The sequence below is a fragment of the Leptolyngbya sp. Cla-17 genome (assembly GCF_016807185.1).
In the GTDB taxonomy this organism is placed as follows: domain Bacteria; phylum Cyanobacteriota; class Cyanobacteriia; order Leptolyngbyales; family Leptolyngbyaceae; genus ULC077BIN1.
Genome location: NZ_JAEVYN010000002.1, coordinates 836,557 through 892,649, shown reverse-complemented (window position 1 = coordinate 892,649; position 56,093 = coordinate 836,557). Strand labels below are relative to the sequence as shown.

Sequence of the window (56,093 nt, the reverse complement as noted above, 5' to 3'; positions counted from 1 at the left end):
CGATCGTCACAGCTGAGCAGGCGTTTCTGTTTACTAACGAACATCGGATTGAGCCAACCCTGCGACAGTTTTTAGCACTCCATGTCACCCTACTGCCCTATGACCAGTATGTGGCCACCCTGAGATCGCTGCTCACGCTCAACAGTCGCGTGCTGATTGATCCGAAGCACACCACCATGGGCACCTACCAAATATTGAAACCAGACTCGGAACCAGCGCGCTGCAAAATTGCGGAAACGGCAAACCCAATTGAGGAAATGAAAGCACGCAAAAATGCGATCGAAATTGCGCAGATGCAGCAGGCAAACCTAAAAGCTAGCCGCGCAAAAACTCGCACAATAAAATGGCTATTCGATCAGCTTGAAGCCGAGAATCGCATCACCGAAGCCGATGTTGCCGCTACAATTGAGGTTTTTTATCAGGCAGAGGCCAGCTTTCAAGGCTTGAGCTTTAACACAATCGCAGGTAGCGGCAGCAACAGTTCCATCGTTCACTACGGCACTCCAAATCCTCAAAAGATCTTGCAGCCAGGAGAATTACTACTCCTCGATTCCGGTGCTCAATACGCCGCTGGGACTACGGATGATACACGCACGGTTGCCGTCGGTGTACCCACCTCAAGGCAAATTGAATGTTATACCGAAGTGCTGAAAGCCCACATCAACTGTGCCATGCAGCAGTTTCCCAAAGGCACCACTGGAGCGCAACTCGATGGGATTACGCGATCAACTCTGTGGCACGCTGGATTGGATTATGGGCATGGCACCGGGCACGGCGTTGGCGCATTCCTTAATGTCCATGAGGGACCCAACGGCATCAGCAAGCGCGTCAGTCAATCGCTGGAACCTGGCATGATCACCAGTATTGAACCAGGATTCTATCAGCCAGGCTGGGGAGGCATCCGTATCGAAAATTTATACGTGATCGTAGAAATGCCTCAGGAAGAAAAAAAAGACTCCGATGAAGCCAAAACACCCTGGTATGGCTTCGAGTCTCTCACTTACATTCCCTTTGATAACCGCCTAATCGACCTGTCCAGTCTCGACTCCCGTCAACACGCATGGCTACAACGCTACTATCACACTATTGTCGCTAAACTCACGCCCACTCTCAGCCAAGCCGATGCCGACTGGCTCAAACGTATTTGCACCCTTTAAACTTGCCCAAGCCACTCAAAAATATCACTTCAGGCAACTGAAAATATCGTTTGAAGGTTACTGCCTCAGAGTCGCTGCATGAAAGCAGCTCAAAAACGGTTCTGGGGTCGCCAGAGAAGATATGTGACCAACCCGGTTAGCGCAGACAGCATTAAAACAGACAGCATCACTAAACACCCTAAGCATCACCTTCCTTAAGATTCCCTATCAGGAAAGTGATAACTTTCAGCTGAATAGACGCAATTACTCCGCCAAATTACTGATTTAAATCCAAGTTACTAAAATTGATAGTTCATTACATTAACTACCATGCCGTTTTTAGGTAGATCTGAGAGTCGAATTGCGATCGCGTTTCCTGAGCGGCGGACAGGAGTACCACTCATTAGAGTTAAGAAATTATCGACTGGTAGGATATCACAAGTATCTTTAGCAGCGGCTTGAGTCCGGTAATGAGTTGGAACTACCATTTTCGGATTGAGAATCGCGATCGCCTGCTTCGCTTCTTCAGGAGTATAGGCTTTAGAACCATTTCCCACGGGAATAAAAAGTATATCTGGGGTTCCCATCAAGATCTTTTGCTCTGGAGAGATTGGGGCTGCCGCACCTCCCAAATGAAGAATTTCAACTCCAGCTTGTTTCCATTTCCAGGCAACGTTTATCCCAAAGCGTTTACCTTCTTGGCGATCGTGAGCCGTGCGAACTCCCTGAATTTTAATGCCACTCACTTGATAAGCACCTGGCTCATAAAGCAGCCGAGGATTACCCGGCACAATCTCTACGGCTCCTTCATCTAGCAACTGGCTACTAATCAATACTAGATCGGTATTAACTCTAGGAAGGCGATATCCATTTGTACACCCTAGCTTACGAAAAGGATTCACCAAAATTCGACGACCACCACCAGCAAACAAAAAACAGGTGTGTCCGAACCACTGTATGGACAAGGGGCTTTGAGGTTGAGCTTGAGCGTGCTCAAGATTGGAAATCAAGCCCATCCCACATGCTGTCAATAGGCTTGTTCCTGCGTAACGAATTAACTTGCGCCGTTTCATAATCTCCTCATTAAGCCACAAATAAATTTAGAAAATTCAAACAATGGTAGCAACCTTTGCCTTGTCAAAAGTAAATTCGCTGTAGGTTCCACTTATTTCAACGGCAAATCATTGATAGACATTAAAAAGTTTCGCAGAATTTGCTTGCCAGAAACGGTTAATACACTTTCTGGATGAAACTGCACACCTTGAATATGAGGGTACTGTCGATGTCTAACCCCCATAATAGTGCCATCATCTACCCACGCCGTTATTTCTAGAACCTCTGGAAACTCTTGCCGCTCAATTACCAAGCTATGATAGCGGGTTGCTATTAAAGGATTCTCTAGCCCTTTGAATACTCCAAGCCCATTGTGATGAACTGGCGATGTCTTGCCATGCATCAAAACTGGAGCTGGCACAATTTTTCCACCATACACCTGACCAATGCTTTGATGACCTAAGCAAACTCCTAAAATGGGATATTCCATCCCTAATTCTTGAATCAGTTGGAGAGAAATGCCAGCGTCTTCAGGTCGTCCAGGCCCAGGAGAAATCACAATTCCATCCGGTCTAATTTCGCGAATCTGAGAGAGAGTGAGTTGATCGTTGCGACGAACTTGAATTTCTTGTGCAGCCTCAAACTCTGACCCTAGTTCGCCCAAATATTGCACTAGGTTATAGGTGAAACTGTCGTAATTATCAATAATGAGAATCAAATGAATTGACTCCTTGCTTAAGCTATCTAAATCTGAGTTAACTAAAAAACAATAAAAGATTAGTGAAAAAAAGAGGACACTTGAAAAACTTGCCAGAGTTTAATGCAAAGTCTTGGCAAAATTAGCGAACTAGCTACTCCGATCGCGGCGAGTGCAGAAATCAAAACCGCTGCTGCCGCACAATCTTTGGCAATTTTAGCAAGCTCATGGTAGTTCTGTTTAACGGTAAGGTCAACAACAGACTCGATCGCAGTATTGAGCAGCTCCATCGCCAAAACCGCACCGATTGTTAATCCTACTACGGATATCTCTACGGCAGAAAGGCGCAAATAAGCACTCGCGGCAAGCGCTAAGGCACCTAAAATGACGTGAATGCGGAAGTTTCGTTGAGTGCGAAAGGCATAGCTACTACCTGCCCAGGCATATTTAAAGCTGATTAGAAGGCTGGGAGCAATACGCCAGGCTAATTCTCGATTTATCTTAGTCGGTTGAGTTACCACCTTGCTGTTTGAACCATCAGGATCTGGAGTTTGAAGTTCAGAAGTCATAGACTGCAACAAAAGTGAAACAACTGCTTTTTAGACAAAAAAGAATCTGAGGTAGTGTATCTGAAATTGATTGCTGAGTATATTATCAACAACGAAATTTATCGTTTCTGGAAAAGCTATTCAACTTACAAGAATTCTCGCCATCGTCACAACTCTAGCGGTTTTTAGATGAAAGACCCACCGTGTTTAAGAGAAATTGCTGTTTAGCCAACATCTGGCTCAAACTTTCCTCATCAGGATGATCCCAACCGAGGAGATGCAGCAAGCCGTGAGTTGCTAGCCATGAGAGCTCGACGCTAAGGGAGTGATTTTGGGAATTAGCTTGTTGCTGAGCCGTTTCCACAGAAATGATGATGTCGCCTAAGTAAAGAGGTTGAGACTCAAACACTTCGTCGTTTTGTGGGGAACTGACCTCTAGAGCTGCAAATGCCAGAACATCGGTGGATTTGTCTTGGTGACGATATTGGGCATTGAGCGTTTGAATTTCGCGATCGCCAGTAAGCCTCAAACTCAGTTCATAGGCTTGAAGAGGAGATAGACTTGGCTGCATTATCTCTAGCCATTGCTGAAACCATTCGCTCCAAACCGCCTCAGTAATAGGGCAAGAAGAGGGCAAAGGGTCTAGAGCGCAATCTGAGCCCACAAGCATTTTGTGATTTTGAGCTTCAAAGATGCAGTCTTGAACACAAACTTCTACAGAAATTCCCATTTCAACGATACTCTAGCAATTTTTGTGAGCTTGAAGCAGAACGACAAGCATCGTTGAATTCATCGACTGTCAGAGTGCTCTAGCGAGTTAAATAAGCAAGACCTACCAACGTAGCTAGCAACCCAAACATCGTAAGAAAAAAGTGCTTCAGTGAGGTTCCCCGTTTACGAACCATATTCCGCATCGCTAGCTTAACGTAGCTCGGTTTTGGTTCAGTAACAGTTGACTCTATAGCTTCAGGGCTTTCAGAATTAATTTGAGGAGTTTCCATGAAACGGATCTTAATTTATCTCTACATCTCTTCGTTTAGGATAGATGGTTTTAATCAAGACTGTCTGGATAACCAGTGAACTCTTAAGAGTTAGCTAACTGAGTTTCTTGACGTAAATATGCCTGAATAAATGCATCTAAGTCACCATTCATTACATCTGCGATCGCGGTGGTTTCTGCTCCAGTTCGCAAATCTTTGACCATTTGATAGGGATGAAACACGTAGCTACGAATCTGGTTTCCCCACGATGCTTCCACAATATCTCCGCGAATATCTGCAATCTCCTTAGCTTTTTGCTCTTGAGCAATGATTAGCAGCTTCGCTTTTAAGATGACCAGCGCTTTCTCTTTGTTTTGTAGTTGCGATCGCTCCTCTGTACATCGGACTGCTAACCCTGTCGGCAAGTGAGTAATTCGTACCGCTGTCTCCACCTTGTTGACGTTTTGCCCACCTTTGCCACCCGCACGAGTGGTCGTAATCTCCAAATCTTTATCAGGAATGTCAAGCTGCACCGTGTTATCCAGCAAAGGCATGACTTCAACCCCAGCAAAACTGGTTTGTCGTTTGTCATTGGCGTTGAATGGAGAAATTCTCACTAAGCGATGAGTTCCCTTCTCTGCCTTCAAATAGCCGTAGGCATATCGCCCTTCAATTTCCAACGTTGCCGATTTAATCCCTGCTTCCTCTCCTTCGGACATTTCAGAAAGGTGAACGGTGTATCGTCGCGCTTCTGCCCAACGGGTATACATCCGCAGCAACATCTCCGCCCAATCTTGAGCATCCGTTCCGCCGGCTCCAGCATTAATGGTTAGCACCGCTCCCTTCTGATCATATAGACCAGACAAAAGCTGCTCCAATTCCCATTGATCCAAAGCCTGGCTCAATTGAGTCACATTGGATGTTGCTTCTGCCTGCAAGGCATCATCTTGTTCAACTGCTAGCAATTCCAGCACCGCTTGGGCATCTTCTAAGCTAGCCTGCCACTGATGAAGCTGTTCCAAATTGGATTTTAGGTCATTTAGTTCTTGCAAGATTTTTTGGGCGTTGGTCTGGTCATCCCAAAAGCTGGGTTGGGCGGCAACCTGCTCCAAATCCTGAATTTTGGCGGTTAAGGCAACAACGTCAAAGATAGTCCTGAGCTTTGCCCAGGCGATCGCTTAGCACATTAATCTCACGCTTAATTTCAAGCACTTCCATCATCATTAACTCTTAATTAATCTGTAATTACTAACAGTAATGCACCAGATTGGTTTGGGTGCAGACATCTTTACATTCAACAACTAATTGGCTTTCAAAATACGCCTTCAAAATAAGAAGCTACAGCTTTATAGCTGTAGCCCTTTAAGTCCTAGGAAAGCGCGATCGCGACAAATTAACGCCGAGAAAAAGACATAACAATTTGCAACACGTACCAAAACAAAAGTGCAACGGAGGCAAATAACTCTAGTGAAGCCGCTACATATTGATTCGTTGAGTAGTTATGCAGCACTTTAGAGGTGTCATACAAGATTGCCGCCGATGCAAACACCACCATAATGAATGAAAAGAAAAGACCCAAGGTAAAGCCAAAAATTGCGCTGCAAATGATCACGCCCATGGCAATAAAACCGCCGATCGTGAGAATACTGCCTAAAAACGAAAAATCTTTTCGGCTAATAAAAACCACGGCTGTCAAACCTGCAAACATTAGAAGCGTCAGAATTGCTGCTGTTGGAATCACGCTGGGATCTGAGAACAGAGCAGCGATATAAAGCAAGGGAGTAAAAAGAATTGCCTGGAGGACAACATAAAGTCCTAACCCTGCATATTGAGTTCCTACGGAATCTGCTTTGGCTGCTAATTCTCTGGATAACCAACCTAAAAGCATGAATACTCCCAAGACGGCGAGCCAGCTAAATCGACTACCCGTCATCAGCCTGGTTAAAACCTCTGCAATTCCGGTTTGAAACAGAAAAACTGACAGCAAGACAAACGCAAGAACTGCTCCTGCCAAATGAATATATGTTTTTTGGATAAACTTGGCGCGTTCAGTCGGGCGGGCTTGAGCAGCAATAACCATGGAATGACTCCTTAAATTGTGCTGTGAACTTTCACCTGCAATCCTAGCAAAAACATTTTTGAAACGCCCCTAGCGCTAGCGATCGAGCCTTTCAACATTAATTCTGATTACTTTCAAATTCTATTTTTACTGGATTTTAACCACGATGAAAGGCTAACTCTATTCAGAAACGGCCTTGTATCTCGCTTAACCGTTTGCGTGTTTATGCCGATTCCTTGGAAAGTCACTCAGCGACAGTACCGTAAATCGACGATGGTTTATACCCCTCGGTCTAACGAGAATGAGCTTAACTCTGATGTGAAAGGTGAATTGCAAATGATGGCTACTCAACCCTGCGTTCGTTCCCGTGGAATGGAATTGTTAGTTTCGTACCACCACAATCCCTCAGTTAGGCTCCGCAATCAGCTCGTTCAAATGAATGCGGGTTTGGTTAGAAAAATTGCTCATCGGGTGAGCCATCAGTGTGCTGAACCTTACGAAGATTTGGAGCAAATCGGTTATTTGGGTTTAATTCGAGCGATTGAGCGGTTTAACCCAAATCAGGGGTGTGCGTTTAGCTCATTTGCGGTTCCCTACATTCGCGGTGAAATGCTACATTTTCTCCGCGATCGTAGTTCTACTGTTAAGATTCCCCGTCGTTGGCAACAACTCAACAAAGCAGGACAAAAAGTTCGTGAAGAACTATCGGCAGCTTTTGGTCGTCAACCTACAGATGATGAGATTGCAACCGAACTTGGAGTTTCTGTCTATGAGTGGCGCGAAAGCAGAATGGCAACTAGAAATCGCTTGCCTTTGAGCTTAGATGCAACCATCAGCCAGCAAATTGATTCGCCGATGACCTTGGGCGATACCTTGCCTGATTCTCACTACCAAAACTTGCAAATTTTGGAGGAAGATCGGCAGCAAATTCAACGGGCGTTGAATCAATTGGAGGAAAAAACCCGCCAGGCAGTTGAGTTTGTCTTTATCAACGATTTATCTCGGAAAGAAGTTGCAGAAAAAATCGGTGTCAGTCCAATGACGGTGACGCGTCGCCTTCATCGTGGCATCCAACAAATGGTGGCGTGCTTACAGCCCCAAGTGTTGCAAACAGATCCTTAATTTGGATGACGTTCTGTTTTCTGTCGTAATGAACCTTTCACTTTACCTAGTATCTTTGGCTGACTCAGTTTCTTGAGTCAGCCTTCTTTTTAGGAATTATTTGAAGCTACTACTTGAAGCTACCGACTATCATTCCCGCAAGTAAAATAAACCCAATCCATACGTTTTGTCGGAAGAGTTGCCCGTAGGCAGCATGGAGAATTGTTTTTTTGCAGAGGCGATAGTATTGCCAGATCCATAATCCTGTTGCGACCGCCAACGTTAGCCAATAGAACCCAGTCAACGCCATGCTATTGCCAATCGCTGCCAGCAAAATAACGGTGCCTGCAAAGAAGGCTCCAACTGCATGAGAGACGTACTTGCCAAAAAACAGGGCGCTAGAGTTCACCCCTAGACGGCGATCATCTTCCCGATCAGACATGGCGTAGACTGTATCAAATCCCAACGTCCACAGTACGGTCGCGCCCCACAAGAACCAAGTGGGAGTGCCTAAGCAGGGAGTAGCAGCCGGAGTAGAACCACAGCTAACTGCGCTCCAGCTTATGAGAACGGCAAAGCCCCACGCGATCGCTAGCACCAATTGAGGAACTGGAAAAACTCGTTTTGCCAGGGGATACAGCACAATAATCGGAACGGCTGCAACACACAGCCAAAACGTTAGTAGGTTGAGGTAAAGAGACAAGATCCAAGCGCAGATAAACGACGCGATCGCCACTCCCAAACCTATCCAAATCGACAAAGCACGAGATGCTAATGGGCGATTGTGCGTCCGCTGAACTTTGGGGTCAATATTTCGATCCCAAAGGTCATTCACTACACATCCAGCAGCACTAGTTGCTAAGGTTCCCAATACAATTACACCCACCAGCAAGGGCGGCGGAGTTCCTCGTGCGGCTAAAAAAACGGCCCACAGTGCAGGAATCATTAGAATTAAGCGTCCAGCAGGTTTATCCCAGCGAAGAAGCCGCAGAATTCTAAGCCAAACGGGTTGAGCAGAGTCAGGCGAAGACATCAAAATTAGAACATAGAGTGAAACGATTGTACCGAGGCCTCGTCTACTTGAGTAGAAACTCGCTGTTGGGCAACATCAACATGACGACCCGCCTGCTCCCAAATTTCCCAAGCCGTCAGTTTTAGTGAAACTTTAGGGACGCCTGAAGCCTGATAGATTTTGACCTTGTACTTTTGCAACAGGGTGGCACTGTCAATCAGTGTTAGAGGAATGAGCAAATTGTAAAAGTCTTGATTGTTAAGCCAGGAGATATTCGCTTGCTTGTGCTTTAAATAAGAGTCCCAAACACTCTGTACAAAGTCGTAGTCTGCGATCGCCGCCGAAAGCGGTTGATAAACCGGATGCCGAATGGCTTCAGGCTCCTGCTCAAAACGAGTCAATGCACCTTTCAAGGCTTGAACAGTCTGACGATAATTAGAATAGTCAATTCCTAATGGGTACCTAGTCGTTCCCATCTCCGCCTGAGTTTGGAGAGAAACAAGAGTGCTAGTAAATTTAGCAAACTGCTGTACGGCTCGTTCGGCAGCTCGTTCGGTTTGAAGTCGTCGGGCGACTACCGAAAAGTTATTGCGATAGGTCACTAATTTTGATCGAGAAGTTTCAGTAACAGAGGTTTTAGGTGGCACTGTTGCCAAAAGCGCGATCGCTGCCGCCCATTTTTGGCTAGCACGCTGCCAAACCTTAAGAGAGTGGGGCGGATTTTGAACCGTCACTGCCGCCTGCCACGCCAGAGTTTGAGCTTTACCAAGCTGATCTTTTGCTGTTTGTTCTGCTACTAATCGTTGGCTAATCGCCGCGTAGTTTTTTCGGTAAATAGCTAATTTGGCGTTTGCCTGAGCCGCTAGAGGAGTTTTGCCAGAAATGCTTTCTAACAAGCGAATTGCCTGTCGCCACTTAACCCTAGCAGACTGCCAAGTATCAGCCAAATGAGGAGGGTGCTGCACTATCACTGCTGCGTCCCAAGCAAGCATCTCAGCCGACCGGAACTTTTCTGCCGGAGCAAGAGTCTCGGCGGAAACAGCATTATCAGAAGCCCCATTATCTGATGATGTCACCATAGAAGACTGGCTCAGGGAACAACCAGCCAGCCCCAAGTAGATTAACAGCACAATCTTCAGATGTAAGAGCTTCATGGTTAGAATCAACAATCTAAAGCCAGCGTAAAGGAGATTTGCATTTTTCAGGTAAAGATGAGATGAAGAGCAAAACAGCTCAATCCATAATTTTCAAGACTCACACTACCTTAGGCATTGCGCTCATGATAACGACTCATCACAAAAAGCTCTATGAAGGCAAAGCAAAAATCCTCTATTCAACGGAAGCTGCTGATGTATTGCTATCTGTTTTTAAGGATGATGCCACTGCTTTTAATGCCCAAAAGCGCGGCACTATTCAGGGTAAGGGGGCAATGAACTGCACCATTTCAAGTCATTTATTTCAGCAGTTAGAAACAGCCGGAATCCCGACTCATTTTATTGAGCAGTTGAGTGAAACTGAGATGCATGTTAAGGCAGTGTCTATCATTCCTATAGAAGTAGTGATACGCAATTTGGCAGCAGGAAGCCTATGTAAACAAACTGGGTTAGAACTAGGCACATTAATTTCTCCCCCTTTAGTGGAGCTTTATTATAAGAATGATGAGTTAGGTGACCCCTTGCTTACCCTCGATCGCCTGCTATTAATGAAACTCGCCACCTCTGAGCAAGTCGCTCAGTTGGCAGCAATGGCACTTAAAATTAACGATATTTTGACTAGTTTCTTTCAGGAATGCGGTATTACTTTAGTGGATTTCAAGCTGGAATTTGGATTGGATCACAATCAACAGTTGATTTTGGCAGACGAGATTAGCCCTGATACCTGCCGTTTGTGGAATCAGTCAGAAACCGATCCATCTCGACGAGTCATGGATAAAGATAGATTCCGAAATGATTTGGGCGAAATCGAGTCTGCTTATCAGCAAGTTATGCAGCGAGTATTGGCACATTCACTTTAGAAAATCCAACTTAGCAGGTATGTTAAGTATTGGTACGCACTGATGCGGTAAAATTTGACGGTTTACTTTTTACAGCCTATCCTCGCTGTTGGATCGATTGAACGTGTCCTCTATGGCCTGCTTTAACAGGATTTGGTGTGTGGTTGTGCAATATAGCTTGAACAAGATGCGGTTATCTCCCTTATTGGTAGCTTTCCTGGCGGCTTCTGCAACCGTTGGACTATCACACTCTGTCAAAGCGCAAGCGCCCCCTCTGTCTAGCACAGATACGACTAGCACCGAGGCGATCGCGACCGATTCATCTTTTCAATCAACACTAGAACAGGAAGAAGCGCCGACTAATAGCGAAATCGCCGTTTCTCCGGATTCAGAACCCCTTTCTCCAGTAGACTTGCTGACTACGCCTCCCCTCTTTGCCCAAGGCGCATCAGAACAAGAGTCTCCTGACCGCATCCGGGTCAATCCACTTGCGCCAACTGCGCCTCAACAAACTACTCCCACCTTTCAGCTACCGACCTCTCCCACCGCTCCTGCCACACCTACTCCAGAAACCGCCCCTAGCGATTCTGTGACTCCTGTTCCAACTACACCGACCGCTCCCTCACCAGCTGCCCCTTCTGGTTCCACCGAAGCCGAGCCTAGAGTGCTTGTTGGCGAGGTGCTAATTAAGGGAGCCGATCAAACCCTGCAAGACGAGGTATATGGAGTCATTAAAACTCAGCCTGGGCGCACCACAACCCGCTCCCAGCTTCAAGAAGACATTAACGCCATTTTTGCAACTGGCTTTTTTTCAAATGTAAAGGCTGTGCCTGAAGACACGCCTCTAGGTGTGCGAGTGACGTTTGAAGTGCAGGTTAATCCAGTCCTACAATCCGTTAAGGTTGAGGGCAATCGGGTTTTGCCAGAGAAGATTCTGGCGGACAGCTTTGGTGACCAATATGGTCAGGTGTTGAACCTAAATCGTCTTCAAGACGGTATCAAAAAGGTCAACGAATGGTATCAAAAGAATGGCTATGTTTTGGCGCAGGTTTTAGATGCTCCAGCAGTCTCTCCCGAAGGAATTGTTACCTTACAAGTAGCGGAAGGAGAGGTTGAAGGAATTAGAGTTCGCTTCATTAACAAAGATGGGGATGATAAAGATGCGAAAGGCAATCCCATTCGAGGACGCACTCGTGATTTCATCGTTACCCGCGAATTTCAAACAAAACCCGGAGACATTTTTAATCGGACCATTGTTGAGCAAGATTTGCAGCGAGCTTTTGGGCTAGGAATTTTTGAAGATGTGCGGCTGTCGCTACAGCCAAGCGAGACTGATCCACGCAAAGTGGTGGTCGTTGCCAATGTAGCGGAGAAGAATGCTGGTTCAATCTTCGCCAGCGCTGGGATTAGTTCTGCCAGTGGTTTGTTTGGGTCGGTGGGTTATCAGCAGCAAAACTTGGGGGGCAATAACCAAAAGCTCTCGGCTGAAGTGCAGATTGGTCAACGGGAGTTGTTGTTCGATTTGAGTTTTACTGATCCGTGGATTGGTGGTGATCCGTTCCGTACGTCTTACACGATCAATCTGTTCCGGCGACGCACAATCTCACTCATCTTTGATGGTGGCGAGTCGGAAGTGAATCTACCCAATGGCGACACTCCCCGAATTCTTCGTTCAGGCGGATTTGTCAGTTTTACGCGCCCTCTTAGCCGCAATGTGTTTCAGCGGGCGGAGTGGACTGCATCGTTGGGTTTGCAATATCAGCGGATATCTATTCGCGATCGCGATGGCGAGTTAAGCCCCTTAGATGAGCGCCGGAACAACCTCAGCTTTAGCGGCACCGGACGAGATGACCTGTTAGCACTGCAATTTGGGATTGTGCAAGATCGTCGCAATGATTTTGCCCGACCCACCAGCGGCTCATTTTTAAGGCTAGGGACTGAGCAATCAATTCCGCTTGGGTCAGGCAATATTTTGTTTAATCGCCTTCGCGGTAACTACAGCTTTTATATTCCAGTACAGCTAGTTAAGTTTACGAAAGGTTGTCGGGTTGTCAATCCAAGACCCAGCGATTGCCCGCAAACGCTTGCCTTTAATGTCCAAGGAGGCAACTACCTTGGAGATCTTCCTCCTTATGAAGCGTTTCCTTTGGGTGGCGCAAACTCAGTCCGAGGCTATGACGAGGGAGATCTGGGATCGGTTCGATCGTTTGTTCAAGGAACAATTGAATATCGCTTTCCAGTTATTTCTATCTTTTCGGGTGCCCTTTTTGTAGATGGAGCCTACGGGTTCGGATCTCAGGGGCTAGTTCCAGGAAATCCGGGGGGGATTCGGGGGAAACCTGGTAGTGGGTATGGATATGGCGCTGGGGTAAGGGTTCAATCTCCGCTGGGTCCAATTCGGGTAGACTTTGGTGTAAATGATCAGGGCGACACCCGGATAAACTTTGGTATTGGAGAGCGCTTCTAATGGAGTCAGAAGTCCAGAGTCAGAAAAATCAAACGTTGGAATCTTCGGCACCTGCTCAGCAAACGTTGGGGGGTGAGTTTACTCGGTCAGGGATTGGGCTGCATACGGGATTGTTCACGCAGGTTCGAGTGTTGCCAGCACCAACAGGCTCAGGGCGAAGGTTTATCCGAGTTGATCTGCCAGATTCTCCTGAAATTTCTGCCCGTATTGATGCCGTTGGGCAAACAATGCTGTCAACTGAGCTGGCTGCTGGCAAGGCAACAGTTCGCACGGTGGAACATTTGCTGGCGGCATTGGCAGGTATGGGTGTGGACAATGCCCGCATTGAGATTGACGGGGCAGAAGCTCCAGTGCTAGATGGCTCAGCGCAGGAGTGGACAGCCGCGATCGCCCAAGCGGGAGTGGTTGCTCAAACAGCACCTCGTTTAACCTGGTCGTTGCAGTCCCCGATTTGGATTCGTGAGGGAGATGCCTTTGTTGCGGCGCTCCCCGCTGCTGAACTGCGGTTTACCTATGGCATTGATTTTGACCTGGCGGCGATCGGTAATCAGTGGCATAGCTGGTCACCTAATGCGGCTCACTTCACTGTTGATTCATCGTTTGCTGCCGAAATTGCCCCAGCTCGTACCTTTGGTTTAGCTCACCAAATCGAATATCTGCGGGCAAATGGGTTGATTAAAGGGGGCAGTTTAGACAACGCTTTGGTATGTAGTGCTGAAGGGTGGGTTAATCCACCTTTGAGATTTTCAAACGAGCCTGCACGTCACAAACTGTTGGATTTGGTAGGAGATTTGAGTTTATTAGAAATTCCGACTGCTCATTTTATGGCGTACAAAGCCAGCCATTCGTTACATACGCAACTTGCGCGATCGCTGAATGCGCTACGAATCAAGCAGCCTGTAACGCCACAATCATGATAAGGTCGGGGACGGAGCTACCAATGATATTCCACACTTCTCGACATCGCACGCTTATTAACTCTGCCCATGTCAATCTTTACTGATGTCAATACTGCTGATGCAGTGCCCACCCACAAACAGAGTCCTGCCCAGCTTGAAACAGACACTTCAACGAATGCTGTAGCTTCTGGCACGACTGTTTTATCGCTCGAAGACATTCAAAAATTACTGCCCCATCGTTACCCCTTTGCTTTAGTCGATCGCATCATTGACTACGTACCTGGACAGTACGCTGTTGGCATTAAAAATGTCACCTTCAACGAACCCCATTTTCAAGGACATTTTCCGGGTCGTCCGATTATGCCGGGTGTGCTAATTGTGGAAGCAATGGCACAGGTTGGCGGTATTGTGCTAACTCAGATGGCGGATCTCAAAGGCGGCTTATTTATGTTTGCAGGCATTGATAAGGTTCGTTTTCGCCGTCCGGTTGTTCCCGGAGATCGACTGGTTATGACCGTAGAACTAATCAGCGTAAAACGTCGTCGGTTTGGCAAAATGCGAGGTCGTGCTGAAGTCGATGGGCAACTTGCAGCCGAAGGCGAATTCATGTTTTCGCTGGTAGACTAAGGCGACTTGAGCTTCGAGTTTTTCCAACTCAAATCCAAAAGCTCATCATTTTATCACTCATCACTTTTATGGCAACTCTGATTCATCCAACCGCCGTTATTCATCCTGGTGCCGAGCTACACCCGACTGTAAAGGTGCAACCCTACGCCGTGGTTGGTGCGAATGTGAAGGTGGGAGCAGACACAGTGATTGGCTCCCATGTTGTGCTGGATGGGTGGACAGAAATTGGAGAGCGAAATCAAATTTTTCCAGGTGCCGCGATCGGGTTGGCATCCCAGGATAAAAAATATGACGGAACAGAAAGCCTGGTCAAGATTGGTAATGATAATCACATTCGAGAGTACGTCACGATTAACTGTGCCACCTATGCGGATGAGATGACCCTCATTGGGAACGGCAATTTGCTCATGGCGTATACTCACGTTGCCCATAACTGTGTAATCGAAAATAATGTCATCATCACCAATGCGGTGTCTTTGGGTGGCGATGTTCATATTGAATCAGAAGCGCGAATTGGCGGCATGAGTGGGGTTCATCAAGGCGTGCGGATTGGGCGGCTAGCAATGGTCGGCGGAATGAGCCGCATTACTCGCGATGTGCCTCCCTATATGTTGGTTGAAGGACATACTTCACGGGTGCGATCGCTCAATGTAGTGGGTCTTAAACGAGCAGGACTGATGGATATCGAGGAAGGCAAAGTCTTCCAGTCATTAAAGCAAGCATTTCGGCTACTCTATCGCTCCGATTTAACCCTTAGCGAAGCGACAGAAAAACTAGAACAATTAGTGAACAATGACTATCTTCAACATCTCTATCAGTTTCTGAAGCTATCTAAACAAGCAGGGCGACGAGGCTCTACTCCGGGCGCAAAAACCGACGAAACTGAAGAATAAGAAGCTTAGCTTGACTGCTCAATGCAAATGACGTTTGCTGCCCCTACTGGTCACTCCCTATCTAATGAGCAAAACTGCACGCATTTTTATTAGCACGGGTGAGGTTTCTGGAGATATGCAAGGGGCACTCCTGGTGGAAGCTTTGCAGCGACACGCTCAAGCAAAAGGATTGCAGCTAGAAATTTTTGCATTGGGTGGCGATCGCATGGCAACCGCCGGAGCAAAACTCCTGGGACATACGACCGCGATTGGCTCCGTCGGTATTTTTGAATCATTGCGTTTTGTCATGCCGGTGCTAAAGGTGCAGCGCCAAGTTAAACAGTATTTTAAACAACATCCGCCCGATCTGGTAGTTTTAATTGACTACATGGGACCCAACCTCGTTTTCTGCGAGTATTTATCAACCCATTCCCCACAAGTGCCCGTAGTGTATTACATTGCACCTCAAGAGTGGGTTTGGGGAGACGGCTGGTTTTGGGGAGTCAAAATTTTTCGATCCGATTTGATTGTCCGGGCAACTCAGCGGGTTTTGGCAATTTTTCCAGAGGAAGCGCGCTATTTTCAAAAAAAGGGTGCGAAGGTCAGTTGGGTAGGGCATCCCCTAATCGATCGCCTTCAAACAGCACCCGATCGCGAAACAGCCCGTGCAGTCTTGGGTATTCCTCCCGACCAAATTGCAGTGGTGCTGTTACCCGCTTCTCGCCAGCAAGAAATTCACTACCTATTGCCAGTCATCTGCCAAGCTGCTCAAGCGCTGCAAAGCAAACTGCCCAAGGTTCATTTCTGGATTCCCTTAGCTCTTGAAAAATATCGCCCAGCGATTGAGCGAGCCATTCAAACTTATGGGCTCCGGGCAACAGTGTTGAATGATTCCTCTGCTCACACTCAATATGCTGACCCCCGTAGCGATGCTTCTACTACTCTGCGGGCGATCGCAGCAGCAGATTTGGCAATTACTAAATCGGGCACCGTCAATTTAGAAATCGCGCTACTCAACGTGCCACAGGTCGTTTTATATAAAGTAAACGCAGTCACTGCCTGGATCTTAAACCGAGTATTAAAGTTTGCAGTGCCGTTTGTGTCGCCGCCCAACTTAGTGATGATGAAGCCAATTGTGCCAGAGTTTTTGCAAGAGCAGGCAACGGCAGAAAACCTGACCAAAGAATCCTTGGACTTGCTATTAAATCCTCAGCGTCGGCAAACAATGCTGGAAAACTATCAGGAAATGGCTCAGGCATTGGGTGAGCCTGGAGTTTGCGATCGCGCCGCTCAAGAAATATTAGAGTTGCTGCCCTCATCGAAAGGGGAAGATCATAGCTCTTAGCCTCTGTCTTCAACTCCCTTTCCTATATCCCTCAAAATAAAGTCTTTGACAATCTAAGCATCTCTCTTACTCCCTGGGAATACTTATAAAAGTTCAGTGAGTTTCGTGGGTGGTGATTGGTGCATGTGGCGTTTGCTCAAAAGCTTTTTTTATAGTCTCAAAACTTACCCCGATCTCAGCCCTGATCTGCGAATGAGGCGGCGCGTGAATCGGATGCTGGGCGATCGCTCCCGGCTGACTCCAGAAGGTTGGCATCAGAAATTTTGGCAATCTCTCAACATTACGCCACAACTCTCTAGTTTCATTTATTGGCACCTACCCAGCTATTCAGGACTGGATTGCGGCAGAATTCATCCTAGCGATCGCCTCCAAGAAGATTTACATCTCTCGCTGGTTTGCTGGTTTGATTGGGAGCAATCACTCCAACAAGATTTTTTCACCCAATTTGAGATTGATTTGGGCGAAGAGATTAACCTAGAAACTCTTGCAACCATTAAAGACTTGATGGTCTTTCTTGATCGCCAGCTACTGTCAATTAACCGCACATAAAATATACCTAGCAGCCTGTCAACTTTGATTCGACAGATAGGGGATGATTGAGAGGTTATTTGGTGAGAGTTTTTGCCACTCAAAAAACCTTGACTGCACATGAACCACAATTTTTGACTAACAGTTTTTTCTCAGTTTCTTCCAACCGCTTTAAAATCGAAAAGATTATTATTTTTTGCTGGCTGCATGACCTATTGCCTTGGGATTATTACGGATGCGGGGCTGATTATGGCAGCGGATTCTCGCACCAACGCCGGAGTAGATTACGTTTCGACCCATCAAAAGCTATTTGATTTTTCTCTGCTAGGCGATCGCGCGATTGTGCTTTGCACAGCGGGAAACCTATCAATGACGCAAGCCGTCCTCAACTTGCTACGCCGAGATATTGAAACCCAAGCCGAAGCAAATCTTCATGCCCTGGGTAGCCTCTATGAAATTGCCCGGTATATTGGCGGCAAGGTTCGACAAATTCGCGAACAAGACCGTCAATGGCTTGAAAAAGATCGGATTGATTTCCAATGCAGCTTTTTGCTAGGTGGACAGATCAAAGGCGAAGCACCAGGACTGTTTCTCATCTATAGCCAGGGAAATTGCATTCAGGCTTCCAAAGACACCCCTTTTCTGCAAATTGGTGAAGCGAAGTATGGCAAACCTATTCTCGATCGCATCCTTAACTTTGACACCTCGTTAGAAGCCGCCGCCAAATGTGCACTCCTCTCTATCGACTCCACGATGAAATCCAACATTTCCGTGGGACCACCCATCAACCTAGTGATGTACGAAAAAGATTCCTTCAAAATTCGCTACGAACTGAGACTGGAATTAGAAGCACCCTACCTGTCGCAAATGCGCCGTTTATGGGAAGTTTCTTTGAGAGAAGCCTTCGATCGCATGCCCGATGTCGATTGGGAGCATTATCTTGAGTTTCCTCAAACGAACAATCTTACGGATTAACAGACCTACGCATTGGGCACCTAATTTGCCCTCTCGTAGAAAACAAACTATAGCGGTTCTCTGTTGGATGAAGTACAGGAAGAATAATAGAAAGCAAGGGTTTGAGCCTTTAGTTTGTACCTCACAGGAGCCGAAAACGCTATATATTCCAATCCTTTCACCTAAGAAAGAAGGCTTTTTGAACGCCAGTTCCTTCTTTCTTTAAGAAACACTAGGGTAAAGGTCTAATGGCTAATTTGTAGGTCATAGAAGATCGAACGCCACTAGGGGTAAATGAGCCAGCTACAGGAGCGGCATATCGAGACGAGTTGCTGGCAACTAGAGCAATATGGCGATCGGCAACTGCTAACCCCTGGGTTGGGTCATACCCGCGCCAACCGCCGCCCGGTAAATAGACCTCTGCCCAAGCGTGGAGATGCCGCTCTGGGTTATCCAGGTCGCCCTCCTGATAACCACTGACGAACCGCGCCGCCAGCCCGATCGCCCGACAAACTTCCACAAATAGCACGGCAAAATCTCGGCATGACCCCGATCGCTCCTTCCAAGTAACTCCGGCTGGTAACGGATCGCCTGTCTCCCGAAGCGTGTATTGACAATCCTGATAAATGTGCTGATTTAATAGCGACAGAAAGGTGAGCGGCTCTCCATTTGCCTGAAGCCATAGATCTTGAGCAAGTTGAGCCGCGATCGGATCAATCGAACTGGTATATCCTGGCTGTTGCCCCAGCAGGTAGGGTTGCAACTGCACCAACAGCGATGCTGGATAATCTGCTGGAAGGCTGACTGCCCAAGGCTCCAAAAAGTAATCGAATGGATTTAAACGGGATGTTTCCACATCAGAAACAGTGCGAATCACAAGCGATTCGGTTGGACTTGAATCAAACCAAAGCTGAACCAGCGAGTTGCCATCCAAATCGACGAGTTGCGCCTGCTGTTTGGGCTGTGGCACGACTGTGATGCTGAAAGAATGCAGAATTTGGCTACCATCGCTGCGAGGGCGCAACCGCACCACATGAGGCTGCAAGGTAACGGCCTGCTGATAAATGTAGTCAGTGGTGTGTTCAATTTGATAACGCACAAGTTTCGAGGGAATAGGGGACAGCGAATGAGGATTCATTCAGCATTCGTAAGCTATGCGGCTGGCTCTAGGGCAAAAAAGGTTTCAAAAATCTTGTCGCCAACGTCATTCATCCTGCTTTGAAGGCTCTCTAAAAATTGGTGTAGCCCAACGTTGACGATCTCATCAATAGTGATGTAGTCCAAATCGGCGCGCAGTCGCCCGAGCGATCGCTCTACCGAAATACGTCCACTGCCAATGGGTGTGCCTGTAATGTGGTGGAGCGATCGCTCGGCCTCCAACACGCACGATCGCACCGAACGCGGAAACTCTCGATCTAAGATTAAAAATTCTGCAACGCCTTTGGGCGAGATGCGATGCTGTCCTTGTTTACGATACATTTCGTAGGCACTAGCAGACTTTAGCAAGGCAATCCATTGCAGTTCATCTAGAGAACTGCCCACATCTTTCACAGAAGGCAGCAAAATGTAGTATTTCACATCCAAAATACGGGCGGTCTTATCGGCACGCTCAATTAACCGTCCAATTTGTCCAAAATGCCAGCCTTCATTGTGAGTCATGGTGGCATCCATCACTCCAGAAAACAGATGACTTTGCAGTTTGACTTCCTCAAAAAACCTGAGTACAGCTGAAATATCATTCATCAACGTGTTCGATTGAGCCGCTTCTACCACCATTAGATAAAACGAGTTCACCTGCTGCCACATTTCTGAAGAAATCACTTCGCGCACCGATCTCGCATTTTCTCGCGCCGATCGCAAACAAGACAAAATGGAATTGGCATAGTCTTCATCAAATGCCAAAAACTGAGTGACACTGCCTCCGGTCGCTTTTCCATAGCGCTTTTGAAACAAGGGCAAATCACCAGTAGTTAGCACAATTGGCTCCCATTGTGTGCCTCCAGATGGAGCATCCAGCAACAGGTTAAGGTTAACTTCAACAAAACGAGCCACATTCTCCGCCCGCTCTACAGAGCGAGTCAGCCAATAAATCGAATTTGCAACACGACTGAGCATACGTTTCCCTACTTCCCCTATTTATAGACGACCCAAGTATCCTTACTGCCACCGCCTTGAGATGAGTTCACGACTAATGATCCTCGCCGCAGGGCAACGCGGGTTAACCCGCCGGGATTCACATAGATATCTTTGCCATACAAAATATAGGGGCGGAGATCCACATGGCACCCCTCAAACTGACCTTCCAACAAGGTCGGAACTCTTGATAGGCATAGTGTCGGCTGGGCAATGTAATTGCGCGGAGACGCCTTAATTCGCTGGGCAAAATCTTCCCGCTGCTCTGGCGTAGAATGGGGACCGATCAACATGCCATATCCACCGGACTCATTCGCCGCTTTTACCACCAGCGTGTCCAAATTTTCTAAGACATGGCTTAGTTGTTTCGGTTCCCAGCACAGGTAGGTGGGCACATTTGCCAAAATTGGCTGTTCGCTCAAGTAATAGCGAATCATGTCAGGAACGTAGGAGTAGATCACTTTATCATCGGCAACGCCTGTGCCTAATGCATTGGCGATCGCCACCTTACCAGCGCGATACACATCCATCAAACCGGGCACTCCCAGCAATGAATCTGCCCGAAACGCCTTGGGATCAATAAAGTCGTCATCAATCCGCCGATAAATCACATCAACGCGCTGCAATCCTTTAGTGGTTCGCATTTGCAAGTAGCCATCAGCAATCACCAAATCGCGCCCTTCCACTAGTTCCACCCCCATCTGCTGCGCCAAAAAGGAATGCTCAAAATAAGCAGAGTTGTAAATTCCGGGAGTCAGCACTACAACGGTCGGATCGGGTAGGTTATCGGGGGCAAGGTTAAGTAGTGTTTCTAAGAGATAACTTGCATATTCTTCAACGGGCTGAATTTTCATCGTGTCGAACACCACGGGAAAAGTATTTTTCATTACCCGCCGATTTTCTAGGACGTAGGACACCCCAGAAGGACACCGCAAATTATCTTCTAGCACGTACCATTGACCCGCGCGATCGCGCACCAAATCCGTCCCCGTAATGTGGCACCAAATTCCTTTGGGTGGCTGCAAGCCGATACAGGGCTTCAAAAAACCACTCGCCGAGAAGACAATTTCAGAAGGAATAATTCCATCCTTCAAAATCTTCTGATCCCCATACACGTCTGCCAAAAACAAATTGAGCGCAGCAATGCGCTGCTTCAATCCTTTTTCTAGGATCATCCATTCATCGGCAGAAATAATTCGGGGAATGATGTCAAACGGCATAATCCGCTCGGCGCCGCGACCTTCGCTGTAGACGTTGAACGTCACGCCCATCTTAAATAAAGCCACTTGAGCCGCTTGTTGTCGGCGAATCACTTCCTCCATGCCAAGCGTATGAATCCGCTCAATCAACGGCACCGCATCGGGGCGAGGCTGCCCCTTCGCTTCAAATAGCTCGTCGTAAAAATCCCCTGGTTCATAGTCGTAAAAATTCACAGGTTCAGTCCAACGCGTTTTCAGTGCATTCTACAAAAACACTGGTTCATCAACCAGTAGTCTTCATTGCAGAACTGACAGTTTGCTTAAGAATACACCTTCAGGCAACTATCAACGCTTGGAGTCGTTAACCATTGGCACTAAAACCGCTTGCAGGCGACAGTACTCCAAAATTTGATTGGCAAATGTTGACACTCCGTCGCCACAAACTGTTATATTAACCAATGTGCACTGTTTGAGTGTGCATGTTGGGGCGTCGCCAAGTGGTAAGGCAGCGGGTTTTGGTCTCGCCATCCCTAGGTTCGAATCCTAGCGCCCCAGTTTTTTACATTGTTTTTGAGTGACTTTGTACAGTGACTAATTAAGTGTCATCGATGACAAATTAATGTCATTGCGCCAATTTGCCGTCGTTGAACTGGTGGTGACAAATTAATGTCATCACTGCTAGGTCTAAATGATTGGAACCTAGGGATAGCGACTTTACACTTTAGGAGCAGACTGATGGATGGGAATTTCAATGACAAATTTCGCCCCCTGCCCTGGTGTTGAGTGGCAAGACAAATGCCCTCCATGCTTCTCCGTAATAATTTGATAACTAATCGAGAGTCCCAGGCCCGTTCCCTTGCCCACTGCCTTCGTGGTGAAAAACGGATTGAATAAGCGAGTCCGCACCGTTTCGGCAATACCTGGACCATTATCAGCGATGGTGATTTGGACTGTACCCTGACCCGTCACCGCTGTATGGAGCCACAGCGTATTGGGGTTCGCCGCGATCGCCTCAAAGGACTTGCCCTGATTCGACTCCTCAAACGCATCGATCGCGTTACTCAGAATATTCATAAAGACTTGATTGAGTTGTCCGGCATAACATTCTACCAGCGGTAATTGACCGTAGTCTTTGACTACCTGAATTTCGGGTCGTTCGGCTCGCGCCTTGAAGCGGTGCCGCAGAATCACCAATGTATTATCAATGCCCTCATGGATGTCCACGGCTTTGAACTCCGCTTCATCCAGTCGCGAGAAGTTGCGTAACGACAGCACAATTTCGCGAATCCGTTCCGTCCCCACCTTCATTGATTGCAACATCTTGACCAAATCCGTCAGCAAAAATGCCAAATCAGCGTCCTCAACTGCCTCCTGCAACTCCTGCGGTGGATGAGGGTAATAGCTCTGATAGCGTTGCAGCAGACTAACCAGTTCCTGTGTGTAATCCTCTACATGGTTCAAATTGCCATGAATGAAATTGACTGGGTTATTAATTTCATGCGCTACCCCAGCCACCATTTGCCCCAGTGCCGACATTTTTTCGCTATGCACCATTTGAGTCTGCGTCTGGTGCAACTCTTCTAGTGTTGTTTTCAGTTGGCGATTGTTTTGGCTGAGTTCGTGAGTGCGTTGCTGCACGCGGTTCTCTAACTCGGCGTTACTTTCCTCTAGCGCAGTGAACGAGTCGCGCAGTTGTCCTGCCATTTCGTTGAACGAGAGGGAGAGACTGCTGAGTTCTTGAATCCCTTTGGCTTCTACCCGCTGTTCAAGGTTGCCAGCGGCGATCGCACGACTTGCAGCACTAAGGCGGAGGATCGGACGCGTAATCCAACGCGAAGTGTAGAAGCCGAGCAGGGTGGCACCCGCCAGGGCTGCCAAACACAGGAGCAGGGTGGTACGAGTGTTGGCGTTGATTTGTGCCATAAAAGCGCTTTCGGGCACGCTGATGATCACCAGCCAATCCAAACCGTACTGGTCGCGCCAGGGAGCCACACGCACATAATGGGGTTCGCCCTGAAAATCAAACTGCAATTTTGCATTCGTGAGGGTGTCAAACCCGTTGAAGCGCTGCTGGAGTTGTTTGGCGACGGCTTGTATGGTGGGGTCAGTGCTGTTGATCGCGTTTAACCGCTGAACCTCATTTTTAACCAACTTAAAGGGTTGGGCTTTGCCAGAGTTGGCAATTAACAAACCACTGCGCTCTAGAATGAAGACCTGTTTAGCTTTAGTGACATCTAAATTTTGTAAGAACTCGCTAAGCTTCAACAGATGGATATCAGCACCAACCATTCCCAGTAACTGCTGCTTGTCATCATAAAGAGGTCGTCCCGCAGAAGCTGTAATGTAGGGACCGTAGGGAGAATTCCAGGTGTAGATGCGTGACCAAATGGGTTTCCCCGCTTTTATCGGTGCTGTGTACCAGCTTTCTTTGAAAAGCTCATAATCAAAACGACTGTTAACACGAAGGCGATTGCCTCGATCATCCGCATCATAGTTGGAGACATTATTCGGAAGCTTGGCTACCCAATCGTCGATCGTGACCGTTTTACCGTCATAACGAGCAGCTCCCATCCCCTCCCCAGTCGCTAGCCCAATCCCAATATAGGTCAGGTCATACGCCTGCATCTGATGCCAGAAATACTTACCAACAGTCTGGCGATCGCGCACGTTCAGCAAACCCATTTGCACGGCATCCGCGTTCATCTGGTTTAATTTATGGGGAATCGACAGATAAGACGTTAAATGTTGATCCACCGAACTGCTCGTTCGTGCCATCAATTGGTCTGATAGCTCGTTGACCGCTTGCTGTCCATTTCTGAGCGAGAGGTACCCCACCAACCCAACCGCTCCAAAAATTTGCAGCACAAACGGTACGATGAGCACAAATTGCAGCGGGAGTCCTTGCAGCTTATGAGAGGGGAACGCCTTCATGAGATATTTTTTTGCATAAAGATTAACCAACTTTAAGGTTCCCGCTTCTCTGCTGGTTATCTCAGTAGTATGGCTGACCCTTAACAGTTATTTTGCTGAACGCCCCCTCTTAAACCTCAGCTAGAAACTGAACTGCGCCCGCAGGTTGCCTACATAAATATTGGGATTGCTGTCAAAGTTATTGGGGTTGAAAATGGCGTAGAAGGCAGGGACGATCGCCAGACGATCATTGAGTGGGTAGTAATACGAGGCTTCCAATTCGTAAATCGTGCCACCATTACCGCCACCAGAAGCGAAGTACTGACGGCCATTGACTATATCCATCGGTGCCACAAACGTAATCGTTCCCAGTGCCCCTTTTTTGCCCAAATCAGGGAAGGCGACACCGACTTGAAACGACTGTACATTCACAGCCTGGTTGATCGGCATCAGGTTGGTATTGCCATAGCTGTAGCGCCCAAAAATGCCAAAGCCAGGGGTAATTAACCAATCCAGATTAAAGGCAAAAGTATGGGCGATCGCGTAATCTAGCCCACCGGATGTGACGGTGCCTGTAACGGGGTCAAAGATCGAAAATCCTGGACCCGCATCAACATAACCATAGGGCAGAGGAACTGCATTGGAGCCGCCAACTTGTCCACCGTACGCCTGCAATCGTGTGTAGTTATAGCGAAAGCGCAGGTTCAGTTGATCGGTGGGTGAGTAGGTCAACTCGGCAGTTGCCGCATAGGTACCCCCAAACAGTCCGAAATCGGGATTGCTAGCCGTGTTGTATCCAAAGGATGCAGGCAGGTAAGGAACACTTTCTCCCAAATAGGCAGCGGCAAAGCGCCATTGAGGATTGATATTCCACTCTAAAACGGCACCCGATCCCCAGAAGGTTGCACTTGTCTGGGTGCTGCTGATCGAGGCATAGCTGCTAGCCCCAGTGAGAAAGAAGGTAAAACGGTTGAAATCAAAGTGGTTAAACCAGTTGATGCGGGGTCCAACCGTCAGTTTGACAGCATCAGTTAGAGGGAAACTGTAGTAAAGGTCTTGAATCACGACATCCGATCGCCCCGGCACCGTTCCAGAAGTCTGATCTGTATAAGGATTGCCATAGGTGGTGAGAAAGCCAGCGGAAACAAATTGGTTGATGGATGAAATGCCATTCCCCGCTGCCAGTTGTACTGTCAACATATCGTTGCCAGTGAACGAGGTGTTGAGGGTCAACCAGGTGAGGGCACTCAGCGTGGGTTCAGCGCGATCGGTAGTTTGAACCAGCGGTCTGCCCGCTGCATCTCGACCGCCGACAAAGCGGGCATCGACTGGTGTATTGGGTAATGCCTCAAACTTGACATCGCCACCCGCAAAGGCTCCCGTCAAGTTAAACCAGGCTAGACCATTTAGTTTTGTCGTTGGTGAAAACTGCTGCTTTTCTAACGTTGCTGTGCGCGTTTCTAGCGCTTCCACTCGTCCCCCTATGGTTGCCAGTTCTACAGCAAATTGTTCCTGCAACCGCTGCAACGTAAGCAAGTCTTCTTTTTTGACCAGATCAGCGGTACTGCTTGTCAGCAATTCATTGATTCGATCCATGCAGGCATTTAGACCCGCCGCAAACTCATAGCGAGTGAGCGCTCGACTACCGCGAAAGGTTTTGTCAGGATAGCCCACAATGCAACCATACCGCTCCACTAGAGACTGTAATGACTGAAAAGCCCAATCGGTGGGTCTGACATCTGTTAGTTGAGAGATGGCTGTGACCTGCTCGATCGCGTCGTCAGGTGTTTCTAGGGCATCAGCGGCGATCTCTTGAGGATGCGTAGGCGAAACTGGAACCGTGTTTTGATGCAGTGTCTCGATCTCTAACTGTGCAGGAAATGCGGCCATAGTTGGGATGGACTGTCCACCTAAAAACATGGCAGTGACGACGACAGCCATCGTTTGGGAAAGAAGGTTCATGCGCTAGCTCAATAAATGCAGCTAAGATTTTAACCCGTTCAGCTCTGTCTCCTTCCATCACATTAGATTGACTACTTTGGCAGACATCGGTTTGAGTTGATTTATGGGTTCTGCTCAAAGGATTTGAAGCAGCTTTTGAGCCAAAAAGACCCGGAACGGTAATTACAGCAACTTTCAGGCAATCAGCCCTTTTCGAGTATGGCAAACGTTTACATTAGAGTTGCCGACTAAACGAAAGGAGCCTGATCGTATGACTATTCACAGCGCCCAACACGCATCATGGATTGCTGGAATCGTGCTGTTATGTACACCACTGATAGCACAAGCAACATGGGTAGATCAGGCGATCGCCCAAGCGCCAGCCAACAGCACGATGAAAGGGTCAGATGCCGCATCTTTAATTGAACAGTTGAAGTTAACGGCTGCTCAAAAACAGAAGATCGCTACGATTCGGAGAAATCGCACAGTTGAGATTAACAAAGTGTTGACTCCCAACCAAAAAGCCAAATTTGAAACGGCTCGTAAGTCGGGTAAAAGCACTTCAGAAACAATGGCTGCTTTGGGATTAAAGGCTGATCAAAAAAAGAAGATTGCTGAAATTGCTAAAAATTCTGCCAGTGACATTATGAGTGTGCTGAACTCACAGCAAAAGAAGCAGGTAGTGACCTATCTGAAACAACAAAGGGGAAGCTTTGAATAGCGCCTAGCTGCTGTACCGAATTCCCTGTTCATGGAGTTGATGAACAAAAAACTCTTCAAGTGAAGGGCGGGCGAGATGCATGTCAATCAACTGAGCGCCCATGAGCGTGAGACTGGCGAGAAAATCTTGAGGATTACCGAGAACCTGCCCTTGCCAACAGCCATCCTTAAACTCCAAGTTGGCAAGGCGATTTTTTAACACATCAGGATTGCCACCTTTGATTTTGGCGTGATAAGCATCGGAAGTGCCCAAAAGCTCCTGTAAAGAACCCATACAGATCAGGTTTCCTTGAGCAAGAATGGCGACGCGATCGCAAATCAACTCCACATCTGACAAAATATGACTGTTAAAAAAGATGGTTTTTCCTTGCGACTTCAAGGATAGGATAATCTCGCGAATTTGAAAGCGCCCCATGGGATCAAGCCCAGACATGGGTTCATCCAAAAACACCAACTCTGGTTCGTTAATTAGCGCTTGCGCCATGCCGATCCGTTGCAGCATTCCTTTCGAGTATTGACGAAGCTGTTTGCGTTTTGCTGCCGCTTGCGCCAATCCAACCAAGTCCAGCAGTTCAGGAATGCGCTGTCGTTGAATAGAAGAAGGAATCCCAAACAATCCTGCGGTAAATTGCAGCATTTCCCAGCCAGTTAGGTAGTCATAGAAGTAAGCATTTTCGGGCAGGTAGCCAACTCGTTGTTTGGTGGCGCGATCGCCAATGGGACTTCCCAGCAGCAAGGCTTTTCCACTGGTCGGGCGCACAATCCCCAGCAGGGTTTTGAGCAAGGTGGTTTTGCCTGCGCCGTTGGGTCCTAGCAGCCCAAATGTTTCACCCTGAAAAACTTTAAGCGTGCAGCTTTTAAGTGATTCAACTTTTTGATTGAGCCAAAACCCAGTTCGATAGGCTTTGCGTAACTCATAGGTTTCTACGACTGCTGGACGCTCAATAATGGCTGATTGAGCTAGTGAGTCAACGACAGACACCATAACGCCTTATTTCCTCAAACTCCCAAATCCAGAGTTTACCTTGTTTTCTAGTGTTTACCGATTATGGGCAAACTTCGTCAAGGTTGTCGAATTTAACAGGGTGTAAACTTGAGAAATACAGGCATTGAGGAAGCTGAGAAATGGATCGATCAAAGTTTGTTGCGGTTACCACGGGGGCGATCGCGATCGCGTTAAGTGTTGCTTACCTACTGTTGGTACAGCTTTTGGACTTTCGCGGTATGACAGCACCGGCACCTATGGGTTGGCTAGGGTTTTAGCTACTCATAGTCTTCTTCGTATTCCTCCCAATTATCTGATTTAAGGGGACGAGGTTCCCAGTCATCATCCAGTTCGGCATACAGTTTTAAGGGCGTTAAATCCGCTTCTGGAATTTCGAGTTCAATCCGATCAAGTTCACGATTCCGACGGCGATCGCTCGGGAGATTACGTTGATTCCAGGGTGTCAGCCGCACTTGTTCCAACTCCTTCGGATACTCCGGTGCTTCCGTCTCGTTGTCTGTGTCTACGTTGTCTATATCTATAGATGGCAATAGCTCATCCAGATGCAACGGTTTCACGACACGAGTAATTGCTTCCTGCACAAAGGATTTGATGAATTCATCTTTGCGGTTGAGTTGAAATTGACGCTGCACCACTTCTGTAATGCCGCCATCGCCCCAATCTTGATCATGACGAAAATATTCAATAAAGCTTTTGCCAGCGATACGGGTCAGGTAGGCAGCAGTAACCGCTTGAATAGCACGCCCGACGATAATGCCGCCAACGCTGAGTTGCAGTGCCGTTGTCACTAGGGTGATGGCTCCTTTGACAATGCCCAAACCCGTTAAGGTTTTGGCTAAGGACAGCGCCAACTCGCGCCCCCGCTCCATATTGATGTCACAGCCGTAGATCCGCCCAATTTCGACAACCATTTGAGCATTGACGGCTGCGGCTGCCAGCATATCAACCACAGGTAAGGGTGTGGCGGCAACCACTCCTGCGCCAATCCACTGAAAGCGATCGACAATTTTGTCAGCTTGGCGGCGGCGTTGGGCATCAATTAACTGACGGGCTTTATCAGCAAGCCGTTGCGATTGCAGCAAAATATTATCTGCCAGCAAATCTTCGCCTTCGGCACGTAACACCGCAACCATGCGCCGGATCAGCGGCATGATGTCGGGGTCGGGAGTCAGCGTCGTGCCATCTTCCATCCGTACCGATTGAGGATTGGCAGAAATAGCGATGACATCTGAAGGGGAAATAATGCCCCGTACTCGTTCTCGGAGTCGCGCCAAGATGAGTTCGCGATCGCTATCTAAGTACAAGTCAGATTTATTCAAAATGACCAGCGATCGCTTGCCAATTTCCGCCAGCATTTTCAACGGGTCATATTCTGACTGGCGCAGGTCATTATCTAATACAAACAGCAGCAAATCAGCTTCCGTTGCCAACTGGCGCGCCAGTTTTTCCCGCTCTGTGCCCGCTACGCCCGCCTCTAAAATTCCGGGAGTGTCAGTAATCACAATTTCCCGATTCATTCCTTTCAGTTCCAGCACATAGGTTTCGCCCACCTCTGTTGTGCCCATGGGTGCCCCAACTTGCCCCACCATCCGCCCAATGAGCGCATTGACGAGAGAGGTTTTGCCAGCCGACCCGGTGCCAAACACCACAACCTGCAAATTGCCCTGAGAAAGGCTGTGTTCAATTTCTCGCGATCGCGTCAAAAGTTCTTGCCGCGCCACCTCGTCTTGAATTTGCGATACCTGTTTTCGCACTGCTTTCAGGTTTTCTTCCGCCGCTTCTGCTTTCGCCGCTGGCACCTTAGGCGCAACGCGCCGTCGTTTTTTCTGCTGCGTGTTGGGCAAGTAAAACAAGTAGTAGACCAACGAGGCAACGAGCGTGCCAATCAGAGCAATCAACACGAAGATCAACAACTGCCCCAGCAAGGGATAGTAGCCTACTTGCCAAAATAAGCGTTGCAGCGATTCAATCAGCCAGATCATCAGTCCTAAGATGACAATCAGACCAATAATTAAAGTGACCAGACGGGGCAAACGCATGAGTGGAATTGGAGTCTTCAATGCTAGCGATTCAATGCCAGCTATCTGCTTCATTCTAAAGCCCTAAGTTGGAGACCCTCAAACAATCAGCGATCTCCTATTCTTTGACTCAACTACGAGCGACCTGCAAATCGAGAGACGCACAGCACTGTATCTCACTAAACACGAGAATCCAAGCACAAAAATTCAGCAATGTCGTAGGATGTCCAGCCGTAATCGGTGAGGATATCCCACCGCGATCGCTGAATCCATACCGATAGATAGAGAGTGATCGTTTGGAAATTGACTAAGTTTAGGGGTGACCATGGAAGCCAACCAGAATTCAGTAGTTTGATGGTGTTGAGATGACTGACGATACGACAGGCTCACTACTGACGGTTTTGCACATTGATGATGATGAACTCAGCCGTTACGTGGTTGCACGGGTTCTCAAGAAAGCTGGGTTCAAAACAATAGCTGCAAAAACTGGAGAAGAAGGGCTGCAAATTTTAGCTGAGTGTCCACCCGCTCTGATCATATTAGATGTGCAGCTACCGGGCATGAGTGGCTTTGAGGTCTGTCGTCAGATCAAGGCTAATCCCGTCACTGCGACCATTCCAGTTCTGCATCTGTCAGCTCATTTTACTCAAGGGCAGGATAAAGCACAGGGGCTAGACAGCGGTGCAGATGCTTATTTAGCGCAACCAGTTGAACCGATTGAACTGATCGCTACGGTGAAAGCGCTGTTGCGAATTCGTAAGGCAGAAGAATCTCTGCGATTCTTAGCAGAAGCCAGCAAAATGCTAGCCCATTCGCTTAATATTGAGACTATTTTAAAGACTCTGGCAGAGTTGGCAGTTCCCTACCTAGCCGATTGGTGTGTGATTCATCAGGTTCACACTGGCTTAATTCATCCTTTAGCGGTTCTACATACTGACCCTGCCATGGTTGACTTGGGATGGATGTTGGCACAAAAGCGTTTGATCAGCGATCGCAATTGTGGCATTCACCAAGCGATGAAAACGAGACAACCCATTTTGATAGCTGATGTGCCCAATTCACTGGCAAACTGCTCATCCGACTCAGAGCATTTTCAACATTTACAGAAGTTAGGATTGCAGTCTTGCATTGTTGCGCCCTTGATTGTAAATCAGCAGATATTTGGAATCATTAGATTCGTCACGGCAGAATCAGGTCGTCGCTATGATCAAGCAGATTTGAACCTTGTTCAAGACTTAACAATGCGAGCAGCTTTGGCAATTGAAAATGCCCAACTTTATCAAAAAGCCCAAGAAGCTAATCGCATGAAAGATGAGTTTTTAGCAACGCTTTCCCATGAGTTGCGATCGCCGCTGAATGCAATCTTGGGTTGGGCTCGACTCCTCAATACCCGCAAGTTTAATGAGGCTACAACGACACGAGCAATGGAAACAATCGAGCGGAGTGCTATCACCCAATCACAACTGGTGGAAGATCTTTTAGATGTCTCCCAAATGATTCGGGGTAAGCTGCGGTTAAATGTGCAATCAATGGATTTAACGAGTGTTATTCAAGCGGCGATCGCTACCGTACACCCAGCAGCCGAAGCCAAAAACATTCGGGTTCAGTTTTTATCTGAGCCAAGCAGCGAATGGATTTTAGGAGATCCAGAGCGCTTGCAGCAGGTGGTATGGAATTTATTGTCTAATGCGGTCAAGTTCACTCCGGAAAATGGACAGATTTATATTTCGTTAGAGCGGAGTCAGTCTTACATCGAGCTAGTGATGAATGATACGGGAAAAGGCATTGATCCAGAATTTGCGCCCTTTGCATTTGATCGCTTTCGTCAAGCTGATGGCTCCGCCACGCGCAACTACAATGGTTTGGGTTTAGGCTTAGCGATCGTCCGCCACCTAGTAGAGCTTCACGGCGGCACGGTGCAGGTAAACAGTGAAGGAGAAGGGAAAGGCTCAACGTTTATCGTTAAACTGCCGTTGATGCAGCACCCCAATAGTCACAAACCGGCTCAAGAGGTAACCCAATTAGAAAAGTCTATGGATCGCTGTCTCTAAAGTGCTGTTTATTGCTGACTTTCAGCCGTTGAGCTTCTGCTTGCAATATTTTCTGCTGTCCTAAAGCGACCTAACTGACCACCAAGATTAAATAATACTGATGGTTTGCTTAGGTGTATAGTTCGGCAAAACCAGACCCCACTTTGAATCGCTCAAATCTTGAGTTGATATTGTGCCAAGAGTGCCGCTTTCCATGTAGTCTTGTGTCTGGCAAACCTACCCCAACCACCCACTGCAACTAAGGTTGATGCAGAAAAACAACCAGCCTGTTGCAGGAGTTTGCGTCTACTCATGGAGGGTTAAGGAAGAAGTAGAATGTGTCGCAGCTTGATAGATTTCCTCTTGATTAAAGTAGAGGGCAAAAGAGGATGCACCTGTAGTCAACCAAATACACTGACACAGGCTTTCTGATTGGCTCAATAATTCATCAACAACCCACGGCTCAAAACAATCAATGGTGAGCCGATTGTTGGCATCTATATGCAAAAAACATCGAGCCAAACTACCAGGGAAAAAGGAACATAAGCGACCCAGGCGTAGCTTTTCGAGAATCAACAAATCGTCAGGGTTTAGTTTTTGAGACATGGTTTTTCCTGCTTAATGAACGGCGCATAGATTAACGACGCATGAACTCTGGACTGCCGAGAATAATGACGGTAAGAAGTTGAGGTGGACTGGTAGAGATCGCCTGTTGGGTTTGGCTAGAACAGCGATCGCCCACAGTCATGGCTAGTTGAGTTACATCCACTGAAAGTGATTTCTGCATTTCGCGTCCTGCGATCGGTCGTTTGCTGAAAGCCGTCAGGAGTTTTTCTCCCTAGAAACCTGTTCCCATCCCGCGTCCGCGTCCGGGTTTTCCCTGTTGCTGCATCAACTCAGTCAATTTTTGCCGTTGCTCTGCGGTCAACACATTTCGGATCGCTAGCATACTTTCCATTCGAGTACCCGCCAGCGTTTGCTGCAAGGTTTGCACTCGACTAAATTTCTGCCGAATTTCCTCAGCAGGCGCATCTCCTGAAGCCATAAGCTCTTTTAATTCCTGCTGCGCTTGCTTCACAGACTGGCGCTGCTGGGTAAGACGATCTTGATATTGGCGACGAATTGCCTGAATTTTTTGAATTTGCTCTTTGCTCAGATTGAGATCTTGCAGCCAGGTCTCTTTTTTTGCTAGACGTGGCGATTGGGTATCAGCCTGAGCCAGCGTGATAGAAGCTGCTGTTGAAATAGGGAGAGCGATCGCGCTCCCTAAAGTTAGCAGCAGCGCAATAATTACAGAAGCAGAACGATACGACATAGGACAATAAAACGCAAAAATTAATTTAGAGTTGAATCCTCGGTGACAGGAAACAGATCGCTTTCTGCGACAGATTGTTCCGTGCTTGATTCCTGCCAAGTACTTTCAATGAAGGTTTGCAGTTCCGCTACTTCAGTGGAACTGGGCTGAGAGGCGGGAGCGAAGGTGCGCTGACTGACGACCATTGCCACTAACCCGGCTGCGATCGCAGAGGGGACTGCCCAAAGAATCCGTCGTTGAACCTGGGTCCTCGAACGAGTTGTTGAAAGAACCGTCAGTCGCGGTTGGGGTGTAGACGCAATCGCGGTCATCAATCGATCTTCCAAACCAGGATTGGCGGAAGGCACCACAGGTTGATGCCGCTTTAAAAACGTTGTTAGCTGTAAATCATCTTCTGAAAATCTGCTCATATCTGAACTCCCTCATGATCGAAAAATTGACGCATCGCCGCGCGAGCGTGGAATAGCCGAGACTTTACCGTGCCAACTGGAATCTCTAAAATCTCAGCAATATCTTTTTGGGGCACCTCTTCCAAGTCGTGTAAAACCAAAACAGTTCGGTGAGCCGCACTCAGTTCGTTTAGCCCACGCTGAACCAAATCTTGATAGTGAAGATGCATCACATCGGGCGATTCTTGCCGCATGGGAGCCTGTTTTGTTAGCTCTTGCAGTTGAGTTCGCCCCCTTGCTGCTGATTGCCGATAGTCTGATGCCACGTTCCACGCAATCCGATAAAGCCAAGTCGAAAATTTGGCAGTTTGACGAAATTTGGGTAATCCTCTCCAGGCACGCAAAAAAACATCTTGTACTAAATCATCCAGCACACTCGCATCGCATAGCTGATACAGAATGGTTCTGACCCGTTTTTCATGACGACGATATAAAAGCCGAAAGCTTTGTGCATCCCCATGAAGGCTTTGCTGTACGAGGTGACTATCATCACTTTCGGGCAGGCTTTCGTGAAACGCAGTTGACACAATGAACCCCTGCAAAACACTCCTCCATCAAATTTGGAGTTACGTTTAATTAGACCAGCTCACAGGCAGAAAGGTTCAGGTGATTGATAGAAATTGTGAAATGAGCAGTCCAGTGAGACAGCATATTTTTTGGGTTAGAGGGTGATAGATTGGCAGTCAACTCCCGAAGGTAAGCGTCCCCATGCAACCCGCCCAGATCCTCCGCCTTGCTGTTACGCTACTGCTGACTTCTGGGTTTCCTCTACTTCCCCCTCCTGATTCGCTACTCCCCGCTGTTGCCCAAACAACATCCAACAAACAAGCTGAGGAAGACCGAATCTTGCAGATCTGTAGGCAGCATTTAGACGTTAGTCAGTATGAAGCAGCGGTGCCATCTTGCAATCAGGCGTTAGCCAAGCTCAATTATCTCTCATCCGCGAGGGTGGAAATTTTGCCCGTCCTTTCTACTGGGCACCGTTTATCTTGATTGGCAATGGGCAGTGAGTAGTATTCCTTGAAGGTAAGGCTGTGATGGACGCGATCTCAAAACTTACAGCACCGAAGTGACGGGCAAAATCGCCTTGGGCAACAGCCCATGGACTCCTTTTTGAGGACTGTTCACAACCTGGGTAATGTGGAAATTCACCGCCAAACTGCATAACACGTAGGCTTCTTCCGCAGGCAAACCGATGAAGCGCTGCAAAAACTCAATCATTTGCTGGAGCGCGTGTTCAAAAGCGTGATCGAGAGTGTCGCCAAAGCCCATGGTGATAAAGTCAGTGGCAGTTTCGGCGATCGGAGCCGTCAATGTTAAATCTTTACGGACGATCAATTGAATAGTGCCATTCATCGAGGTTTCGATCGCGGTCACATTCACTTCACCATCACCTTGAACAGCATGACCATCGCCGATTGAAAACAGTGCTCCTGGCACAAAGATCGGCAAAAATAAGCGAGATCCTGCCTGGAGTTGGCGATTATCAATGTTGCCGCCATAGAGTCCAGGCGGAATAGAAGAGCGGCGGTCCTCCGTTGCCACACCCAAAATGCCAAAAAATGGCTGAAGCGGTAGCCGAATGCCGGTATTAGGCGGAAACTCAGCAATCCCTTTCTCTAAATCTAGCGGGATAAAGCGCAGGGCAGCTTGAGTGAACTGCTGGGGCAAAGCTCCCCAACCCGGACGAATGGCATTAAACCCAATCGGCAGGCGGGGCGCGATCGCTTCTAGCCGAATTTCTAACACATCGCCCGGTTCTGCTCCCCGAACAAAAATGGGTCCAGTCAGCAGGTGAGGACCCGATCCAACTCGGCGCTCCGCAGGCAGATGGTGGCAAATGGTTTCAAAGGCAGAAGTCAAAAATTCTGGTGGAGCTTTGGCGGCTACATGGAAACCAGAGTAGGTTTCGACGTGAACGCGATCGCCCGACTCCACAATTAAGGCAGGCTTTAGCTGCGCCGAAAACCCACCCAAATGTACCGTTTCACAGGTTGCTTGTAGCTGATGTTCCGTCATGAAAACCCCGACTTCATACCGTCATAAGTAGCCGTATTTTAACGTCTGAAATGTTAGCTGTTTGCCTACAAATTCGTCGATGCGCTGAACGTAATCGACGTAGGCGATCGCCATAATCCTCACGCCATCGCGCTTAATGAGTATCACCCGTCACCAAGTACTGATCGCTTGTATAGCCAATCCGACGGTAATCTTCATCACCCTAATGGAGGATAGAACTTGAGATGTGAATTGTTTAAGTAGTTTATATGACACCAAATAAGGAGTTACAATTAATACACTTAAAACACTGATTCACACAAAAGGTGTGTTCATGTTTGTAATAAATTTCCAACAAGTATTCAAATTTACTTTTTAGGCTTAGAAAACCTAATGTAGCTTCCTCCAATAAACCACTGTAATTTCTCATTCTGACTTGGCTTAAATAAGATTGCTGAATCAAGCCAAGCAGCCTGAGACATTGCCTTATCATCCAAAAGATAGACTACTTTTTAGACAATAAACTTCTGAAGATTGCATGTACAAATGTAACAATCTCAATATTTAACTAAGAAATGTTGCAGCCTTTTGATCCCCTTGTTAGTGTGTGCAAGCAAGGTCATTCTGGTAAACAGTTACCTCACAGTTGCTTTTTGGAGGTGTCGCACCATGCTCGTTTCAATCCACTCCTCTTTACCGATTCATTAAGTTTAAGAACGGTTGAAAGAGTTGTGCAATCCCTCATAACAAACTCTGCAAACCCTGTTTGTAGCTTTGATTTGTGTAGGTTGTCAAACAATATTTTCATGTTTGTGTCACCTGTTGTAACCGCCCCTGTTGTAACCGTATTGTTTAGGCTGACTCGCCATAACAGGTTCCCTGAAATCAATCTGTAGAGCGCCCTAAAACTTCATTTCGCAATCATTTTGCATCCCTATTTTGTTTTGCTGTGGGTTGATGTTGGTGCTTTTTAACAACAGCTTCAGCACTTTCAATCAACTCATTGTGAAACCTCAACCCTGGAGGTTTGAATCATGCATTTACAAGGTAAGACTGCTCTAATTACTGGAGCTTCTCGCGGCATTGGACGGGCGATCGCCCTGGAATTTGCCAAGCATGGAATGCACCGCATCCTGCTGGTGGCGCGAGATCATCAACGTTTAGAAGACGTTGCGGCTGAAGTTTCCGCCTATGGCGTGGAAGCGGTGCCGATCGCCGTAGATTTGACAGATCCCATTGATGTCAATATTGCGATCGCTCAAGTATGGCGCAATTATGGACCCATTGATTTATTGATTAACTGCGCTGGAGTGGCTCACCAAAGCTCTTTCTTGCAGTCTCGCTTGACTGATGTACAGGCAGAAATATCGACTAATTTGGTTGGGCTATATACCATTACTCGGTTTGTGGCAAGGCGGATGGTGAAGCAGCGGACAGGCGCGATCGTCAATGTGTCTAGCTTGATGGGCAAAGTTGCTGCTCCCACAATGGCAACCTATTCTGCCACCAAATTCGCAATTTTGGGCTTCACTCAAGCCTTGCGGGGTGAATTGGCAGCGCACAATGTCCAAGTCACTGCACTGTTGCCGTCCTTAACGGATACCGATATGGTACGGGATTTGCAGTGGTTTCGCTGGGTCATTCCCATGACTCCGCAGCAAGTCGCTAAAGCCCTAGTGGATGGCTTAGCCAGGGATTCCCCAGAAATTTTAGTAGGCTGGCAAAGTCATCTCGCCGTATGGGGAAATCGCCTTGCTCCTTGGCTGCTAGAAAAAGTGCTGCGATTTGCTGCCCCTCTGGCTGCCCATCCCCCCAAACCCTATTCTGAACTGCGAGAAGCCACGGCGACTTCTCGTTAAACCACGACGAGATTTTGTATCAACGGCGATCGCTAGCCTTCTGAGCGATCGCCTAGTCGTGGGTTATGCACTAATCACTGCTCGCCTCTCACTAATCACTGCTCGCCTCTATTGATGAATAGGACGAAGGCACTGTCAACTATCAGCGATTCCGTGGATTTGCATGTAGCTGAGCAGCCAATTGGCGATCGTGGCGCGGCGAGTTTTGCGAGGTATGAGTTCGCTGACGGTATACCCTGAGAAACCCAGCTTTTCTTTGAGTAACTGTTTATTTGCTGCCGGAATCGATCTCGTTAACTTCACCGTAGGAGGACGGTTTTCAATAAAATCCGGTGGTTCTGGATAAGGCTCCCTCCAGTCTAAAGCAACCGAACTAGAATCCCATTCTCCAGTCGTTTTATCCTGTTGATATCCCAAACAGAGCCACACTAAGCGATTTGCCGTAGCATCATCAATTTCATCGTTGAGAATTGCCCAGACGGTAGCGGTCGTCAATGCGGGTAGGTCAGACATAACAGCGCAAGTTTTGAGTGATAAGTTTTGGATAGCCTCTAGAATTTTAGAGACGCACAGCGCCTTCATCCAAAATATTGCATATTCTATTCTTCTCAGCCCAGATCCCTTCGTTAAGCCTCTAACCTGCTTATGAAATCAGTTCGTGCCCATCTATGGATTGCTGGACGAGTGCAGGGAGTGGGCTATCGCTTCTCAACTCAGGATGTCGCAACGCTAAATAGGCTTGCTGGATGGGTCAAAAATTTGCCCGACGGTCGAGTAGAAGCTGTGTTGGAGGGCGATCACGATGCCGTGGAAGATGTCATCCAATGGTGCCATCAAGGTCCGCCTCATGCCAGCGTTACTGAAGTATTGGTAGAATACGAGCCGTTAGAAGTGCTAAAAGGATTTGAGATTCGCCATTCAAAGGGATGAGGCAAGGGAATGACAACACCAAAGCAAGTAATCTCTGCCTGGGTAGAGGCGTTGAATACCCATGATGCCGTTGCAGCAGCGGCTCTGTATCACGAGGATGCTGTCAATATTCAAGTTGCGCTTGGCACTCCCCTTGAGGGTCGGGATGCCATTTACGCAGATTTTGCCAACTTCTTTCGTTCGACGCCAGATATCCCTCTTGAATCACTTTCGGAAAAGCAAATTTAATCAAAAATGCTGAAGCTTCTATACGGCTTGAGTCTTAGCATACGCAGCTTATTTCCGATATTTCAAAACATTTGACAATGAAGCGTATATACCAGACAGCAGTCGGTGAAAGACTTTCAGCGTTTTGCCTGGATTTTACTTTAACTAGAGTGACATATGAGGGATATAGCAACGGACGGAAGACTTAGGACAAGGGTCAATTCACAAAGCTCACGGGTGTTGATGTTCATCACCAATCTGTCCTAACACACCCGGCGACAGCTATACTTATACGCACATTGAGAATTTGTTTGAAGATGAAGAATGGGCAATTCTTGAATGGTCTGGTGGGGGCACCTTTGTAGGCGATAGGGCAGCACTCGACCCAGTAGGCAAACCTTACACCTTAAGAGGTTGCGGCTTCTTTCACATCACAGATGGAAAGATTCGCTTTCAGCGTGGCTACTGGGATAAGCTCACTTGGTTTAAGCAAGTTGGGGTACCTATTGACTAAGAATGCGTTTTATCTTTACTGGGGTTCTCAAGTTTAAAGAGTTCTGTTTCAACGCCGTAATACTTTTGCGTTTTCCCCAGGGGAATCATACCAAGACGTTGTGTGACGCGAATAGAAGCGTGATTTGCAGGATTAGTCACCGCGTAAATAACTGCAAGATTTAGGTTTTGGAAGCCGTAGGCGATCGCAGTCTGGGCGGCTTCGGTGGCATATCCCTTGCCCCAAGATGCTTGTCTTAAATTCCAACCAATTTCGTAATCTTGAGTAAGCTGACCTTCACCATCGGGCAGTTGTTTTAAGATCACGGTTCCAACAATTTGCCCACTAGACTTTTCGGCAATCGCCCAGGCACCAGTGCCATTGTTTACCTCTGCATAGCGGCTAACAATTCGCTGCAACAATAGGCGCTGAGTTTCGACGCTTTCCTCTATTTTGCCGCTGCCGATAAACTGCATCACAATCGGATCGCCATAGATCTCAAATGCCTGCTCGGCATCATCTTCGGGAAGCCAATCGCGAATGAGCAGGCGATCAGTTTCAAAGTGAATCGGCATGATGGCACTCAGCTTTGGACTAAATTCTAGATTCTAATTCTAACCCTTAGCTCTCAATCTAATGCTGATGCCCGTGATCGTGGCTGTGTCCGTGGTCGTGCCCGTGATGATGTCCATGATCGTGGTGGGCATGGGCGCGAGCAAGGCTAGGATTGACTGCGATCGCTTCTGATTCAAACAGCGCCTCAATTTGAGGATTTGCCCAATCGGCGATCATGTTTAGGAATTTGGGATCATCATTGACGCATTCCATTTGCACGTAAGTACCATCTGGGTATTTGCGGCGAATCGATTCAATGATGTGGGCGACATCCAACAAAGTTTCGTGGTTTTCAGTGGCAAACCCAATCGGCATAAAGACAATGGCTTTAGCCCCTACTGCCATCAAGTTTCGTGCTGCCAAATCAGCATTGGGCTGGGTCCACTCAATCAATGGCGTTTGGTGGTTGAGCCAACCAACAGAAATCAGCGGATAGCGATAGATCAGGCGATCGCGCACCAGTTCATACATTGCTTGACTTTCATCAATCCCAGATGTGAACCCTTTCGCCTTATGAGGACAGCCGTGATTCATCAGCACAATCCCAATTTGCGATGGCAAATATGCCTGCGCCAATTCTGCCTGAATCTTGTCTTCGACCAACTGCGCCATCAAGTCAATATAAGCAGGCTGATTATAAAACGAGGGAATGTAGCGAGTGCCCTTGACCCAGTGTTCGCCGTCATCTGCCAAACTCGCCAATGCCTGATTGACTTGCTCTACGGCAATGCCACTGGTGAAAATTGAATCGACTACCAGCAACGGATAGATCAGCAGTTTGTCAAAGCCTTCTGCTTTAATCTGAGTTAATACTTGCTCTGGCAAGAAGGGCGCACAAAAGTTGAACGCTTTAAACACTTTGACGCGATCGCCCCAACGCTCTTGCAAAGTCTGTTCAATTCCCAGACGCTGCCGCTCGAAAATGGCGTTGTGAGGAGACACAAAGTTGCCATGCTGATGCCCCCACTCGTGCAAATCAAACATCGCCAATAGTTTTGCCAACGGCGGATAAATCCAGGTAGGCACAGGCGCAAACTTTGCGGTTAACAGGTTCAACGCCTGCTCATTGTAGTTGGCAAAGTCTTCGTAGCTTTCCACTTCGCCATATCCCATTAGCAAGACGGCAACGCGGCTTTCGGCAGTAGATGTTGGCAAAGTTTGGAGTTTATCAGAAGTAGCGACCACGTAAAATTCCTCAATAGGTCAAGCAAAAAGTTAGCTCAAGAATCTCTACTGACCAACTAGCTTAGAAAGATAACCAGTGAGATTTCATGATTATCATAGGCTAACATCCCTACCGGGGGGATGAACATTAAACATGATAAATAGCAGATTGGCTGAAACAATTGGAAGCGAAAAGGAGAAAATGCGGGTTGTGGTGTGCCCCGGAATACATGAACCTGAGCTAACAAACTCTTTTATCCAGAGTTTGGCAGGTGCCATAGATATAAGCACCTTACAACTGCTCGTTTTTCCTAGCGATCGCTATCCAGCTTACTCTGGGTTAGATATTCTGCGATGGCTACATGAACAGTTGAATCAACCAGGCTTAGAACAGAGTTTGAGACCCCCAATCGCACTAATTGCCTTCAGCGCAGGAGTCGTTGGCGCAATCGCGACAGCACAAGGTTGGCAGACGCTCGGTGGCACCATTCAAGTATTGATTGCTTTGGATGGCTGGGGTATGCCTCTGTGGGGAAATTTTCCGATCCATCGCCTTAGTCACGACCACTTTACCCACTGGAGTTCCGCACTGTTGGGTGCCGGAGAGTCTAGCTTTTATGCAGAGCCAGCAGTGGAGCATTTGGAACTGTGGAGATCGCCGCACCGGGTTCGAGGTTGGCAGCATCCTTTTAAGGGGCAACCCACACGCACTACCGCCGCATCTTTCATCGCCACTCTGCTTCACCGCTACAATCTAGAATCGAACTCTTCATCACATTCATGAAAATTAAAGTAGAACACGAACCGAGCCAAAAACGTTTGGAACTGCTTGGCGTTTTCAGTTGGGATATTTGGACGAAGGAAGTCTCTAAAATTCCTTGGTATTACGGCAATTCGGAAACCTGCTATTTTTTGGAAGGAGAAGTCATTGTTACGCCAAGAGGTAGGCAGCCTGTGACGATGGGTAAGGGCGACTTGGTCATTTTTCCGGCTGGCATGACTTGCACCTGGGACATTCTTAGTGATGTGAAAAAGCACTACCTATTTAGTTGATGCTTTGCTGATTGACCAAGTTTTTTTGCGAATGTCATAACCATTGCGACCCAGTGCCCGCTGAATGCACATGTCTACAAATTGATAATTGCTATCGCATTCATATTTAGCCGACAAAAAAAGTCATACCAAACTAATTTGATAGACCATCTAGTTCTTGTAACCAAAACAGCATGATTATTGGAATTGTCGGGCTGGGATTGATTGGTGGCTCATTGGGGCTAGATTTTCGATCACAAGGACATCGTGTTTTAGGAGTGAGCCGCAAGCCGGAAACCTGTGAGCGGGCGATAGCACGGGGCGTTGCTGATGATGCCAGCGTGAGTCCCAACTTTTTGCGACCCGCAGATGTGGTGTTTGTGTGTACGCCGCTGGGTGTAATGGAAGCTGTTGTAGATGAAATTCTGTCTCATTTATCACCAGATGCCGTGTTGACGGATGTGGGGTCTGTAAAAGGGTGGGTGATGCAGGCGATCGCGCCAAAGTGGGCAAATTTTGTGGGTGGGCACCCGATGGCGGGCACTGCGGAGAGCGGTATTGAAGCCGCACAACGGGAGTTATTTATAAATTGTGCCTATGTGCTAACCCCGATGGCAACGACACCGCCGGAAGCGGTGCAGCGGGTGGAAGATCTGGCGAGATCGCTGCAAGCACAGGTTTACTGCTGTTCTCCAGAGGAACACGATCGCGCGGTTGCCTGGATTTCCCATCTACCTGTCATGGTCAGCACTAGTTTAATTTCTGCTTGTCACAGCGAGGCGGACAAAGCGGTGTTGGAATTGGCAAGAAAGCTGGCTAGCTCAGGTTTTCGGGATACTAGCCGAGTGGGCGGCGGCAATCCTGAACTGGGCGTGATGATGGCCAAATACAATCAAGAGGCACTATTGCGATCGCTCTATGCCTACCGAAATCAGCTTGACCAGGCGATCGACCACATTGAGCAATCTAACTGGGCGACACTAGAGCAAGCCCTTCAGACAAACCAACACCAGCGACCTAACTTTATGCATTGAGTGGTTTAGGAAAACCAATGCTGTTGCATTTGAGCGAGAAATGGTTGGGTGATGGGATAGCCAGATTCAGAGCCAATCACCGAATCAATGCCGCAGTGGGGACACAGTGCCGTATTTCCAATTCCCTCGAAGTCATCTGTCCAATCCTGAATCTGCTGAGGCGAAAAAATGGCACCGCAATAAAAGCAGCCGCATTGTTGGCTGGCTAAAATCTCTTGCCGATGATGACTAGAGTGACGATGGGCGCGAATGGTGTCAGGCGTGGACATGAATAGTGTTCGTGACTTCTAAGTAGATATGTTCCAAACGAACGGGCTGTCGAGCGATCGAACTGAGAGGAATATTCTCAAATAATGCCACAATCTCTTTCAGTTCAAGGCTTTGGGGCAACCAAAAAGCAAGATCGCCACCATAGCGACGATGAACAAAGCCAAGCTCAGTAGCACGAGCGATCGCAGTGGGTTCGTCCGTTGTCTGAACCGTGACGACTTCTTGAGCAGGAATCCACTGCCGCAGTTCTGCCAGAGTTCCTTCTGCCAATAGTTTGCCCTGCTTGAGGATGCCAATGCGATCGCACAAACGTTCGGCTTCATCCAGCATATGAGTCGTCAGCAAAATCGTGATGCCCTGATTTTTAAGCTGGCGGATTAGGTTCCATAACTCATACCGGGCTTCTACATCTAGCCCTGTCGTCGGCTCATCAAGAATCAGCAGTTTGGGTTGATGCATCAGGGCGATCGCCAAACTGAGTCGGCGCTGCATTCCACCACTCAGCGTTTCTGCCAAACTGGTTGCCCGTTCTGCCAATCCCACCGCCTCTAAGCAAGTTTGCACCCGTCGAGCTTTTTCCTTGCCCCGCACACCATACAAATTGGCAAAAAAACCAAGATTTTCGGCACAGGTGAGCGATCGATACACTAAGGTTTCTTGGGGAGCTACGCCAATCCAATACTTTGTTTTCTCAGAAACAGCGTGTCCATTGACTCGCACCGTGCCGCTATCCGCCTTCAGCAAGTTACAAAGGATATTGATCGTGGTGGTTTTGCCTGCCCCGTTTGGTCCCAATAGCCCATAAATTTGCCCTGCTGCGATCGACAAACTCAAGTCTTGCAGAATCTCTTTTTGACCGTAGCTTTTGTAAAGATGCTGGATATTGAGCATAGGACGATTGGCGAATAGCGAAAAATAATGTGGCTGACAGATACCCAACCTTTGAGATCTTCTATAACCTTCTCTCTACCTGAATCATGCGGCGATAGGAAAGCCAGCCTGAGACAACCATACACACAGCAAAAACGATAAGAAACCAGAAATTCAGGGCAATGTCTGACAAGTTTCTTCCTTCTGCTAAGACTTTAGTCAAGGCTTCCGTCATGTGATAGATGGGATTGTATTGAGCAAGATTAAGTAAGCTTTTGGGAAAGATGAAGGCTGGAACAAAGGCACCGCCCAAAATCAGTAGGGGCACACCAAAAGCGGCGACCAGGGTATTTACGTCTTCAGTGCGACGGGCAAGTTGGGTGCCCAAAATGAAGCCCACGCCAACATAGGACAGAATGCTCAGCAGAATAATCGCGGCGGCAAGGAAAGGTGACCCTTTAAACTCTGCGCCAAGGGCGATCGCAACGCCTCCAACCAAAAGAGTTTGGGTGATCGCGATCGCGCTTAGTGCCAACCCAATTCCTAAAAAATAGGAGATGCCGCTCAACGGGCTGAGAAATAATCGCTTCAAGGTGCGCTGTTCTCGTTCTGAAACGACCGTGGCAACACTGCCGCCCAAACAACTAAAGAATAGCGCTGCGCCAACTAAGGTGGCGGGTGCAGATCGCTCCAGTGCTTGACCCAACGTCAGCGGTTCTGGTAACGCCGTTTTAGAGCGCTCAGCAAAAATCAGCCCATTCAGCAGCAGTACCGCGATGGGAAACACACCCCAAAAAACTAAGCTGCGTTGCCGTCGTCCCAGTTCAGTCAGAATCCGTTGGGCGATCGAGATCGTTTCATACACATATTTCATAGATTCAACCAACCGCATCCATCTGCTAAATCTTGATTGCTTCGACTTCTAGCCGCACCATTTTGACATGGGAATTTCCCTGGCAATCAAGGGGATGCTGGTTTAAATACTTTTGAAGAAATTCTTCGATCAGCTCCTCTCGTCGGGATTCTGGCACTCGATGAATATAGGGCATCCAGGTTGTCCGAATCCAGCCAGCTAAACCTTCTTTGCCAGTGTGAATCATATCCTTCGGCACCAGATCCACTCGCACAGGCTGAAAGCCAGACTCAGCTAGCCAATCAGCGTATTCGTGTGGACTGTAGAAAAAGTAAGGAAACTGAAAGTTGGTGAAATAAGGTTGCCAAGAGGATTGCTGGATTAACGCCTGAAACACGCTCACAATATCAGCAGCGTTGCCTTTGCCGCCGCAAGAAGTGAGCAGCCTTCCGCCCGATCGCAATACCCGACTAGCTCCTCGCAAAAACGCTGGATGATCGTTTACCCAGTGCAGCACCGCATTAGAAAAGACAATATCAAAGGGGCGATCGCGCAGCCTCTCTGGAAAAGAGTCGCTGACAATTTCACGGGCATCCATGCAGGCAAACTGCAAATTTGCGATCGCTGGCTGTAGATGCTCGGAGATCGCAAACTCCACCATTTCGGATGAGCTGTCAATTCCTAAAACAAATCCATTGGGCAAACGTTTCGCTATTTCAGCCGTCATTTTGCCATCACCACAACCCACATCGAAAACAGCTTCATTGCCCCTGATATTAAGTTTTGCAATTAGCTCTTGCGCCCAGATTGCCTGCACTGACGAGCTTTTAGCGTAATCCTGAGCATTCCACTGTGACATGATTCACTCTCAATAATTTGCATACTCCAGTTTGGCTCGAAAACTGATCAAAAAAAGTAGGGCGAATCTAGCTCACCCTACCCAATTTTAGATTTGCAATTTTTGGAAAAAACTTAGCACTTAACGACGAACTAAGTTAAGAAGTTCTTTAGGCGATGCCAACAAGTCAACCGCCACAAAGAAAATTTTGCCTTCAGGATTAAGCAAAAAGCGCCATGCGATGTTCATGCCAACGCTAGCACCAAACCAGGGAGTTTGAACCTTGCCCGTGACTTTAACTGGCGTGTAGCCTTGATCAGGCGCTTCAGCAACGCCCCGTTCTGGCATCATTTTCAGCCCTTGGCATTCTTCTCGCATGTATGCCAAGATTGCCTGCCGACCCACAATGGGTTTTTGGAATGGAGGCTGCAATGCACCCTCAGCGTCAAATAGATCAACTGCCGCTTCAAAGTCATTGGCATTCATATTATTGATGTAGTCAAAGACCGTGGGGTTATCAATCCCTTCAATAGTGACTTTGCTCCGAGATGCCATATCGGTTGGCACCACCACGGGATCTTCTATTTTTTTGTAGCTGCCAGGTGCGTTTGGATCAAATCCCATTTCAAGAACCATGTTTCTCAAGATGGTGATCTGTTGACCCGAATCAGCATCCCGAACCGCTTGCAGCACACCTGCCGCTTTGGTTGAAAGCTTGTATCCCTCTGGAATTGGAGCAACCAAACCCTGCGCCATCCATTCGCCTAGCTGATACCAAAAACCCAGCTTAATATTCATGCTAAAAGAGGCATAGGAGCGGCAAATGGGCGTATCGGCACGGTTTGCTAAGTCGCACATGACTTGGGTTTGCGCCATTGGAGGCATTTGCTTAATTTGCTCAAGAATGCCTTGTGCCAAAATCATGTTGGCAGCTCCAGGCGCAGCAACAGTGATGGTTTTGCCCATTTCAGTGTAGACAAACCAAATCAGCGCTAGCTGATCTTCTGCACCGAGTTGATTAAAGGACTCAATCGTTGTAGGAACGACATTAGCAGCGAGCGTTCCTGAAAAAATAGAACGAGCGGACTCAATATTAAATGCCATCTACGAATCTCCAAAGCGCTCTCAGCGCATAAGTGTTAAGAACTATTACGAATAGTATCAAGAATTGTTACGAAGTTGAAGTGAGGGTGATTTTTCTGTAAGGCAGTTTTACTGCTGTGAAGGTTGCAAGTGCAATCTGGAAAACGCTCTATAAAGTGGCACAGATTTACAGCGTGCAAAAAAATGCTCATACAAGATGAAGGATAACACTCAGATGTAACAGTTAAAGCAATGGGTTCTAGAGATACGGGTGGGTTCCTTGTTTATACGATCGCCCTAGCAATATTAGTTTTAGGGATATTCGGTGTTTTGCAACTACTACATGTTCCATCAGGCAATTTTCTAGATTGGCTAGTCGGCGCTGCGAGCTTTTGGTGGCTGCTGGTGATTGTGACGGTGCCCTGGAATATTCACTTTGGAGCAAAGGCAGTATTGGCGGATGTGGCAGAGTCGCACAAACAAGGGATTGCTGTGGATGAGTCACAGATGCGGTATGTGCAGCAGTTAGCCCAGCGATCGCTGTGGGCGGCGATCGCCCTACATCTTCTGTCTGCGGTGGGGCTATATGCGCTGGCAGCGACAGGCATCAGCAGCATTGGCTACATCAGTTCGGCGGCGGCGTTGCTGTTCACCATCTTGCGTCCGGCGATCGCGCTCTATCAATACCTGGCAGATCGGCTGCAAAGCATTGGGCAAACGGTGCGCTATCCCCGTGAAGATGTGATGGAAGTGCGCGATCGCTTAACTCAGGTAGAAAGCAAATTACAGCAATTAGAGTATCAATTTAACGTTGAAAATTTGGATAGCCAAGCTGCCACTTTCCAACGACTGACAACCGCTCTGCGACAAGACTTGACCCAACTTGCCACTGCTCACGAAAACCTAAAAGCTACGAACCAAGCCGATCATGAGCGGTTGTCGCGGGAAGGCAGAAACGCGATCGCTCAATTGAGTACCGATGGGCAAGTGCTTGATCATGTCCGTGAACTGATCCGCTTTTTCAAAGAAGCTTAATATTGTTCAGGCAATTTTGTTCTTATTTGCACGTCCTAAGTGACCTCAAACCATGCTTTCTCAAGCAATTTTGCCAAGGAGAAAGCTATGTCTGATGAATACCCAACAGCTTTTTCAACTTCAACCAAAGCAGCCTGATTTTCCAAAACTTGCTGCTTTCCATTCCAGCAATCGTACTTTTCAGCAAGGCAACCTCAGCGTTTAGCTGATCTGTATTCAAGTGAGAGCTAGATGCCGGCTTGTTTAAGTGCCTGTCCAACTCTGGTGAGGTGAATTTTGGAAAATGAATCAGCGCACTTTCATTTGTTTCATTGAGCGAAAACCAAAACCAATGAGCATTACGAGAAAATAGTTCATCTCCTAATAAGTCTCTCAGAACATTATTTTGCTCTTGGCTCAATTCAGAATAAAAACTCTCATCGGCTGAGTGCAGAGGCAGATGATTGCGGGAGGTAAAGTCAACTAGGGCGATCGCTTGCTCGACTGCTGAAGAAAGATGCCCCAACACAACCCTGACAGTATGGTCACTATAAACATCATCGTTTCCTGCTCTCCACAGAGGCTTATCACCATAGCTCTCTTGTCCCGCGTGGTATCGCAAATCAGTAATGTCATGCACCAGAACAATATGCTGACGGTCTTTTAGTAAAGGCATCAATGAACCCAACATGTACTCAGCAACATCAAAGCCGTGAGCGTCCCACAGCACCAAAACTCGCTGACTATTTCCTAAAAGCGCTTTAGCCTCAACCTGTAAAATGTCTGCGACTCGCGCATCCAATGGCTGAAACCATTCAGCCGGAACAATTTGGCTGACTCGCGCTTGGGTAGACTCTTGCCAGTTCGTTGACCGGCACAAGCTGACTACCCGACACTCTCCAATTTGATTTGCTGCCTCTGTAAAGGCGCAGGTAGAGTTACCCACATTTCGCCCCAACTCCAACACTAAATCCGGCTTAAACTCCAACACCGCTGCATATAAATGAACCCACTGAGACAGTGTTAAAGAGTCTGGATCGTTAACCGCGTGAAACAATGCTTGCAGGCGATCGCGCTTTTGCTGAAGGACTTGACGTTGATTCCAAACCGCAAAGGCAGGACTAAAAAGAGATGATTGCATACTCTGAAAACTCACGCGTTGCACGTTCAAAAGTATGACAGCGATCGCTCAACTTAGCACCGATGGTCAGGTGCTTGATCATGTCCGTGAACTGATCCGCTTTTTCAAAGAAGCTTTAGGACAGTGTCTCTCAATAACTCCTGCAAGAGGGTATTACACGGAAAGAGTCTTCGATAATCCCCTATTCATGAAGATATATGGAAAAAGTCCTGATAATCTTTCATATGATGGTTACTATGCGGAAATAGTCCGCATAAACAGTAGTTAGGCTTATTCAGTTCACTTGAGAAATGCAACGGTGGTGAATCGTGAAAACCGAGCCCGTTCTGCACTTTTTCTGCGGAAAAATGGCATCAGGAAAGACAACGTTGTCGAGAGAGTTGGCATCAGACCATAATGCCATTCTGATCAGTGAAGACATCTGGTTATCGAAGTTGTATCCCGAAGAGATTAGTACCTTTGAGGATTATTTGAAGTATTCGTCACGCTTAAAACCTTTTGTCTTACGGCACGTGCAAGACATTCTTGCGCAGGGAATATCTGTTGTTCTAGATTTTCCAGGCAATGTTCCTTCTCAGCGACAATGGTTTCGTTCAATAATTGAAGCCGCTAACGTAAATCATGTACTTCATTACATTGTTGCGTCTGACTCATTGTGCAAAGAGCAATTGCGGAAACGAAACGCTGAACAGCCTGAAGGTTCGATGATCATGTCTGAGACAGATTTTGACTACATCACCTCATATTTTCAAACCCCGACCGCAGACGAAGGCTTTAACATCATTGGATATGAGCCCAATCAAATGGGTTTGTTAACCTAGTAAAAACCTACCAACCCAGTGGAGCGAACGTACAGAGACTTCATTCGTTTCGGTCATATCTGTCGCCGCTCACCTTTGCCGTTAACTTGCTAGATGCAGTCGAAAAGTTTCGCTTGGGTGCGAGGGATGGAAATTCTGACCATACACAAAAATAGGGTGGAACATCGCTGCCCACCCTAGATCATTTAATTATTCAGCACTTTAGTAGCGGTAGCCGCTGCCGCCGCTGGTGTTGCCTGTGCTGCCGGGTTTGTGAACGATGAAGCTCATGACTTGGCACTGTTTGATGTTGTCAAATGCAACCACGCGAATATAGCAGTTGCCGTATTCCGAGCGGCACTGTTGCACTTCGTTTAGCACTTCTTGAGGAGAAGAGCAGTTGAACATTGGCAATTTCCACAGAGTCCAGTAGTAGGTTTCTGCATTGGAGTCTTCATTAAACTCAACCGCAGGATGGAAACCTTGGTCAATGGTGTATTGAATTTGACGAGCAATTTGAGCATCCGTCAGGGGAGGCAAATAGGAGAAAGTTTCGTAACGCCGCTCTTTAGGGAGAGTCTTCATGAAAATCCTCGGTAGTGTTTAAAGGTTGAAAGTTGCAATTCAAGAGCTTCTAGCGTATTTGCTAATAGCTGTCGGGTTGATAGCCAGATTCCTGTTCAGGTTGTTCGGCTTGTTCAGGATGGCTTGCAGATGCAGCCGGATCGGTTTGTGTCATCCGTTCTAACTGCTGAGTCCGCTGCTGTAAATTGGCTTGTTGGATTCCCGTGCGGAGCATTTCCGGTAGGTAATCTGCCATTTCCTCAACAACATGTTCTCGCACCGTTAGAAGGCGAAAGGCGATCCGCTGTTCTTCTTGAAAAAGCGCCGTTAGATAGACTTCGCTATCTTGAACGCTGACTCGAAGGGAAAACTGGCGTAACCAGTAAGCCCGCTTCGGTTCAGTTTCATCTAACTGGGCAATCACCACTCGCAACGCCTGATAAGTGACGTAGCTAATCAGGGTTTTTGTTGTGTCTTTCGCAATCTGCTTGAGATCCATAGAAAAGCTTTGAGTTTCAAGTTTTGAATTTTGAGTGTAATGACCCTATCGGCTATTAGGATTCAGCGACGAGTTCGGATGATTATCAGCGAACAGTGAATCGCTAACAGCTAACAGTGAACTAACTCAAAACTCAAAACTCATCACTAGCGGCTGATCGTTAGATCGTGTCTTGCGCTTCAAACTCAAACTTGATTTCTTTCCACAGTTCGCAAGCAGTTGCCAACTCAGGAGACCAACGGCAAGCTTCGCGGATAATGTCTCCGCCTTCACGCATGAGGTCACGACCTTCGTTCCGGGCTTGAACGCAGGCTTCTAGGGCAACGCGGTTTGCGGTTGCACCAGGAGCATTACCCCAAGGGTGACCCAGGGTGCCGCCGCCGAATTGTAGGACGGAATCGTCGCCGAAAATTTCCACCAAGGCAGGCATGTGCCATACGTGGATACCACCAGACGCTACTGCCATGACACCGGGCATAGATGCCCAGTCTTGGGTGAAGTACACACCACGAGAGCGGTCTTGCTCAACGTAGTTTTCACGCAATAGGTCGATGAAACCAAGGGTGATGGCTTTGTCGCCTTCTAGTTTGCCCACAACAGTTCCAGTGTGAATGTGGTCACCACCAGACATCCGCAAGCACTTCGCCAAGACACGGAAGTGAATACCGTGGTTCTTTTGGCGATCTATGACAGCGTGCATGGCGCGGTGGATGTGCAGCAGCACTCCATTGGCGCGGCACCATTTTGCCAAGGTAGTGTTGGCGGTAAAGCCAGCAGTCAAGAAGTCATGCATGATGATGGGCATTTTGAGTTCTTTGGCGTACTCAGCCCGTTCCAGCATTTCTTCGCAGGTGGGAGCGGTGACGTTGAGGTAGTGACCTTTGATTTCACCGGTTTCAGCCTGAGCTTTATGGATAGCATCGGCTACGAACAGGAAGCGATCGCGCCACCGTTGGAAAGGCTGGGAGTTGATGTTTTCATCATCTTTGGTGAAGTCCAAGCCACCGCGCAGACATTCGTAAACAGCGCGACCGTAGTTCTTCGCCGATAGACCCAACTTAGGTTTAATTGTGCAACCCAACAAAGGACGACCATACTTGTTGATCTTGTCGCGTTCTACCTGAATACCGTGAGGAGGACCTTGGAACGTCTTTAGATAAGCAACAGGAATCCGTAAATCTTCTAAACGGAGAGCCTTCAGTGCTTTGAAGCCAAACACGTTACCAACAAGAGAAGTCAACAGGTTGGTTACAGAGCCTTCTTCAAATAAATCCAAAGGATAGGCAATGTAAGCAATGAACTGATTATCTTCACCCGGAACAGGTTCGATGTCGTAGCAACGACCTTTGTAGCGATCGAGGTCGGTCAGCAAGTCAGTCCAAACGGTTGTCCAGGTTCCGGTAGAAGATTCAGCTGCTACTGCTGCTGCTGCTTCTTCGTAAGGAACTCCAGGCTGAGGCGTGACCCGAAATGCTGCCAGGATATCTGTATCCTTTGGCGTGTAATCTGGGGTGTAGTACGTCAAGCGGTAATCCTGTACCCCAGCCTTGTACCCAGCTTTTGCCTGGGTTCTAGTTTGCGCGTAAGACATAAATCTCCCTTTGTAAACTGAATCTAAAAAACCTTGCGACTCTCCTGTGGAGAAACCGCCGTACAAATCGAAAAACGCCAAGAAAATTGGACAACACTAAGTGAAGTCTTGGGAAGCTTGGCACTTGCCCGAATGTAGCTAGAGAAATAACCTGCTAAAACTCTAGAAAACCCAGAGCAAATGGTTTAGACTCAATGCGTTTGATGCGTAAAGAGGCATCTTGACTGAATCATATCAGGATTCAGAGCACTTTAGATAAGACTAACTTTAGTTATTCTGTTTAGTTAAATAAACAATAGTTATAAAAAAACTACTAAGTTAACATCTCGTAAAAAATGAACTTTAAAGGCTCTAAGTGCATAGAGTGGCAAAAAATAAAGCAGAATTTGGCAAAAAAAGCTGCGAGTGAATAGGAACCCATTCTTAGTTTAGGCAAAATGCATCGGCGGCTCAGGCTCAGATGAGCCGCCGATACATCATGACCTCTGAGCTAACAACAGCTTGCGGTTGGAGAACAACATGCGCTGCCATCATCCAAGATCGTGTCGCGATAATTTACGCCCTTAGTTTCGCCAGGATGGCGTAGTGAATCTCGTGAACAATCGAACACCGGGGCCGATTCAAGTGGAATCGCGGTATGAGGTAATACAGGAATCAAGTCTTGGTGATAGGGGCTATGGGGGTCGGTATAAAGTTCAAAGGTTTTGTCGCAGACCGCCATCCGCTGCCCCCGATACAAGGTATGTCCATCATCATCTTGGACGGCGCTCCAGGGACCTTTATAAATCACAGCTTGGTTCCGTTCTAGGCGTGAACTTTGCTTGCCTTTATAAGCTCGGACGGTCATCGACCGAAACTCGATGCCATCAATGATTTGCCAGGGTGCCTCTTGACGCGCCAAGATTTCGATGCCGTGAAAACCCGCCTGTTCAAACATCTCCAAAAAGGCGTGTTCACGAAATGCTCCGGCAATGCAGCCACTCCAGAGTTTGGGGTCGCTGAGAATTTCTGGGCTGGGGTCTTCATCGCACACGATATCCGAAATCACTGCCCGTCCGCCTCGTTTCAGCACACGAAAAATCTCGGCAAACAACTGCTGTTTATCCTGAGGCTGGACAAGATTCAGCACGCAGTTGGAAATGACGACATCGACGAGATCGCTGGCGATGAGCGGAACTTGACTGCGGAGGCGATCGCGCTCTGCCTCAAAAGCGGTAACCCCATTCAGGGTTGTAATGGGATTTTGTTGCAACCAAGACTCCATCTTATCGAGGCTCAAAGCTAAATCTTGAATTTTGCCTTTAACAAATTCCAGATTGCGATAACCCAGTTTGTCACCTATTTCCTTTAAATATTTGCGCGATAGGGCTAACATTTCTTCGTTGAAATCTACGCCAATGACTTGTCCCGCTGCACCCACCCGTTGCGCCAAGATGTAGCAGTTTTTTCCGGCTCCTGACCCTAAATCAACCACCGTTTCACCCGGATTCACATAGCGAGTCGGATCACCACAGCCGTAATCTTTCTCGATGATTTCTTGGGGCAATATTTCTAAATAGCGGGAGTCGTAGCCATCGGTTGGGCAGCACAATAATGCTTCTGGTTGTTGCGCTCCAGCTTCGTAGCGTTCCCGGACGGCTTGCTCAATGTTATAGGCGATCGCAGTCGCTTGAGTCGGCTCTACGAAGATGTTTTCTTTAAGTTCAGTCATGAATGAAGAGCCCTTGCTAGCACTACGAACGTTATACAATTGTGCCTTGACATTTCAAGTTAGGGTCATGCAAGCCCTAGCTAAAGCAAATCTGTGAGGGCAATCATCTATCAGTGTATCCATGTCTGATTTTACAAGACAGGAATCTATGGATTATGGACAAGCGGGTACGTCTACGGGGGCTGGAACGCCAGCAAATGTTACTCCTCCTGTATTGTTCGCGTTGACCAAAGCCAGGTTCACAACTGTCAACGTGTTCGGTCCAAATACATTTGCTGTATTCGTGATAGCAGATGCATTGGTGCTGATATTTCCGACTAGGTTGACACAAATACTTTGAGGGGCAGATGGTGGCACGCCAGATGTTGTCGTCAGTATCCCAGTTCCTCCGCCTGCATTAGCTGTAAGGGTATTCAGTCGAATATCGGCTGAGATCTGGGGGGTTCCTAGCAGGATAATGTTGCTGGTGGTGACAAAAAGTCCTCGTTGCCCGTTATTGCTGGAGTTGTTGCTAGCGATCACAATCTTGGCGATCGTGCCACCACGAGCTTCTACTTGAACACCATTTTGTCCATTATTTGTGATGGTGTTGTTACGAATCGTGCCAGTTAGACGAGCAGAGGTAGGATTTACGATTGGTACTGCTTGGAGACCCAGGCGAATGTCGATGCCTTCGTCGCCATTGCCGCGAATAATATTATTTTCAATCAGCAAGTTGTTGACTACTGCATCCTGTTCTATGCCGATCGCAATGCCATCTCCACGCACCGGAGCCGCACCACCGTTATTTTCTAAGGTGTTGTCAGCAATGGTTATATTGGCGGTGGCGGCAGAAGTGGTGCCACTCGGTCTGCCTAACAAGCCAACTAAAATTGCATCGTTGAAGTTGTTACGAATCTGGTTATTGGTGATGTTGAGATTCACCTGCCCGGAGAAGTTAGCAACAGCGATTCCTTGTCCCGCATCTGGAGCAGGGGCAGTGGAGAATGCGCCTTGCACTCGCTCAATGGTATTCCCTGTAATATTTACCGTGCCAATGGAGTTAATCAGCGTCAGTCCTTGCCCAGTGGCAACATTAATGACGGCGGGTCCAATTCCAATGGGGTTGGCGATGGCGAGGTTACGAGTTGCTATGTCACTGATTTGATTGTTAAAAATATTGGTAGTACCAGACGTTCCAGCAATTACCATCCCCTGATCAACCGCATTCCGAACCGTATTATTCGCCAGGGTCGTAGTGCCATTGAGTGCGCCTGCTACGGCAATACCTTGTCCACGCACAGTGTTGACCGTGTTGCGACTGACCTCCAAGTTGCCATTCACACCCGCCACAACAATGCCCTGACCGGTGGTAAGAGTGATATTACCGAGGGGCGGAATATTAGTCGTGAAATCGGCTCCAATAGTATTTGTAATGCTGTTATCCGCGATCGCGGTATTCCCTCTAGCATTTAGCAATACGATGCCTTGAGTAGCAGTGCCTGTAACTGTATTGCGGGCAATGTTGGTGTCGCCGCTGGTTGTGGCGATGACGA

60 protein-coding genes and 1 tRNA gene (2 of these 61 only partly in view) are annotated in these 56,093 nt (G+C 47.7%); 24 read left to right on the top strand and 37 right to left on the bottom strand.

Features of this window, described 5'->3' with window-relative positions; genetic code table 11:
- Positions 1-1,157: the 3' portion of an aminopeptidase P family protein gene (locus JOY44_RS15305; RefSeq protein WP_171574518.1), read on the top strand. 730 nt of this gene lie to the left of the window's left edge; the window shows 1,157 of its 1,887 coding nt (coding positions 731-1,887); the start codon falls outside the window, past its left edge; it ends in the stop codon at positions 1,155-1,157.
- 278 nt (positions 1,158-1,435) lie between these two features.
- Here the strand turns inward: JOY44_RS15305 and JOY44_RS15300 are convergent, their stop codons facing one another.
- The 7 genes from JOY44_RS15300 to JOY44_RS15270 all read right to left on the bottom strand — a co-directional run bounded on the left by JOY44_RS15300 (position 1,436) and on the right by JOY44_RS15270 (position 6,494).
- Positions 1,436-2,209, bottom strand: a complete 774-nt coding sequence (locus tag JOY44_RS15300; RefSeq protein WP_171574517.1) for an MBL fold metallo-hydrolase — start codon at positions 2,207-2,209, stop codon at positions 1,436-1,438.
- Positions 2,210-2,301: 92 nt separating this feature from the next.
- Positions 2,302-2,907, bottom strand: a complete 606-nt coding sequence (locus JOY44_RS15295) for an anthranilate synthase component II (RefSeq protein ID WP_171574516.1) — start codon at positions 2,905-2,907, stop codon at positions 2,302-2,304.
- A gap of 59 nt (positions 2,908-2,966) precedes the next feature.
- Positions 2,967-3,455: a diacylglycerol kinase gene (locus JOY44_RS15290; RefSeq protein ID WP_171574515.1), complete on the bottom strand. Its 489-nt coding sequence runs from the start codon at positions 3,453-3,455 to the stop codon at positions 2,967-2,969.
- A gap of 154 nt (positions 3,456-3,609) precedes the next feature.
- Positions 3,610-4,164 (bottom strand): rRNA maturation RNase YbeY, encoded by a 555-nt coding sequence (gene ybeY / locus JOY44_RS15285; RefSeq protein ID WP_171574514.1) that lies wholly within the window; start codon positions 4,162-4,164, stop codon positions 3,610-3,612.
- Between the two features lie 79 nt (positions 4,165-4,243).
- Positions 4,244-4,435 (bottom strand): DUF3285 domain-containing protein, encoded by a 192-nt coding sequence (locus JOY44_RS15280; RefSeq protein ID WP_171574513.1) that lies wholly within the window; start codon positions 4,433-4,435, stop codon positions 4,244-4,246.
- An 83-nt stretch (positions 4,436-4,518) separates the two neighbouring features.
- Positions 4,519-5,632, bottom strand: a protein-coding gene (gene prfB / locus JOY44_RS15275; RefSeq protein WP_171576022.1) for a peptide chain release factor 2 whose coding sequence is annotated in 2 segments (ribosomal slippage) — positions 4,519-5,559 and positions 5,561-5,632 — 1,113 coding nt in all. Because the reading frame shifts where the segments join, the coding sequence is not laid out codon by codon here.
- A 175-nt stretch (positions 5,633-5,807) separates the two neighbouring features.
- The gene (locus JOY44_RS15270) at positions 5,808-6,494 is read right to left on the bottom strand and encodes a Bax inhibitor-1 family protein (RefSeq protein WP_171574512.1); all 687 of its coding nucleotides are present in this window, start codon (positions 6,492-6,494) and stop codon (positions 5,808-5,810) included.
- 204 nt (positions 6,495-6,698) lie between these two features.
- Here JOY44_RS15270 and JOY44_RS15265 point away from each other — a divergent pair, with 204 nt between their 5' ends.
- The gene (locus tag JOY44_RS15265; RefSeq protein ID WP_197985439.1) at positions 6,699-7,595 is read left to right on the top strand and encodes an RNA polymerase sigma factor SigF; all 897 of its coding nucleotides are present in this window, start codon (positions 6,699-6,701) and stop codon (positions 7,593-7,595) included.
- Between the two features lie 109 nt (positions 7,596-7,704).
- Here JOY44_RS15265 and JOY44_RS15260 read toward each other — a convergent pair whose 3' ends face one another.
- Positions 7,705-8,607: a 4-hydroxybenzoate solanesyltransferase gene (locus tag JOY44_RS15260; RefSeq protein WP_281063307.1), complete on the bottom strand. Its 903-nt coding sequence runs from the start codon at positions 8,605-8,607 to the stop codon at positions 7,705-7,707.
- A 5-nt stretch (positions 8,608-8,612) separates the two neighbouring features.
- Positions 8,613-9,740: a hypothetical protein gene (locus JOY44_RS15255; protein WP_171574510.1), complete on the bottom strand. Its 1,128-nt coding sequence runs from the start codon at positions 9,738-9,740 to the stop codon at positions 8,613-8,615.
- A 125-nt stretch (positions 9,741-9,865) separates the two neighbouring features.
- Here JOY44_RS15255 and purC point away from each other — a divergent pair, with 125 nt between their 5' ends.
- The 8 genes from purC (at position 9,866) to JOY44_RS15215 (ending at position 18,292) form a co-directional block, all read left to right on the top strand.
- Entirely contained in the window at positions 9,866-10,600 is a 735-nt protein-coding gene (gene purC, locus JOY44_RS15250; RefSeq protein WP_171576020.1) for a phosphoribosylaminoimidazolesuccinocarboxamide synthase, read from the top strand.
- 166 nt (positions 10,601-10,766) lie between these two features.
- The gene (locus JOY44_RS15245) at positions 10,767-13,046 is read left to right on the top strand and encodes a BamA/TamA family outer membrane protein (protein ID WP_171574509.1); all 2,280 of its coding nucleotides are present in this window, start codon (positions 10,767-10,769) and stop codon (positions 13,044-13,046) included.
- Positions 13,046-13,963 (top strand): UDP-3-O-acyl-N-acetylglucosamine deacetylase, encoded by a 918-nt coding sequence (lpxC, locus tag JOY44_RS15240; protein ID WP_171574507.1) that lies wholly within the window; start codon positions 13,046-13,048, stop codon positions 13,961-13,963. Before JOY44_RS15245 ends, lpxC begins: the two co-directional genes overlap by 1 nt.
- A 69-nt stretch (positions 13,964-14,032) precedes the next feature.
- A complete protein-coding gene (gene fabZ, locus JOY44_RS15235; RefSeq protein WP_171574505.1) occupies positions 14,033-14,572 on the top strand; it encodes a 3-hydroxyacyl-ACP dehydratase FabZ in 540 nt (179 codons plus the stop codon).
- Positions 14,573-14,640: 68 nt separating this feature from the next.
- Positions 14,641-15,465 carry an acyl-ACP--UDP-N-acetylglucosamine O-acyltransferase gene (lpxA, locus tag JOY44_RS15230; RefSeq protein ID WP_171574504.1) on the top strand — a complete coding sequence of 275 codons (825 nt, stop codon included), beginning with the start codon at positions 14,641-14,643 and terminating at the stop codon, positions 15,463-15,465.
- A gap of 64 nt (positions 15,466-15,529) precedes the next feature.
- The gene (lpxB, locus tag JOY44_RS15225) at positions 15,530-16,789 is read left to right on the top strand and encodes a lipid-A-disaccharide synthase (protein ID WP_171574502.1); all 1,260 of its coding nucleotides are present in this window, start codon (positions 15,530-15,532) and stop codon (positions 16,787-16,789) included.
- A gap of 123 nt (positions 16,790-16,912) precedes the next feature.
- Positions 16,913-17,338: a hypothetical protein gene (locus JOY44_RS15220; RefSeq protein ID WP_171576019.1), complete on the top strand. Its 426-nt coding sequence runs from the start codon at positions 16,913-16,915 to the stop codon at positions 17,336-17,338.
- Between the two features lie 186 nt (positions 17,339-17,524).
- On the top strand, positions 17,525-18,292 hold the full coding sequence (locus JOY44_RS15215) for a proteasome-type protease (RefSeq protein ID WP_171574500.1): 768 nt from the start codon (positions 17,525-17,527) through the stop codon (positions 18,290-18,292).
- A 211-nt stretch (positions 18,293-18,503) separates the two neighbouring features.
- Here the strand turns inward: JOY44_RS15215 and JOY44_RS15210 are convergent, their stop codons facing one another.
- From JOY44_RS15210 to JOY44_RS15200, 3 genes are read right to left on the bottom strand one after another with little or no spacing between them, the layout of a single operon-like run.
- Positions 18,504-19,370, bottom strand: coding sequence for a transglutaminase family protein (locus JOY44_RS15210; protein ID WP_171576018.1), 867 nt, complete (start codon positions 19,368-19,370; stop codon positions 18,504-18,506).
- Between the two features lie 53 nt (positions 19,371-19,423).
- The gene (locus tag JOY44_RS15205) at positions 19,424-20,386 is read right to left on the bottom strand and encodes an alpha-E domain-containing protein (protein WP_171574499.1); all 963 of its coding nucleotides are present in this window, start codon (positions 20,384-20,386) and stop codon (positions 19,424-19,426) included.
- Positions 20,387-20,403: 17 nt separating this feature from the next.
- Entirely contained in the window at positions 20,404-21,837 is a 1,434-nt protein-coding gene (locus JOY44_RS15200; RefSeq protein ID WP_171574498.1) for a circularly permuted type 2 ATP-grasp protein, read from the bottom strand.
- 249 nt (positions 21,838-22,086) lie between these two features.
- Here JOY44_RS15200 and JOY44_RS15195 point away from each other — a divergent pair.
- Positions 22,087-22,158, top strand: a tRNA-Gln gene (locus JOY44_RS15195).
- A gap of 159 nt (positions 22,159-22,317) precedes the next feature.
- On the opposite strand, the gene JOY44_RS15190 is transcribed toward JOY44_RS15195, so the two are convergent.
- A complete protein-coding gene (locus JOY44_RS15190; RefSeq protein ID WP_171574496.1) occupies positions 22,318-24,534 on the bottom strand; it encodes an ATP-binding protein in 2,217 nt (738 codons plus the stop codon).
- Between the two features lie 120 nt (positions 24,535-24,654).
- A complete protein-coding gene (locus JOY44_RS15185; protein ID WP_171574495.1) occupies positions 24,655-26,475 on the bottom strand; it encodes an iron uptake porin in 1,821 nt (606 codons plus the stop codon).
- Between the two features lie 250 nt (positions 26,476-26,725).
- Between JOY44_RS15185 and JOY44_RS15180 the strand changes: the two genes are divergently transcribed.
- Positions 26,726-27,175 carry a hypothetical protein gene (locus JOY44_RS15180; RefSeq protein WP_171574494.1) on the top strand — a complete coding sequence of 150 codons (450 nt, stop codon included), beginning with the start codon at positions 26,726-26,728 and terminating at the stop codon, positions 27,173-27,175.
- A 3-nt stretch (positions 27,176-27,178) separates the two neighbouring features.
- Here the strand turns inward: JOY44_RS15180 and JOY44_RS15175 are convergent, their stop codons facing one another.
- Positions 27,179-28,159, bottom strand: coding sequence for an ABC transporter ATP-binding protein (locus JOY44_RS15175; protein WP_171574493.1), 981 nt, complete (start codon positions 28,157-28,159; stop codon positions 27,179-27,181).
- Between the two features lie 140 nt (positions 28,160-28,299).
- On the opposite strand from JOY44_RS15175, the gene JOY44_RS15170 reads away from it, so the two are divergent.
- Complete coding sequence (locus JOY44_RS15170; protein ID WP_171574492.1) at positions 28,300-28,437, top strand: hypothetical protein; 138 nt, start codon at positions 28,300-28,302, stop codon at positions 28,435-28,437.
- On the opposite strand, the gene JOY44_RS15165 is transcribed toward JOY44_RS15170, so the two are convergent.
- Entirely contained in the window at positions 28,438-30,273 is a 1,836-nt protein-coding gene (locus JOY44_RS15165) for a YcjF family protein (RefSeq protein WP_197985432.1), read from the bottom strand.
- Positions 30,274-30,563: 290 nt separating this feature from the next.
- On the opposite strand from JOY44_RS15165, the gene JOY44_RS31445 reads away from it, so the two are divergent.
- Positions 30,564-32,249, top strand: coding sequence for an ATP-binding protein (locus tag JOY44_RS31445; protein WP_171574491.1), 1,686 nt, complete (start codon positions 30,564-30,566; stop codon positions 32,247-32,249).
- A gap of 285 nt (positions 32,250-32,534) precedes the next feature.
- Here JOY44_RS31445 and JOY44_RS15145 read toward each other — a convergent pair whose 3' ends face one another.
- Genes JOY44_RS15145 through JOY44_RS15125 form a run of 5 tightly spaced genes read right to left on the bottom strand, consistent with a single transcriptional unit; the run spans position 32,535 to position 34,534 of the window.
- Positions 32,535-32,834, bottom strand: coding sequence for a hypothetical protein (locus tag JOY44_RS15145; protein ID WP_171574490.1), 300 nt, complete (start codon positions 32,832-32,834; stop codon positions 32,535-32,537).
- A gap of 31 nt (positions 32,835-32,865) precedes the next feature.
- A complete protein-coding gene (locus JOY44_RS15140) occupies positions 32,866-33,015 on the bottom strand; it encodes a hypothetical protein (protein ID WP_171574489.1) in 150 nt (49 codons plus the stop codon).
- A gap of 51 nt (positions 33,016-33,066) precedes the next feature.
- Complete coding sequence (locus tag JOY44_RS15135) at positions 33,067-33,543, bottom strand: Spy/CpxP family protein refolding chaperone (RefSeq protein WP_171574487.1); 477 nt, start codon at positions 33,541-33,543, stop codon at positions 33,067-33,069.
- A 20-nt stretch (positions 33,544-33,563) separates the two neighbouring features.
- Positions 33,564-33,953 carry a hypothetical protein gene (locus JOY44_RS15130; RefSeq protein ID WP_171574486.1) on the bottom strand — a complete coding sequence of 130 codons (390 nt, stop codon included), beginning with the start codon at positions 33,951-33,953 and terminating at the stop codon, positions 33,564-33,566.
- Positions 33,950-34,534, bottom strand: coding sequence for a sigma-70 family RNA polymerase sigma factor (locus JOY44_RS15125; protein ID WP_242541790.1), 585 nt, complete (start codon positions 34,532-34,534; stop codon positions 33,950-33,952). Before JOY44_RS15125 ends, JOY44_RS15130 begins: the two co-directional genes overlap by 4 nt.
- Before the next feature lie 166 nt (positions 34,535-34,700).
- Between JOY44_RS15125 and JOY44_RS15120 the strand changes: the two genes are divergently transcribed.
- Entirely contained in the window at positions 34,701-34,985 is a 285-nt protein-coding gene (locus JOY44_RS15120) for a hypothetical protein (RefSeq protein ID WP_171574483.1), read from the top strand.
- Between the two features lie 63 nt (positions 34,986-35,048).
- Here the strand turns inward: JOY44_RS15120 and JOY44_RS15115 are convergent, their stop codons facing one another.
- Both JOY44_RS15115 and JOY44_RS32405 read right to left on the bottom strand, forming a co-directional pair.
- On the bottom strand, positions 35,049-36,011 hold the full coding sequence (locus JOY44_RS15115) for an acetamidase/formamidase family protein (protein ID WP_171574482.1): 963 nt from the start codon (positions 36,009-36,011) through the stop codon (positions 35,049-35,051).
- Positions 36,012-36,032: 21 nt separating this feature from the next.
- Positions 36,033-36,158 (bottom strand): hypothetical protein, encoded by a 126-nt coding sequence (locus JOY44_RS32405; protein ID WP_281063306.1) that lies wholly within the window; start codon positions 36,156-36,158, stop codon positions 36,033-36,035.
- A gap of 866 nt (positions 36,159-37,024) precedes the next feature.
- On the opposite strand from JOY44_RS32405, the gene JOY44_RS15110 reads away from it, so the two are divergent.
- Complete coding sequence (locus JOY44_RS15110; RefSeq protein ID WP_171574481.1) at positions 37,025-37,849, top strand: SDR family NAD(P)-dependent oxidoreductase; 825 nt, start codon at positions 37,025-37,027, stop codon at positions 37,847-37,849.
- 135 nt (positions 37,850-37,984) lie between these two features.
- Here the strand turns inward: JOY44_RS15110 and JOY44_RS15105 are convergent, their stop codons facing one another.
- The gene (locus tag JOY44_RS15105) at positions 37,985-38,362 is read right to left on the bottom strand and encodes a DUF1823 family protein (protein ID WP_171574480.1); all 378 of its coding nucleotides are present in this window, start codon (positions 38,360-38,362) and stop codon (positions 37,985-37,987) included.
- Between the two features lie 132 nt (positions 38,363-38,494).
- Between JOY44_RS15105 and JOY44_RS15100 the strand changes: the two genes are divergently transcribed.
- The 3 genes from JOY44_RS15100 to JOY44_RS15090 all read left to right on the top strand — a co-directional run bounded on the left by JOY44_RS15100 (position 38,495) and on the right by JOY44_RS15090 (position 39,500).
- Positions 38,495-38,779: an acylphosphatase gene (locus JOY44_RS15100; RefSeq protein WP_171574479.1), complete on the top strand. Its 285-nt coding sequence runs from the start codon at positions 38,495-38,497 to the stop codon at positions 38,777-38,779.
- A gap of 9 nt (positions 38,780-38,788) precedes the next feature.
- Positions 38,789-39,007 carry a YybH family protein gene (locus JOY44_RS15095; protein ID WP_197985430.1) on the top strand — a complete coding sequence of 73 codons (219 nt, stop codon included), beginning with the start codon at positions 38,789-38,791 and terminating at the stop codon, positions 39,005-39,007.
- A gap of 235 nt (positions 39,008-39,242) precedes the next feature.
- Complete coding sequence (locus JOY44_RS15090) at positions 39,243-39,500, top strand: nuclear transport factor 2 family protein (RefSeq protein WP_197985749.1); 258 nt, start codon at positions 39,243-39,245, stop codon at positions 39,498-39,500.
- On the opposite strand, the gene JOY44_RS15085 is transcribed toward JOY44_RS15090, so the two are convergent.
- Positions 39,497-40,054, bottom strand: a complete 558-nt coding sequence (locus JOY44_RS15085; RefSeq protein WP_171574478.1) for a GNAT family N-acetyltransferase — start codon at positions 40,052-40,054, stop codon at positions 39,497-39,499. The genes JOY44_RS15090 and JOY44_RS15085 overlap by 4 nt on opposite strands.
- 58 nt (positions 40,055-40,112) lie before the next feature.
- Positions 40,113-41,279, bottom strand: a complete 1,167-nt coding sequence (locus tag JOY44_RS15080; protein WP_171574477.1) for a ferrochelatase — start codon at positions 41,277-41,279, stop codon at positions 40,113-40,115.
- A 148-nt stretch (positions 41,280-41,427) separates the two neighbouring features.
- On the opposite strand from JOY44_RS15080, the gene JOY44_RS15075 reads away from it, so the two are divergent.
- The 3 genes from JOY44_RS15075 to JOY44_RS15065 all read left to right on the top strand — a co-directional run bounded on the left by JOY44_RS15075 (position 41,428) and on the right by JOY44_RS15065 (position 43,324).
- Entirely contained in the window at positions 41,428-42,042 is a 615-nt protein-coding gene (locus JOY44_RS15075) for a hypothetical protein (RefSeq protein ID WP_242541788.1), read from the top strand.
- A complete protein-coding gene (locus JOY44_RS15070; protein WP_171574475.1) occupies positions 42,039-42,311 on the top strand; it encodes a cupin domain-containing protein in 273 nt (90 codons plus the stop codon). The genes JOY44_RS15075 and JOY44_RS15070 overlap by 4 nt, the downstream gene beginning before the upstream one ends.
- A 173-nt stretch (positions 42,312-42,484) precedes the next feature.
- Entirely contained in the window at positions 42,485-43,324 is an 840-nt protein-coding gene (locus tag JOY44_RS15065; protein ID WP_171574474.1) for a prephenate/arogenate dehydrogenase, read from the top strand.
- A 5-nt stretch (positions 43,325-43,329) separates the two neighbouring features.
- Here JOY44_RS15065 and JOY44_RS15060 read toward each other — a convergent pair whose 3' ends face one another.
- The 5 genes from JOY44_RS15060 to JOY44_RS15040 form a co-directional block, all read right to left on the bottom strand.
- Positions 43,330-43,593 carry a cytoplasmic protein gene (locus JOY44_RS15060; RefSeq protein WP_171574473.1) on the bottom strand — a complete coding sequence of 88 codons (264 nt, stop codon included), beginning with the start codon at positions 43,591-43,593 and terminating at the stop codon, positions 43,330-43,332.
- Positions 43,580-44,485, bottom strand: coding sequence for an ABC transporter ATP-binding protein (locus tag JOY44_RS15055; protein WP_171574472.1), 906 nt, complete (start codon positions 44,483-44,485; stop codon positions 43,580-43,582). The genes JOY44_RS15060 and JOY44_RS15055 overlap by 14 nt, the downstream gene beginning before the upstream one ends.
- Before the next feature lie 61 nt (positions 44,486-44,546).
- Complete coding sequence (locus JOY44_RS15050; RefSeq protein WP_171574471.1) at positions 44,547-45,338, bottom strand: ABC transporter permease; 792 nt, start codon at positions 45,336-45,338, stop codon at positions 44,547-44,549.
- A 25-nt stretch (positions 45,339-45,363) separates the two neighbouring features.
- Positions 45,364-46,176 carry a class I SAM-dependent methyltransferase gene (locus JOY44_RS15045; protein ID WP_171574469.1) on the bottom strand — a complete coding sequence of 271 codons (813 nt, stop codon included), beginning with the start codon at positions 46,174-46,176 and terminating at the stop codon, positions 45,364-45,366.
- Between the two features lie 120 nt (positions 46,177-46,296).
- Complete coding sequence (locus JOY44_RS15040; RefSeq protein WP_171574468.1) at positions 46,297-47,259, bottom strand: orange carotenoid protein N-terminal domain-containing protein; 963 nt, start codon at positions 47,257-47,259, stop codon at positions 46,297-46,299.
- Between the two features lie 231 nt (positions 47,260-47,490).
- Here JOY44_RS15040 and JOY44_RS15035 point away from each other — a divergent pair, with 231 nt between their 5' ends.
- On the top strand, positions 47,491-48,273 hold the full coding sequence (locus JOY44_RS15035) for a hypothetical protein (protein ID WP_171574467.1): 783 nt from the start codon (positions 47,491-47,493) through the stop codon (positions 48,271-48,273).
- Between the two features lie 85 nt (positions 48,274-48,358).
- Here the strand turns inward: JOY44_RS15035 and JOY44_RS15030 are convergent, their stop codons facing one another.
- Positions 48,359-49,393, bottom strand: coding sequence for a hypothetical protein (locus tag JOY44_RS15030; RefSeq protein WP_171574466.1), 1,035 nt, complete (start codon positions 49,391-49,393; stop codon positions 48,359-48,361).
- Positions 49,394-49,701: 308 nt separating this feature from the next.
- On the opposite strand from JOY44_RS15030, the gene JOY44_RS15025 reads away from it, so the two are divergent.
- Positions 49,702-50,214, top strand: coding sequence for an AAA family ATPase (locus JOY44_RS15025; protein WP_171574465.1), 513 nt, complete (start codon positions 49,702-49,704; stop codon positions 50,212-50,214).
- 201 nt (positions 50,215-50,415) lie between these two features.
- On the opposite strand, the gene JOY44_RS15020 is transcribed toward JOY44_RS15025, so the two are convergent.
- From JOY44_RS15020 to JOY44_RS15000, 5 genes are all read right to left on the bottom strand, one after another.
- Entirely contained in the window at positions 50,416-50,778 is a 363-nt protein-coding gene (locus JOY44_RS15020) for a ribulose bisphosphate carboxylase small subunit (RefSeq protein WP_197985424.1), read from the bottom strand.
- Between the two features lie 61 nt (positions 50,779-50,839).
- Positions 50,840-51,256 carry a chaperonin family protein RbcX gene (locus JOY44_RS15015; protein WP_171574464.1) on the bottom strand — a complete coding sequence of 139 codons (417 nt, stop codon included), beginning with the start codon at positions 51,254-51,256 and terminating at the stop codon, positions 50,840-50,842.
- A 160-nt stretch (positions 51,257-51,416) separates the two neighbouring features.
- Positions 51,417-52,847 (bottom strand): form I ribulose bisphosphate carboxylase large subunit, encoded by a 1,431-nt coding sequence (locus JOY44_RS15010; protein WP_171574463.1) that lies wholly within the window; start codon positions 52,845-52,847, stop codon positions 51,417-51,419.
- Positions 52,848-53,337: 490 nt separating this feature from the next.
- Positions 53,338-54,558: a methyltransferase domain-containing protein gene (locus JOY44_RS15005; protein ID WP_171574462.1), complete on the bottom strand. Its 1,221-nt coding sequence runs from the start codon at positions 54,556-54,558 to the stop codon at positions 53,338-53,340.
- A gap of 153 nt (positions 54,559-54,711) precedes the next feature.
- Positions 54,712-56,093 carry the final stretch of a right-handed parallel beta-helix repeat-containing protein gene (locus JOY44_RS15000; RefSeq protein WP_171574461.1) on the bottom strand. The gene runs 1,672 nt beyond the window's last position, so 1,382 of the gene's 3,054 nt are visible here — the last part of the coding sequence; the start codon falls outside the window, past its right edge — the gene reads right to left on this strand; its stop codon occupies positions 54,712-54,714.

Bases quoted from the DNA above. Each gene is read 5' to 3' on its own strand.
- JOY44_RS15300 (WP_171574517.1), bottom strand. From the start codon at position 2,209: ATGAAACGGCGCAAGTTAATTCGTTACGCAGGAACAAGCCTATTGACA.
- JOY44_RS15290 (WP_171574515.1), bottom strand. From the start codon at position 3,455: ATGACTTCTGAACTTCAAACTCCAGATCCTGATGGTTCAAACAGCAAG.
- ybeY (WP_171574514.1), bottom strand. From the start codon at position 4,164: ATGGGAATTTCTGTAGAAGTTTGTGTTCAAGACTGCATCTTTGAAGCT.
- JOY44_RS15280 (WP_171574513.1), bottom strand. From the start codon at position 4,435: ATGGAAACTCCTCAAATTAATTCTGAAAGCCCTGAAGCTATAGAGTCA.
- JOY44_RS15270 (WP_171574512.1), bottom strand. From the start codon at position 6,494: ATGGTTATTGCTGCTCAAGCCCGCCCGACTGAACGCGCCAAGTTTATC.
- JOY44_RS15265 (WP_197985439.1), top strand. From the start codon at position 6,699: ATGCCGATTCCTTGGAAAGTCACTCAGCGACAGTACCGTAAATCGACG.
- JOY44_RS15260 (WP_281063307.1), bottom strand. From the start codon at position 8,607: ATGTCTTCGCCTGACTCTGCTCAACCCGTTTGGCTTAGAATTCTGCGG.
- JOY44_RS15255 (WP_171574510.1), bottom strand. From the start codon at position 9,740: ATGAAGCTCTTACATCTGAAGATTGTGCTGTTAATCTACTTGGGGCTG.
- purC (WP_171576020.1), top strand. From the start codon at position 9,866: ATGATAACGACTCATCACAAAAAGCTCTATGAAGGCAAAGCAAAAATC.
- JOY44_RS15245 (WP_171574509.1), top strand. From the start codon at position 10,767: ATGCGGTTATCTCCCTTATTGGTAGCTTTCCTGGCGGCTTCTGCAACC.
- lpxC (WP_171574507.1), top strand. From the start codon at position 13,046: ATGGAGTCAGAAGTCCAGAGTCAGAAAAATCAAACGTTGGAATCTTCG.
- fabZ (WP_171574505.1), top strand. From the start codon at position 14,033: ATGTCAATCTTTACTGATGTCAATACTGCTGATGCAGTGCCCACCCAC.
- lpxA (WP_171574504.1), top strand. From the start codon at position 14,641: ATGGCAACTCTGATTCATCCAACCGCCGTTATTCATCCTGGTGCCGAG.
- lpxB (WP_171574502.1), top strand. From the start codon at position 15,530: ATGAGCAAAACTGCACGCATTTTTATTAGCACGGGTGAGGTTTCTGGA.
- JOY44_RS15220 (WP_171576019.1), top strand. From the start codon at position 16,913: ATGTGGCGTTTGCTCAAAAGCTTTTTTTATAGTCTCAAAACTTACCCC.
- JOY44_RS15215 (WP_171574500.1), top strand. From the start codon at position 17,525: ATGACCTATTGCCTTGGGATTATTACGGATGCGGGGCTGATTATGGCA.
- JOY44_RS15205 (WP_171574499.1), bottom strand. From the start codon at position 20,386: ATGCTCAGTCGTGTTGCAAATTCGATTTATTGGCTGACTCGCTCTGTA.
- JOY44_RS15190 (WP_171574496.1), bottom strand. From the start codon at position 24,534: ATGAAGGCGTTCCCCTCTCATAAGCTGCAAGGACTCCCGCTGCAATTT.
- JOY44_RS15185 (WP_171574495.1), bottom strand. From the start codon at position 26,475: ATGAACCTTCTTTCCCAAACGATGGCTGTCGTCGTCACTGCCATGTTT.
- JOY44_RS15180 (WP_171574494.1), top strand. From the start codon at position 26,726: ATGACTATTCACAGCGCCCAACACGCATCATGGATTGCTGGAATCGTG.
- JOY44_RS15175 (WP_171574493.1), bottom strand. From the start codon at position 28,159: ATGGTGTCTGTCGTTGACTCACTAGCTCAATCAGCCATTATTGAGCGT.
- JOY44_RS15170 (WP_171574492.1), top strand. From the start codon at position 28,300: ATGGATCGATCAAAGTTTGTTGCGGTTACCACGGGGGCGATCGCGATC.
- JOY44_RS15165 (WP_197985432.1), bottom strand. From the start codon at position 30,273: ATGAAGCAGATAGCTGGCATTGAATCGCTAGCATTGAAGACTCCAATT.
- JOY44_RS31445 (WP_171574491.1), top strand. From the start codon at position 30,564: ATGACTGACGATACGACAGGCTCACTACTGACGGTTTTGCACATTGAT.
- JOY44_RS15145 (WP_171574490.1), bottom strand. From the start codon at position 32,834: ATGTCTCAAAAACTAAACCCTGACGATTTGTTGATTCTCGAAAAGCTA.
- JOY44_RS15140 (WP_171574489.1), bottom strand. From the start codon at position 33,015: ATGCAGAAATCACTTTCAGTGGATGTAACTCAACTAGCCATGACTGTG.
- JOY44_RS15135 (WP_171574487.1), bottom strand. From the start codon at position 33,543: ATGTCGTATCGTTCTGCTTCTGTAATTATTGCGCTGCTGCTAACTTTA.
- JOY44_RS15130 (WP_171574486.1), bottom strand. From the start codon at position 33,953: ATGAGCAGATTTTCAGAAGATGATTTACAGCTAACAACGTTTTTAAAG.
- JOY44_RS15120 (WP_171574483.1), top strand. From the start codon at position 34,701: ATGCAACCCGCCCAGATCCTCCGCCTTGCTGTTACGCTACTGCTGACT.
- JOY44_RS15115 (WP_171574482.1), bottom strand. From the start codon at position 36,011: ATGACGGAACATCAGCTACAAGCAACCTGTGAAACGGTACATTTGGGT.
- JOY44_RS15110 (WP_171574481.1), top strand. From the start codon at position 37,025: ATGCATTTACAAGGTAAGACTGCTCTAATTACTGGAGCTTCTCGCGGC.
- JOY44_RS15105 (WP_171574480.1), bottom strand. From the start codon at position 38,362: ATGTCTGACCTACCCGCATTGACGACCGCTACCGTCTGGGCAATTCTC.
- JOY44_RS15100 (WP_171574479.1), top strand. From the start codon at position 38,495: ATGAAATCAGTTCGTGCCCATCTATGGATTGCTGGACGAGTGCAGGGA.
- JOY44_RS15095 (WP_197985430.1), top strand. From the start codon at position 38,789: ATGACAACACCAAAGCAAGTAATCTCTGCCTGGGTAGAGGCGTTGAAT.
- JOY44_RS15085 (WP_171574478.1), bottom strand. From the start codon at position 40,054: ATGCCGATTCACTTTGAAACTGATCGCCTGCTCATTCGCGATTGGCTT.
- JOY44_RS15070 (WP_171574475.1), top strand. From the start codon at position 42,039: ATGAAAATTAAAGTAGAACACGAACCGAGCCAAAAACGTTTGGAACTG.
- JOY44_RS15065 (WP_171574474.1), top strand. From the start codon at position 42,485: ATGATTATTGGAATTGTCGGGCTGGGATTGATTGGTGGCTCATTGGGG.
- JOY44_RS15060 (WP_171574473.1), bottom strand. From the start codon at position 43,593: ATGTCCACGCCTGACACCATTCGCGCCCATCGTCACTCTAGTCATCAT.
- JOY44_RS15055 (WP_171574472.1), bottom strand. From the start codon at position 44,485: ATGCTCAATATCCAGCATCTTTACAAAAGCTACGGTCAAAAAGAGATT.
- JOY44_RS15050 (WP_171574471.1), bottom strand. From the start codon at position 45,338: ATGAAATATGTGTATGAAACGATCTCGATCGCCCAACGGATTCTGACT.
- JOY44_RS15045 (WP_171574469.1), bottom strand. From the start codon at position 46,176: ATGTCACAGTGGAATGCTCAGGATTACGCTAAAAGCTCGTCAGTGCAG.
- JOY44_RS15040 (WP_171574468.1), bottom strand. From the start codon at position 47,259: ATGGCATTTAATATTGAGTCCGCTCGTTCTATTTTTTCAGGAACGCTC.
- JOY44_RS15035 (WP_171574467.1), top strand. From the start codon at position 47,491: ATGGGTTCTAGAGATACGGGTGGGTTCCTTGTTTATACGATCGCCCTA.
- JOY44_RS15030 (WP_171574466.1), bottom strand. From the start codon at position 49,393: ATGCAATCATCTCTTTTTAGTCCTGCCTTTGCGGTTTGGAATCAACGT.
- JOY44_RS15020 (WP_197985424.1), bottom strand. From the start codon at position 50,778: ATGAAGACTCTCCCTAAAGAGCGGCGTTACGAAACTTTCTCCTATTTG.
- JOY44_RS15015 (WP_171574464.1), bottom strand. From the start codon at position 51,256: ATGGATCTCAAGCAGATTGCGAAAGACACAACAAAAACCCTGATTAGC.
- JOY44_RS15010 (WP_171574463.1), bottom strand. From the start codon at position 52,847: ATGTCTTACGCGCAAACTAGAACCCAGGCAAAAGCTGGGTACAAGGCT.
- JOY44_RS15005 (WP_171574462.1), bottom strand. From the start codon at position 54,558: ATGACTGAACTTAAAGAAAACATCTTCGTAGAGCCGACTCAAGCGACT.